General features: G+C 44.9%; 45 protein-coding genes and 1 pseudogene. 30 read left to right on the top strand and 16 right to left on the bottom strand.

Translation table 11 applies throughout. The annotated features are described in order from the left end of the window. Positions 1-159: 159 nt before the first annotated feature. Positions 160-3,513, bottom strand: coding sequence for a ribonuclease E (gene rne, locus L865_RS0109395; protein ID WP_028772999.1), 3,354 nt, complete (start codon positions 3,511-3,513; stop codon positions 160-162). Positions 3,514-4,102: 589 nt separating this feature from the next. Here rne and rluC point away from each other — a divergent pair. After that, positions 4,103-5,062, top strand: a complete 960-nt coding sequence (gene rluC, locus L865_RS0109390; RefSeq protein ID WP_028772998.1) for a 23S rRNA pseudouridine(955/2504/2580) synthase RluC — start codon at positions 4,103-4,105, stop codon at positions 5,060-5,062. Beyond that, positions 5,059-5,712, top strand: coding sequence for an HAD-IA family hydrolase (locus L865_RS0109385; RefSeq protein WP_028772997.1), 654 nt, complete (start codon positions 5,059-5,061; stop codon positions 5,710-5,712). Before rluC ends, L865_RS0109385 begins: the two co-directional genes overlap by 4 nt. A gap of 39 nt (positions 5,713-5,751) precedes the next feature. Here L865_RS0109385 and L865_RS23485 read toward each other — a convergent pair whose 3' ends face one another. Beyond that, positions 5,752-7,095, bottom strand: coding sequence for a sensor domain-containing diguanylate cyclase (locus L865_RS23485; RefSeq protein ID WP_037470897.1), 1,344 nt, complete (start codon positions 7,093-7,095; stop codon positions 5,752-5,754). Positions 7,096-7,232: 137 nt separating this feature from the next. Further along, positions 7,233-7,820: a Maf family protein gene (locus L865_RS0109375; protein ID WP_028772996.1), complete on the bottom strand. Its 588-nt coding sequence runs from the start codon at positions 7,818-7,820 to the stop codon at positions 7,233-7,235. Positions 7,821-8,178: 358 nt separating this feature from the next. Here L865_RS0109375 and yceD point away from each other — a divergent pair. The 11 genes and pseudogenes from yceD to L865_RS0109325 all read left to right on the top strand — a co-directional run. Then, positions 8,179-8,700, top strand: a pseudogene (yceD, locus tag L865_RS23480) (23S rRNA accumulation protein YceD); the annotation flags it as partial. A gap of 20 nt (positions 8,701-8,720) precedes the next feature. Continuing rightward, the gene (rpmF, locus tag L865_RS25010) at positions 8,721-8,891 is read left to right on the top strand and encodes a 50S ribosomal protein L32 (protein ID WP_012155726.1); all 171 of its coding nucleotides are present in this window, start codon (positions 8,721-8,723) and stop codon (positions 8,889-8,891) included. 15 nt (positions 8,892-8,906) lie between these two features. Beyond that, the gene (gene plsX, locus L865_RS25495) at positions 8,907-9,935 is read left to right on the top strand and encodes a phosphate acyltransferase PlsX (RefSeq protein WP_028772995.1); all 1,029 of its coding nucleotides are present in this window, start codon (positions 8,907-8,909) and stop codon (positions 9,933-9,935) included. Positions 9,936-9,944: 9 nt separating this feature from the next. Next, complete coding sequence (locus tag L865_RS25490) at positions 9,945-10,904, top strand: beta-ketoacyl-ACP synthase III (protein WP_028772994.1); 960 nt, start codon at positions 9,945-9,947, stop codon at positions 10,902-10,904. 44 nt (positions 10,905-10,948) lie between these two features. Continuing rightward, positions 10,949-11,875, top strand: a complete 927-nt coding sequence (gene fabD, locus L865_RS0109355) for an ACP S-malonyltransferase (protein WP_028772993.1) — start codon at positions 10,949-10,951, stop codon at positions 11,873-11,875. Between the two features lie 10 nt (positions 11,876-11,885). Continuing rightward, complete coding sequence (gene fabG / locus L865_RS0109350; protein WP_028772992.1) at positions 11,886-12,632, top strand: 3-oxoacyl-ACP reductase FabG; 747 nt, start codon at positions 11,886-11,888, stop codon at positions 12,630-12,632. A 160-nt stretch (positions 12,633-12,792) separates the two neighbouring features. After that, positions 12,793-13,026 carry an acyl carrier protein gene (acpP, locus tag L865_RS0109345; protein ID WP_028772991.1) on the top strand — a complete coding sequence of 78 codons (234 nt, stop codon included), beginning with the start codon at positions 12,793-12,795 and terminating at the stop codon, positions 13,024-13,026. A 322-nt stretch (positions 13,027-13,348) separates the two neighbouring features. Continuing rightward, positions 13,349-14,590: a beta-ketoacyl-ACP synthase II gene (gene fabF / locus L865_RS0109340; protein ID WP_028772990.1), complete on the top strand. Its 1,242-nt coding sequence runs from the start codon at positions 13,349-13,351 to the stop codon at positions 14,588-14,590. 192 nt (positions 14,591-14,782) lie between these two features. Next, a complete protein-coding gene (locus tag L865_RS0109335) occupies positions 14,783-15,142 on the top strand; it encodes a hypothetical protein (RefSeq protein ID WP_028772989.1) in 360 nt (119 codons plus the stop codon). An 87-nt stretch (positions 15,143-15,229) separates the two neighbouring features. After that, complete coding sequence (locus L865_RS0109330) at positions 15,230-15,709, top strand: acyl-CoA thioesterase (protein ID WP_028772988.1); 480 nt, start codon at positions 15,230-15,232, stop codon at positions 15,707-15,709. Between the two features lie 130 nt (positions 15,710-15,839). Next, complete coding sequence (locus tag L865_RS0109325) at positions 15,840-16,718, top strand: NAD(P)-dependent oxidoreductase (protein WP_028772987.1); 879 nt, start codon at positions 15,840-15,842, stop codon at positions 16,716-16,718. 83 nt (positions 16,719-16,801) lie between these two features. Here the strand turns inward: L865_RS0109325 and cdd are convergent, their stop codons facing one another. Both cdd and sbcB read right to left on the bottom strand, forming a co-directional pair. Then, entirely contained in the window at positions 16,802-17,695 is an 894-nt protein-coding gene (gene cdd / locus L865_RS0109320) for a cytidine deaminase (protein ID WP_028772986.1), read from the bottom strand. Positions 17,696-17,789: 94 nt separating this feature from the next. Next, positions 17,790-19,202 carry an exodeoxyribonuclease I gene (gene sbcB / locus L865_RS0109315; RefSeq protein WP_028772985.1) on the bottom strand — a complete coding sequence of 471 codons (1,413 nt, stop codon included), beginning with the start codon at positions 19,200-19,202 and terminating at the stop codon, positions 17,790-17,792. Between the two features lie 266 nt (positions 19,203-19,468). Here sbcB and L865_RS0109310 point away from each other — a divergent pair, with 266 nt between their 5' ends. The 4 genes from L865_RS0109310 to L865_RS25485 all read left to right on the top strand — a co-directional run bounded on the left by L865_RS0109310 (position 19,469) and on the right by L865_RS25485 (position 22,024). Next, the gene (locus L865_RS0109310; protein WP_157577509.1) at positions 19,469-20,206 is read left to right on the top strand and encodes a hypothetical protein; all 738 of its coding nucleotides are present in this window, start codon (positions 19,469-19,471) and stop codon (positions 20,204-20,206) included. A gap of 27 nt (positions 20,207-20,233) precedes the next feature. After that, positions 20,234-21,046 (top strand): 23S rRNA (guanine(745)-N(1))-methyltransferase, encoded by an 813-nt coding sequence (gene rlmA / locus L865_RS0109305; protein ID WP_028772983.1) that lies wholly within the window; start codon positions 20,234-20,236, stop codon positions 21,044-21,046. A 306-nt stretch (positions 21,047-21,352) separates the two neighbouring features. Continuing rightward, positions 21,353-21,559: a cold-shock protein gene (locus L865_RS0109300; RefSeq protein WP_028767115.1), complete on the top strand. Its 207-nt coding sequence runs from the start codon at positions 21,353-21,355 to the stop codon at positions 21,557-21,559. A gap of 267 nt (positions 21,560-21,826) precedes the next feature. After that, the gene (locus L865_RS25485; protein WP_157577507.1) at positions 21,827-22,024 is read left to right on the top strand and encodes a hypothetical protein; all 198 of its coding nucleotides are present in this window, start codon (positions 21,827-21,829) and stop codon (positions 22,022-22,024) included. Between the two features lie 98 nt (positions 22,025-22,122). Here L865_RS25485 and L865_RS0109295 read toward each other — a convergent pair whose 3' ends face one another. From L865_RS0109295 to L865_RS0109280, 4 genes are all read right to left on the bottom strand, one after another. Continuing rightward, positions 22,123-23,019 carry an ABC transporter ATP-binding protein gene (locus tag L865_RS0109295; RefSeq protein ID WP_028772982.1) on the bottom strand — a complete coding sequence of 299 codons (897 nt, stop codon included), beginning with the start codon at positions 23,017-23,019 and terminating at the stop codon, positions 22,123-22,125. Beyond that, complete coding sequence (locus L865_RS0109290; RefSeq protein ID WP_051484542.1) at positions 23,019-23,819, bottom strand: ABC transporter permease subunit; 801 nt, start codon at positions 23,817-23,819, stop codon at positions 23,019-23,021. Before L865_RS0109290 ends, L865_RS0109295 begins: the two co-directional genes overlap by 1 nt. A 160-nt stretch (positions 23,820-23,979) precedes the next feature. Beyond that, positions 23,980-24,624 carry a YceH family protein gene (locus tag L865_RS0109285; protein WP_028772980.1) on the bottom strand — a complete coding sequence of 215 codons (645 nt, stop codon included), beginning with the start codon at positions 24,622-24,624 and terminating at the stop codon, positions 23,980-23,982. 122 nt (positions 24,625-24,746) lie between these two features. Continuing rightward, positions 24,747-25,580 (bottom strand): CvfB family protein, encoded by an 834-nt coding sequence (locus L865_RS0109280; protein ID WP_028772979.1) that lies wholly within the window; start codon positions 25,578-25,580, stop codon positions 24,747-24,749. Positions 25,581-25,988: 408 nt separating this feature from the next. Here L865_RS0109280 and speA point away from each other — a divergent pair, with 408 nt between their 5' ends. The 8 genes from speA to L865_RS0109235 all read left to right on the top strand — a co-directional run bounded on the left by speA (position 25,989) and on the right by L865_RS0109235 (position 33,431). Continuing rightward, positions 25,989-27,902 carry a biosynthetic arginine decarboxylase gene (speA, locus tag L865_RS0109275; protein ID WP_028772978.1) on the top strand — a complete coding sequence of 638 codons (1,914 nt, stop codon included), beginning with the start codon at positions 25,989-25,991 and terminating at the stop codon, positions 27,900-27,902. 72 nt (positions 27,903-27,974) lie between these two features. Beyond that, positions 27,975-28,895 carry a hypothetical protein gene (locus L865_RS0109270; RefSeq protein ID WP_037470893.1) on the top strand — a complete coding sequence of 307 codons (921 nt, stop codon included), beginning with the start codon at positions 27,975-27,977 and terminating at the stop codon, positions 28,893-28,895. Between the two features lie 29 nt (positions 28,896-28,924). Continuing rightward, a complete protein-coding gene (gene speB, locus L865_RS0109265) occupies positions 28,925-29,854 on the top strand; it encodes an agmatinase (RefSeq protein WP_028772976.1) in 930 nt (309 codons plus the stop codon). Positions 29,855-29,898: 44 nt separating this feature from the next. Continuing rightward, positions 29,899-30,540: a pyridoxamine 5'-phosphate oxidase gene (gene pdxH, locus L865_RS0109260; protein ID WP_028772975.1), complete on the top strand. Its 642-nt coding sequence runs from the start codon at positions 29,899-29,901 to the stop codon at positions 30,538-30,540. 137 nt (positions 30,541-30,677) lie between these two features. After that, complete coding sequence (locus tag L865_RS0109255) at positions 30,678-31,253, top strand: YceI family protein (protein WP_028772974.1); 576 nt, start codon at positions 30,678-30,680, stop codon at positions 31,251-31,253. A gap of 118 nt (positions 31,254-31,371) precedes the next feature. After that, positions 31,372-31,722 carry a DUF3802 family protein gene (locus L865_RS0109250; protein WP_028772973.1) on the top strand — a complete coding sequence of 117 codons (351 nt, stop codon included), beginning with the start codon at positions 31,372-31,374 and terminating at the stop codon, positions 31,720-31,722. Between the two features lie 409 nt (positions 31,723-32,131). After that, positions 32,132-32,503 carry a SpoIIAA family protein gene (locus tag L865_RS0109240; protein ID WP_028772971.1) on the top strand — a complete coding sequence of 124 codons (372 nt, stop codon included), beginning with the start codon at positions 32,132-32,134 and terminating at the stop codon, positions 32,501-32,503. A gap of 55 nt (positions 32,504-32,558) precedes the next feature. After that, positions 32,559-33,431: a putative ATP-dependent zinc protease gene (locus tag L865_RS0109235; protein WP_028772970.1), complete on the top strand. Its 873-nt coding sequence runs from the start codon at positions 32,559-32,561 to the stop codon at positions 33,429-33,431. 158 nt (positions 33,432-33,589) lie between these two features. Here L865_RS0109235 and L865_RS0109230 read toward each other — a convergent pair whose 3' ends face one another. After that, positions 33,590-36,223, bottom strand: coding sequence for a PDC sensor domain-containing protein (locus L865_RS0109230; protein WP_051484540.1), 2,634 nt, complete (start codon positions 36,221-36,223; stop codon positions 33,590-33,592). A 143-nt stretch (positions 36,224-36,366) separates the two neighbouring features. Next, the gene (locus tag L865_RS0109225; protein WP_028772968.1) at positions 36,367-37,863 is read right to left on the bottom strand and encodes a methyl-accepting chemotaxis protein; all 1,497 of its coding nucleotides are present in this window, start codon (positions 37,861-37,863) and stop codon (positions 36,367-36,369) included. Between the two features lie 387 nt (positions 37,864-38,250). Here L865_RS0109225 and pheS point away from each other — a divergent pair, with 387 nt between their 5' ends. The 4 genes from pheS (at position 38,251) to lpxM (ending at position 42,994) form a co-directional block, all read left to right on the top strand. Next, positions 38,251-39,234 carry a phenylalanine--tRNA ligase subunit alpha gene (pheS, locus tag L865_RS0109220; RefSeq protein WP_028772967.1) on the top strand — a complete coding sequence of 328 codons (984 nt, stop codon included), beginning with the start codon at positions 38,251-38,253 and terminating at the stop codon, positions 39,232-39,234. Positions 39,235-39,249: 15 nt separating this feature from the next. Then, positions 39,250-41,637 carry a phenylalanine--tRNA ligase subunit beta gene (gene pheT, locus L865_RS0109215; RefSeq protein ID WP_028772966.1) on the top strand — a complete coding sequence of 796 codons (2,388 nt, stop codon included), beginning with the start codon at positions 39,250-39,252 and terminating at the stop codon, positions 41,635-41,637. A gap of 4 nt (positions 41,638-41,641) precedes the next feature. After that, positions 41,642-41,938 carry an integration host factor subunit alpha gene (gene ihfA, locus L865_RS0109210; RefSeq protein WP_028772965.1) on the top strand — a complete coding sequence of 99 codons (297 nt, stop codon included), beginning with the start codon at positions 41,642-41,644 and terminating at the stop codon, positions 41,936-41,938. A gap of 117 nt (positions 41,939-42,055) precedes the next feature. Continuing rightward, the gene (gene lpxM / locus L865_RS0109205) at positions 42,056-42,994 is read left to right on the top strand and encodes a lauroyl-Kdo(2)-lipid IV(A) myristoyltransferase (RefSeq protein WP_028772964.1); all 939 of its coding nucleotides are present in this window, start codon (positions 42,056-42,058) and stop codon (positions 42,992-42,994) included. Between the two features lie 72 nt (positions 42,995-43,066). On the opposite strand, the gene L865_RS0109200 is transcribed toward lpxM, so the two are convergent. The 3 genes from L865_RS0109200 to L865_RS0109190 all read right to left on the bottom strand — a co-directional run bounded on the left by L865_RS0109200 (position 43,067) and on the right by L865_RS0109190 (position 46,350). Then, the gene (locus tag L865_RS0109200) at positions 43,067-44,173 is read right to left on the bottom strand and encodes a phosphoribosylaminoimidazolesuccinocarboxamide synthase (protein ID WP_028772963.1); all 1,107 of its coding nucleotides are present in this window, start codon (positions 44,171-44,173) and stop codon (positions 43,067-43,069) included. 185 nt (positions 44,174-44,358) lie between these two features. Next, a complete protein-coding gene (locus L865_RS0109195) occupies positions 44,359-45,159 on the bottom strand; it encodes a substrate-binding periplasmic protein (protein WP_028772962.1) in 801 nt (266 codons plus the stop codon). Between the two features lie 351 nt (positions 45,160-45,510). Then, positions 45,511-46,350 (bottom strand): isopenicillin N synthase family dioxygenase, encoded by an 840-nt coding sequence (locus L865_RS0109190; protein WP_028772961.1) that lies wholly within the window; start codon positions 46,348-46,350, stop codon positions 45,511-45,513. Positions 46,351-46,676: 326 nt separating this feature from the next. Here L865_RS0109190 and L865_RS0109185 point away from each other — a divergent pair, with 326 nt between their 5' ends. Then, positions 46,677-47,582, top strand: a complete 906-nt coding sequence (locus tag L865_RS0109185; protein WP_028772960.1) for a bifunctional methionine sulfoxide reductase B/A protein — start codon at positions 46,677-46,679, stop codon at positions 47,580-47,582. Positions 47,583-47,632: 50 nt separating this feature from the next. On the opposite strand, the gene L865_RS0109180 is transcribed toward L865_RS0109185, so the two are convergent. Together L865_RS0109180 and L865_RS0109175 are read right to left on the bottom strand one after the other, a co-directional pair. Next, entirely contained in the window at positions 47,633-48,427 is a 795-nt protein-coding gene (locus L865_RS0109180; protein WP_372847475.1) for a DUF2797 domain-containing protein, read from the bottom strand. A gap of 211 nt (positions 48,428-48,638) precedes the next feature. Next, on the bottom strand, positions 48,639-49,139 hold the full coding sequence (locus L865_RS0109175; RefSeq protein ID WP_028772958.1) for a glycine cleavage system transcriptional repressor: 501 nt from the start codon (positions 49,137-49,139) through the stop codon (positions 48,639-48,641). Positions 49,140-49,264 lie beyond the last annotated feature (125 nt).

Below are 49,264 nucleotides of genomic sequence, written 5' to 3'. Positions count from 1 at the left end.
TTTAATCAAGGAATCGATAGAGATTTATAATCAATTACGGCCGCACCTTAGTTTAGGAATGAAAACCCCAAATGAGGTGCATGAAAAAGCCAGTTGGGAATACCAACTGGCTTAATAAAAACCGTCAACCTATTTTAGGACTAGACAGTTATTTAAACGTTATGCTTTGGTCGTTTCTGAATTAGCTGAATCAGCTGCAGAGACTAAACCGCTTTTAGTCGGTGCACTTGCAGCCGCTTGTGCTGAATATTGACGACCTGTTGGCGTATCAACATTTTCAGGAGTACCGACTGCTGGCTTGGTCGTTGTTGAACTGACCATAGTGCCGAATCGGCTAGTGGCTTTGGCACTTGATGTCGCAGCCTTTGGCGCAGCGCTAACAGCTGCTTTTGGCGCTTGTTCGGCCGCCGCTGGCATAGCAATTTGTGGCTTAGCCATAGGTGCAGATGCGTGCTTCTCTTGCTTAGGCGCTTGAGCAGTAGCAACCACTTCTTCAGCTGGTGCAGCTGGCTCCGGAGCAGCAGGCGTTTCAGCAGCAGGCGCTTCAGTCACTGCAGGTTCTGCTTTCGCTACGGGTGCTTCACTCACTGCTGGCTCTTCCTGTGCTGAAGGCTCTTTATGCGCTGAAGGCTCCTCTTTTGCTGAGGGCTCTTCTTGCACTGAAGGTTCTGCTTTCGCGGCAGGGGCTTGCTCTGCTGCAGGCTCTGCTTTTGCTGAAGGCTCAGTCACTGCCACCGCTTCGACGCTGTCAGTGGTGACTTCAACAGGCGCTTCTTCAACAGGAACCACAGCCACTTTTGCAGGTGAGGTTGCCGTTGCGCTAGACGCGGAAGATGAACTTGCTGACTTTGCAGTGCGACGTGAACGCTTAGGTTTCTCTTCAACACTAACAATCGGCTCAACACTAGTTGGCTCAGCTGCCGGCTCGCTTTCAACTTTCGGCTGCTCAGTAACAACTTCTTCAGCTGCAACTACAGCTGTTTCAGTCGCTTCTGGCGCAGTATCATTGCTTTGCTGCTCTAGCTCAACATCATTAGGGACGAAAGCGGCAGGTGCATCGCTAGTTTCAACGTCTTCATCTCTACGACGACGTTGACCTGCAGCACGCAGATGACGCGGACTACGACGGCTACGACGTTGACCTTCGCGTGGCTCTTTCTTATCGCCTTGCTCAGTGCTGTCAGAATTATCATCGCTCACTACAGCTTCTACTGCAGCTTGCTCTGCCTCTACCTTTGGTGCTTCAACTTTTGTAGGCTGCTGAGTTGCTACATTCGTATCTTCAGTGGCTGCAGTATCGACTTCAACATTGGTATCCGCTTGTTCAGCTTTTTCTTGCTTAGGCTTCTTACGTGGCTGACGCTTAGGACGTGGCGCCTTGTCAGTCTCAGCTTGTACTTTTGGCTTGTCAGCCGCAGGCTTAGCATCAACTTGCGCAGTATCTGCTGCAACTTCACCTTTTTGCTCGTTTTCTATGCGTACTTTTCTGCGCATATTACGACGCTGACGACGTTCTCTGGCCGCTTCTTGCTTTGGCGAGATCTCTTGTGCTTCGTCAGTAGGGGCTTCATTGCGATTTTTATTACGGTTGTCATTACGCTTAGGACGTTTGTTGTCCTTTTTATCTTTGGCTTGACGGCTGTCTTTGTCGTCAGGCTTAGCATTGCGACTACGTTTGTCTTCACCGTCTTTCTTGTCATTGTCACGACGTTCGTTACGGCGATTATTACGGTTGTTACGACGACCATTGCGGTTTTGGCTGTTACGACGAGGCTGAGGCTTTTTCTCTTCTTCCTCTTTCTTGTCTTCACCGCCACCAAATAGTGAGCCTATTGCAGCAAACAACTTAGCAATTAGACCTGGCTCTGCGTCTTGTTTAGCAGCAGGTGCCGCCGCTGGTTTTGGTGCAGGACTCGCTTGTTTTGGTGCTGAAAAACCTTTCAGTGCTGGCTCTGGTGGTGCCGCACGCTCAAGTTTACGTGGCTCATAAAGCTTAGCTTCTGGTTGATCTAATAGTTTGTAGCTTGATTCGCTAATCTCATCGTCTTTGCGATGGCGCACAACACGATAGTCAGGTGTTGTCATGTTCGGATCTGGAATCACATACACTTCAACGTCGTGGCGCTGCTCAGTAATGCGAATGGCTTTACGCTTTTCGTTAAGTAGGAATGCAGCAACATCAACAGGCACAATCGCTTCAATTTGCGATGTATTCTCTTTAATGGCTTCTTCTTCCATAAGTCGAAGAATAGACAGCGCCAGTGATTCGGTGCCGCGAATGGTACCTTGACCATGACAGCGAGGGCACAAATGCGCAGCAGACTCTTCTAATGATGGGCGTAGGCGTTGGCGTGACATCTCCATCAAACCAAATCGAGAGATACGACCTAGTTGTACGCGAGCACGGTCATGGTGGACAGCATCACGCATGCGGTTTTCAACTTCACGTTGATGGCGCACTGGGGTCATATCGATAAAGTCGATAACCACTAGGCCGCCCAAGTCGCGTAGGCGAAGTTGACGAGCAATTTCGTCTGCCGCTTCAAGGTTAGTATTTAGAGCCGTTTCTTCAATATCGCCGCCTTTTGTAGCACGGGCGGAGTTGATATCAATTGAAGTGAGTGCTTCAGTTGGGTCGATAACAATTGAACCACCTGATGGCAGGCGTACTTCGCGTTGGAACGCCGATTCAATTTGGGTTTCAATTTGGAAGTGAGTGAACAGTGGCACTTCAGCTTCGTAGCGTTTGATACGCTCAACGAAATCTGGACGAACAAGAGATACGTGTTGTTTAGCCTGCTCATAAATACGTGGGTGATCGATGAGAACTTCACCGACATCACGACGTAAGTAATCACGAATAGCACGTACAATAACGTTGCTTTCTTGATGGATTAAGAATGGAGCTGGGCGGCTGTCAGCGGCTTCTTTAATGGCGGCCCAGTGGTGCTGTAGCACTTTTAGGTCCCATTTTAGCTCTGCTGCATCTTTACCAACACCAGCGGTACGCACAATCAGTCCCATACCTTGAGGGACATCAAGCTCTGCAATCGCTGCTTTTAGTTCGGTACGCTCGTCGCCTTCAATGCGTCGAGAAATGCCACCCGCACGCGGGTTATTTGGCATTAGTACAAGGTAAGAACCCGCTAAACTGATAAAGGTGGTCAGTGCGGCACCTTTGTTGCCACGCTCTTCTTTATCGATTTGGATAATGACTTCTTGGCCTTCTTTTACCACCTCTTTAATACTTGGGCGGCCTTGGAAAGAATAACCTTTAGGGAAGTATTCGCGGGCAATTTCTTTTAGGGGTAAAAAGCCATGTCTCTCTGCACCGTAGTCGACAAATGCAGCTTCTAGAGAAGGTTCTACGCGGGTAATTTTACCTTTGTAAATGTTAGCTTTTTTCTGCTCATGACCAGGGCTTTCGATATCTAGGTCATACAGTTGTTGCCCATCAACTAGGGCAACGCGCAACTCTTCAGACTGAGTTGCATTGATTAACATCCGTTTCATGATGACGTCATTCTTCTTAAATGAGGGTCACCAGACAAATTTTCGGTGCATTACGGGCCCAAGAGCATATCTCCGCCTCGCGGCAGGGCTCTAGGCAAAGGTGCGCTGATAAAGTTAGACGCATTCGCTGCGTGTCGCATCCTATTTATGGCTTAATTTTTAAAGTTTATAAAAACAAGGAATTCGTTGTAAAACGTCAACCAACCCCATAAATTCTAATGTACGTTCCAGTAATGCCAAAAATCGAAAGTGTTTGTCTGACGACTAGTTAAAATTAATCTTCGAATTTTTGGGAGGCATTGACGGAGAAACCACACTCTATGTGGCTTTTTATTTTGTTTAGCCGTTAAAACTCGTTTTTTCGGTTTTATATTAAATAACGACCTGCAAATCAATCATTTGCGACATAATAAAAAGACTTTTAGTCTCCGTTTTTTCGCCTTTGAGTTGTGGGTTTGTGAACACTTTATTCACTCATTATCCCCAACTGCCGTGGAAATATAGCAATAATCTATAAAATCAGCAAATGGAAAGGCACAAAAGTTATTGTTGATGTACAATGCGCGTCTAGCAAAAGGCAAGGCGTAGCATGAATAACGAACAATCCAACCTTAAAGTGCAACTGGTTACTATTGATGAAGACCATGTTGAACAACGCATCGATAATTTTTTATTAACCAAACTCAAAGGTGTGCCCAAAAGCATGATCTACCGGATCATTCGTAAGGGTGAGGTCAGAGTTAATAAAAAGCGCATCAAACCAGAGTATAAATTGCAAGACGGTGACATCGTCCGTATTCCGCCTGTGCGAGTCTCTAAAGGTGATGATAAACCAGCGCCTAATGCCAAGTTGACAAAAGTGGCTCAGTTAGAAGAACGCATCATATTTGAAGATAAGGCGATTATTGTACTGAATAAGCCGTCTGGCATCGCCGTTCACGGCGGTAGTGGTGTTGATTTTGGTGTGATTGAAGCGATGCGCTCGCTACGTCCGCAGCAAAAGTTCCTTGAACTTGTGCATCGCTTAGACAAAGAAACCTCTGGCGTACTACTGATTGCCAAAAAGCGCAGCGCCCTAAAACATCTTCATGACCAGCTGCGTTATAAAAAGATGCAAAAAGATTACCTGGCACTCGTGCGTGGTGATTGGCAAAAACACGTCAAAATGATTAATGCGCCGCTACTGAAATTAACGTTGAAATCTGGTGAGCGCATCGTACGGGTCAACCAAGAAGGTAAACCTTCAGAAACGCGCTTTAAAATCCAACAACGATATCAAGGTGCTACCTTGGTTCAAGCTAGCCCTGTCACGGGAAGAACGCATCAGATTCGTGTTCACTGTCAATATGCTGGTCATCCTATCGCTTGCGATGAAAAGTACAGCGAGCAAAAGTTTGATGACAGTATGCGTGCACTAGGTTTAAATCGATTATTTTTACATGCTGCACAACTTCGTTTCACCCACCCGGTGACCGAAGAGGTGATGCAGGTTAAAGCGCCCATGGATAAACCGCTGCAGCAACTATTAACTAAGTTGCTCGCCCTATGAAGCAGTATGATTTAGTGATTTTTGACTGGGATGGCACCTTAATGGATTCGGTTGGTAAAATTGTTGCCTGTATGCAGCAAACTGCCCGCACGTTAGAGGTCATTGAGCCCAGTGAGCAGGCTGTGCGAGATATTATTGGCTTATCGATGCAAGAAGCGTTAAACGTGTTACATCCTCATGCTGACAATGAACTGCGCCAGCAGATGGTTGATGTTTATCGCCAGCAATATTTGTCACTAAATAAAATGCCTAGCCCACTTTTCTCCGGTGCTGAACAGGTGTTGCTGCAACTCAAGGCGGCAGATCATCAGTTGGCCGTTGCCACAGGAAAAGCGCGTGCGGGCCTAGATAGAGTGTTAAGTGCTACCGGACTTGGACAGCATTTTGTTGCTAGTCGCTGCGCTGATGAAGCAAAAAGTAAGCCCCATCCGCAAATGTTACAGCAATTATTACTTCAGCTTGACGTACCGGCAGCGCGCGCAGTAATGATTGGTGACTCTGTGCATGATATGAACATGGCACACAGTGCTGGCATAGATGCTATTGGGGTAAGTTACGGTGCCCATAGTCGCGATAAGTTAGCTACAGTTGCACCCAAGGCGATTGTGGATGCGCCTATGCAATTGTTGGATGTTATTCTCGCCGCTTAATCATACTGTTATTAATGCTGAGCTTGGCCGTTGTTGCTATTACAGAACTTTAGCTCGCTTGTTTTGATACATACGCGTATCGGCATTGCTTAGCAGTGTTGATACGTCGTTTTCATTTTCGTTCACCCAATGTATTCCCCAACTCGCATTTATCGGTAGAGATTGATCGCCCAGCTGCAATTGTTGCATCACACTGACTAATTGCGCCAATTGATGCTTTAACATCTCATCAGTATCCATGTGCGACTCAAAATGTTTAACAATCACGAACTCATCGCCACCAATTCGGGCGGCAAAATCATGCTGCTGCAGTTGCTCTGCGATAATACGGCCAACTTGGCTAAGGATCTGATCGCCACCATGGTGGCCATGTTGGTCGTTAACCAACTTAAACTCATCCAAATCTAAGTAGATCACAGCGACTCGCTGTGGGGATGAGATCGGGAGCAACTGGCTAAGGTGATTAAATAGCGACAGCCGGTTAGGTAACCCGGTTAAACTGTCATGATAGGCCAAGTACTCTGTTTGCTTTTGCAATTGATTGAGCTTGGTAATGTTGTGGGCGGAGATAATGACACCAGTGGCTTTACCTTGCTCATTTAAAAAGGGCGTATGCAATACGTTTAAGTAAATAGGGTGATTTAAGTTTGGCGGCTGAATGACGGTTTCGGTATTCACCGTCTCGCCATTTAGGCTACGCTCTAGCAGTGGCCTTAGCCGCGTTTCAAATATCTCCTTGCCATGAATGTCAGCGACGTGCTGTCCGATGATCTTCTCGCGAGGCAGCCCAAATAGTGTTTCATACCCCTGAGATATGATTTGATACTCAAAACTGTCGCTTACAAATGACATTAAGTGTTGAGTAGTGGCAATGATCTCTTGGTGCATGTTGAGTTGCTGTCTCATAAGGAGCCGCTTGTACTCAACACCAATTCGTTGGGCTAATAATCTAAAAAATTCATTCGACTTCACAGACGTTGTTTGTGGCAACGGGTCCATGACTAATATGTGGCCTAATGGTTTACCATCGTCGTCTAATATCAGCTCAGCCTGATAGCTCTGCGCGCCTAAATCTTTAATGAGCTGAAAATCAGGAAAGTGTTGTTGTAGGTTGCTGTGATACAAAATATGGGTATCGGGGTAGCGTAACTGGTAGATGGTTTCGCAGGGTGAGCCTTTAAGATCAAACTGAAAACCAGGTACCGCTTGCTTTAAATCGCAAAAGGCAATGACTTCTGCTTTTCCCGGCGTTTGTGCTGGACGTCCAAACGCAGCCCAGCGACATTGAGTCACCAGAGCCAGTGCTTTAAGCGCGCGTTGGAAAAATCGTTCGTCTGTACATGGCGCGGCTAACAATGCCAGCGCTTCTTCTGTATCGGTCATAACCCTGCTATTAAAAAAAGCTGCACATAAACAAAATATTGAAACCAGATGGTCAATCTAGTGGTAGTAATGCAGCGATTATTGTTAGCTTAATTTTAGACCATAGTCAGCACTTGCGTGGCTTAAATCTGCTTGGCTTAATGGGTGAGAATATCAACGCCTTCATTTGCCAATAGCGATATCAAACTGATCAAAGGCAGACCGATTAAGGTATTTGGGTCCTTGCCCTCTAAACGTTCAAACAATGCAATGCCTAGTCCTTCGCACTTAAAACTGCCAGCACAATACAGTGGCTGCTCTTTACGAACGTAAGCAGCAATCTGTTGGTCACTTAACGTTCTAAAGTGCACATCGAAAGGCTCTACCAGCGTTTGGCTCTGTTGGGTGGCAAGATTGTATAGGGACAGGCCGGTATAAAAGGTGACATGTTTGCCTGAGGCCGCTTGCAGTTGTTTGCATGCATTGGTCTCAGTATGCGGCTTGCCGATGATTTGACCATCAATTACCGCGACTTGGTCTGAGCCTATAACCAAACCGCTATTAAAGTGGCCATTTGCAGCTTGCGCTTTAGCACGGGCCAATCTGGCCACTAACTGCTCAGCGCTTTCTCCTGATAGCGGTGATTCATCAACCTCTGGCGCGAAAGTGTCAAAGCTTATCTGTAACTTTTCCAGCAACGCTTTTCTGAAAGGTGAGGTTGAAGCCAAAATGATTGATGCAGCCATGAAATGAGCCTGTTTATTATCAGTGTCAGAAAGTTTGAGGCTAATATTGCCACTAATTATTCGATATTGGCAGTCTCGATGATGACAAAAATAACAGCTTAGCTAAACTTGTTGATAGGCTGGAAATCTCCGTAGTTGATTAACTGCTGACTATCTGTGCTTTATATAGCGAAATTTTAACCGAATCGTACTTATTTAGCGGCTTTGGGGCTTGAGTATCTCGGTACGCTTGGGTAGAATTTTGCTCCGACTAATTTTTGATGTCAGGGTCAGTTTTAAAGGAATCGTTAACTCGATCATTGATAGGGATAAATTTTCCTTTGACTCTGAGTAATTCAAACTATAATATGCGCGCCTTATGCAAACAGTAAAGATACCGGTTTCAATTGATCCAACACGCGCGGCAGCGAGCAAGGCTTCTTATGAAGGCTTGATTCCTGGTACGCAGCTGAAACGATTAAATGAGTTATGTGCCGGCGACTGTTCCGAAGTGGCAGTGTCGCTTGAATGTGGTGTAGATATACAGGGGATAGTCTACCTGAAAGGGAAGGCTGTGACGGAGCTCACTCTGAATTGTCAACGCTGCATGACGCTATTTACCACGGAGGTTACGGTCGACTTTTGTTTTAGCCCTTGCGGGACTGAGGCAGAAATCGATGAGCTCCCGGATGCGTATGACCCTATTGAGTGCAATGAGATAGGTGAAGTTCGTCTGCATCAATTGATTGAAGATGAATTGATAGTCGCTATGCCTTTGATCCCAATGCATGCTGATGAAAATTGCAGCAAAGGTGATCAAGATATAGTCGTAGGCGAGATTGAACCCGCTCAAGAGGAGCGTCCAAATCCGTTTGCAGTGTTAGAAAAACTGAAGAGCAAGCAATCTAGGAGACAGGTCAAATGGCTGTACAACAGAATAAAAAATCTCGTTCAAAGCGCGGTATGCGCCGTTCACACGATGCATTGAGCACTGCTCAACTATCTGTGGATGCAACGAGTGGTGAACTACACCGTCGTCACAACGTGACTGCGGACGGTTTCTACCGTGGTCAAAAGGTTATCAACAAGTAATTTGTTGATTTCTTAATGACTGATCTGACGCTTGCGTTAGATGCGATGGGGGGCGATCATGGCCCTCACATCACAGTGCCTGCAACCTTGCAGGCACTTCGCTTATATCCTTTCCTAAAAGTTATTCTTGTAGGTCATCAAGACCAAATCAGTCCACTGCTAAGTGGTGCTGAAGACGACATCCGTCAACGAATCGAATTGATCCACACCACCGAAGTGGTCTCCATGTCAGATCGCCCAGTACATGCATTGCGTAATCGCAAACAAAGCTCTATGCGTATCGCAATTGAGTTGGTGCGTGATGGACGGGCACAGGCTTGTGTTAGCGCGGGCAATACCGGTGCCTTGATGGCGATATCAAAAGTGTTGCTTAAGACCCTGTCAGGTATCGATAGACCTGCTTTGGTGAGTTGCTTACCGTCAGTTAACGGTAAACCGGTTTATTTGTTAGATTTGGGCGCAAATGTGTCCTGTTGCAGCGAGACGTTATTCCAGTTTGCGGTTATGGGCTCAGTGTTGAGCGAAGCCGTTGACAATAATAGCCAACCTCAAGTGGCGTTGCTGAACGTTGGCATTGAAGAGATCAAAGGCAATGACCAAGTGCAGCAAGCTGGGCAATTGCTACAAAGTACCCCGCAAATTAATTACCAAGGTTTTATCGAAGGCGATGACATTTACTCAGGTAAAGTCGATGTCATAGTGTGTGACGGTTTTGTCGGTAATATTACCCTTAAGACTTCTGAAGGCATTGCTAAGCTTTTGGTCCATCAATTAAAACACGGACTCACCCAAGGCTTTTTTGTACGCCTGATGGCCAAACTCATTGCGCCACGTATAAATAGTGTTTTAAATCAGATGAACCCCGACCACTATAATGGTGCAAGTCTGATAGGATTGCGCGGAATTGCAGTAAAAAGTCATGGAAGCGCCGATGAAGCTGCTTTTATACAAGCAATTAGTTTAGCAGTGACCGAAGCGCAACGTCGGCTTCCGCAGATGATTGAACAACGTCTCGAGTCGATTCTTTTAGACATTAATAGCTGATATCTCCTTATGCATACAAAAATTCTCGGTACTGGCAGTTATTTGCCAGCGCAAGTGCGTAGCAATCAAGATTTAGAACAAATGGTCGAAACCAGTGACCAATGGATTGTTGAACGAACTGGTATTTCAGAGCGCCGTATTGCAGCAGACAATGAAACTGTTGCCACCATGGGCTATCAAGCAGCACTTAACGCGTTAGAAATGGCAGGCTTAACGCCACAAGATATCGACATGATTGTTTGTGGCACCACTAGTGCGAGCAATGCATTTCCAGCCGCAGCCTGTGAAATCCAGGCAATGTTGGGTGTGAAAACCATTCCCGCCTTTGATATTGCCGCTGCTTGCTCAGGGTTTGTCTATGCGCTAAGCGTTGCAGACCAGTTTGTTAAAACCGGCGCTGCTAAAAACGTATTGGTAATTGGCGCTGATGTATTGTCTCGTCTTTGTGAACCAGAAGACCGCTCGACCATTATCTTATTTGGAGATGGTGCCGGTGCTGCGGTTGTAGGGGCCACCACAGAGCCAGGTATTATTTCAACTCACATCTATGCTGATGGCAGTCAAGGCGATCTACTGAAGTGTTCTTTCCCACCACGCGCGGGGGAATCATCAGAAGCTGTTGGCTACATGACAATGAAAGGCAATGATGTTTTCAAAGTTGCGGTAACGCAATTATCCCATGTTGTCACTGAAACTTTGCGCATTAACCAAATTGATAAGTCAGAGATTGATTGGTTAGTGCCTCATCAGGCAAATTTCCGTATTATCAAAGCGACAGCAAAAAAATTGGACATGAGCTTAGATAAAGTTGTACTGACATTGGCAAAACATGGTAATACTTCAGCAGCTTCAGTACCCATTGCCTTAGATGAAGCGGTCAGAGATGGGCGTATTCAACGTGGTCAGCTGTTGTTATTAGAAGCATTTGGTGCTGGTTTTGCGTGGGGCAGTGCCTTAGTACGTTTTTAAGCTTGTTTAAAACAAAATAGAACACAGTATATAAAGGTATCGTAATGGAAAAAGTGGCATATGTATTTCCTGGCCAAGGCTCTCAAGCTTTGGGTATGCTTGCTGATTTGGCGGCGGAGCATGAAGTTGTCGCACAAACGTTCGCACAGGCGAGTGAAGCACTTGGTTATGATCTTTGGGCACTTGTCCAAGAAGGGCCTGTAGAGCGTTTAAATGAAACCGATAAAACACAGCCAGCATTATTAACAGCCAGCGTTGCTATATGGCGCGCGTTGGAAGCGGCTGGTGTGGCTAAACCAGATGTATTAGCCGGGCACAGTTTAGGTGAGTACTCTGCACTTGTTTGTGGCGGTGTGATTGATTTTGTTGATGCGGTTAAGTTGGTGGAGTTACGCGGCCAGTTAATGCAGCAAGCAGTACCTGCTGGAACCGGTGCGATGTACGCCATTATAGGTTTAGATAATGAAGCCATCCAGAAAGCCTGTGATGATGCGGCTAATGGTGCTGTGGTTAGCCCTGTTAATTTCAATAGTCCAGGCCAAGTGGTTATTGCGGGTGAGAAAGCCGCAGTGGAACGCGCAGCTGATGCTTGTAAAGCCGCCGGTGCAAAAATGGCTGTCGCGCTGCCTGTTAGCGTTCCGTCGCATTGTGAGCTAATGAAACCCGCTGCAGAGAAGTTGGCACTGGCGCTAGGTGAGATTGAGTTTAAAACACCTGCAGTGCAAATTATTAATAATGTTGACGTGGCGACCAATCAAGATGTTGCAGCGATTAAAGATGCGCTTGTGCGTCAACTATATTGCCCGGTTAGGTGGTCTGAAACTATTAGCCAAATCGCCGAGCAGGGCGTAGTGAACGTCTATGAAATTGGTCCTGGTAAGGTACTTACTGGGCTAAGCAAACGAATTAATCGATCGCTTAAAGGCAAAGCGATTAATGATGTAGCTAGTGTAGCTGCATTGGTTGAATAAAGGAGCCGTCATGAGTTTCACGTTAGATCTCACAGGAAAAGTTGCATTGGTTACCGGTGCAAGCCGTGGTATTGGTCGTGCTGTTGCCGAAACACTCGTTTCAGCTGGTGCCGTTGTTGTGGGAACCGCCACCAGTGAGCGCGGCGCTGAGTCTATCCAAGCCTATTTGGGTGATAAAGGTCACGGAATGGTATTAAATGTCACTGATAGCGAATCAGTGGCACAATTATTTGCCTCGATCAAAGAAAAAGCTGGCGATGTTGATATTCTAGTCAACAATGCTGGTATTACGCGCGATAACCTGCTGATGCGTATGAAAGAAGATGAATGGACAGATATCATTGATACTAACCTCACTTCTTTGTATCGTACGTCTAAGCAAGTCATGCGTCCGATGATGAAAAAGCGTAATGGTCGGATCATTAATATCGGCTCAGTGGTAGGCTCCATGGGTAATCCAGGGCAGTCTAACTATTGTGCGGCCAAGGCTGGTTTGATTGGATTTACAAAATCTCTTGCAAAGGAGGTTGCATCTCGTCAAATAACAGTGAATGCTATTGCTCCTGGATTTATTCAGACAGACATGACAGATGAGCTGACTGAAGAGCAGCAACAAGGTATTATGTCGCAAGTTCCGATGGAAAGATTAGGTCAGGCGCAAGAGATTGCTAACGCTGTACTATTTTTAGCCTCGGATTCAGCTGCTTACATCACAGGGGAAACTCTGCATGTAAATGGCGGGATGTACATGGTTTAGGGTATCTGGTAGGTAACTACTTGAATTGAGTCGTTTTTGTGGCAATGTAAACCTAAGCTTCGTGGTTAGACCACAAAACTTAAGCTTGCATTGTGAGTCAAATTGAATAAACTACTCGCAATCTTACGCAAGTGCGTAATTTGAATAGGAAAGAAAACTAATGAGCAACATCGAAGAACGTGTAAAGAAAATCATTGTAGAGCAACTAGGTGTTAACGAAGAAGACGTTAAGCCAGCGGCATCTTTCGTAGACGATTTGGGTGCAGATTCTCTGGACACCGTCGAGTTGGTAATGGCTCTAGAAGAAGAGTTTGATACCGAGATTCCTGATGAAGAAGCAGAAAAGATCACTACTGTTCAAGCAGCGATCGATTACGTTTCAAAGAATCAGTAATTCTGAATTCTAGAAAACAGGCGGCTATATGCCGCCTGTTTTTGTTTGAAATTTGAAAAAGTGTCGACTAATGTGAATAGATGCTCATTAGGCTGATATAGGTTATTTCAGCAGACCTTTTTAATTGTTGTGATAATCATACCAATTAGCATAAAGATTTGATTGCTCAGCGAGAGTTTAGCGGTTTTGAGGTAAGGCAAGGAATGAACAACATCGTTGTTCTTTGAGCAAGTTCTTTAACGCAGTATCAGAGCCGTAAAAAATGCTCTGAGTAGATAAACTTCTTTTACTGATTGGTATTAGATATAGATAAGGTGGAAGCGTGTCAAAACGTCGTGTCGTCGTAACAGGTCTTGGGTTAGTCACTCCTGTAGGCAATACCGTTGAAAGTTCATGGAAAGCACTTCTTGCTGGCCAGAGTGGTATTGCCCCAATTACTAAATTTGATGCCAGTGAATTTACTACGCGTTTTAGCGGCTCAGTCAAAGATTTTGACGTAGAGCAGTATTTGTCGAAAAAAGACGCACGTAAAATGGATCTCTTTATTCAGTATGGTATGGCAGCAGGTATTCAAGCAATTGAAGATGCTGGTCTTGATATGACTAAAGAAAATCCAGCTCGAGTCGGTACCGCAGTGGGTGCAGGCATGGGTGGCATGTGGCTGATTGAGCAAAATCATACCGCGTTGATGAAGGGCGGACCGCGTAAAGTGTCACCTTTCTTTGTTCCCAGTACCATTATCAACATGATTGCTGGTCATCTGTCGATTAAGTATGGCATGACCGGGCCTAATTTCGCTGTGACTACAGCATGTACAACTGGCGTACACAATATCGGTTTTGCTGCCCGTACAATTGCCTATGGCGATGCTGACGTGATGGTTGCCGGCGGCGCTGAAGATGTGACTTGCCCATTAGGCGTAGGTGGCTTCGGCTCAGCTAAAGCATTATCAACACGTAATGAAGACCCGACCAAAGCGAGTCGCCCTTGGGATAAAGACCGTGACGGCTTTGTGATAGGCGATGGCGCTGGTGTGATGGTGATGGAAGAATATGAACATGCTAAAGCGCGTGGAGCGACCATTTATGGTGAGCTTGTGGGCTTTGGTATGAGTGGCGATGCTTTCCATATGACTTCGCCGCCAGCTGACGGCAGTGGCGCTGCTGCTGCAATGGAAAATGCAATCAACGACGCAGGTATTGAAAAAACAGCGATTGGTTACATTAATGCCCATGGCACATCGACACCAGCAGGTGATAAAGCTGAGGCTGCGGCAGTTAAATCTGTGTTTGAGCAGCATGCTTATGATCTATTGGTCAGTTCAACCAAATCAATGACCGGTCATTTATTAGGTGCAGCCGGTTCTGTTGAAGCGATTATCACCTTATTGGCACTTAAAGATCAGATGGTACCTCCGACATTGAATTTGGATAACCCAGATGAAGGCTGCGACTTAGATTTCGTGCCACACACGGCACGGGCGCATCAGTTTGACTATGCGTTGTGTAATTCCTTTGGTTTTGGCGGTACAAACGGTTCATTGCTGTTTAAAAAAGCTGAATAAGCCAGATCTTAAGTTACGTTAAAATAAAGCGCCTTTAGGCGCTTTTTTTATGCCAAAAGCTAATCAAATGTTAGCTGAATGAATCTCTGATGACGCTTGGATGATCTTTTGTTAATAGAGGTATTAATCAGTAGCTGATTTAGTGGAATGAGGAGATACTTTCGCCGTTACCTATTGATCTTGGAGTCGATCATGCTAAATCCACTAGTTATACCCATCATGCCTTTCATTGGCGCTATCGCCGCTAATTTAAATGAACTTGTTAGAGGGGAAAGTACACTTAAACGCACTATAGGAATGAAGACTTTTGCCTCAGCAAGTGCCGCTTTTGCGTCGGTGTGGTTTATGTTGCTTATTACCGCTATTTATACCGGTGGCGACAGCAACACCATTGCGGGTGTTGAAGTGCTCATGTTGTTTCTGGCTGGACTTGGAACGTATTCAGCATTTAAGTTAGGGCGGTTTTTAACTGACAGTATGCAAGTCTGGTTGTATCGCTTAGCGTTGCCGGTGATGGCGCTAGGTTGCGGTGTAGTGGCTTATTTAGGCTAATCGATTAAATCAATACAGATTGGGTAGGGGTATCTATCATTATGCAGTACACTAAAGTCACAATTAATAGTTAAACAAGTGAAGACAATGGCTGGTAAAGAAAGAGAGATAACCCTACGTTTTTTAGCAGAACCTGCCGATGTCAACTTTGGTGGTAAAGTCCATGGTGGCGCGGTCATGAAATGGATCGATTTAGCTGCCTATGCATGTTCTGCAGCATGGAGCGGCAAATATTGCATTACCGCTTATGCAGGCGGTATTCGTTTTGTAAAACCCATTCATGTAGGCAACATTGTAGAAGTCAGCGCTAAAGTGATTTATACCGGCCGCTCTTCAATGCATTTGGGTATTGATGTTAAAGCGGGCGATCCGAAAAATCCTGAACGCCATCTAACTACTCACTGTATTGTTATCATGGTCGCGGTTGATGATTCAGGTCAACCCACCGAGGTACCTGAATGGGTGCCTGTTACTGACGCCGATAAAGAGTTACGTGAGTCAGCTATCCGGTTAATGGATATGCGTAAACGGATCGGCTCCGAAATGGAAGCGCATTTAACGCTATAACTCATCAATGGGCTTCGGCCCATTTTTTATGGCTAATATCGCCATAGACTCTCGCGGGTGCATTGTTGCAGACCTACCGAATATGATAGATTCACTTAATCTCATCAAATTGAAATTTAAAGGATAATTTATGGCTAAGGTAGCATTTTTAGGGTTAGGGGTAATGGGTTATCCAATGGCCGGCCACCTAGTGAAACAGGGACATGATGTGTCAGTCTATAACCGGACGTTTTCTAAGGCGCAAGGTTGGGCAGAACAATACGGTGGTCAAGCGTTTAGCACGCCAAAACAAGCGGCTCAAGGGCAAGACTTTGTCTGTATTTGTGTGGGCAATGACGATGACTTGCGATCTGTCGTATTGGGTGAAGAGGGCGCGCTTGCCGGTATGCACGCCGGAAGTTTGATGATAGATCATACTACCGCATCGGCAGATGTTGCTAGGGAACTTGCTGCCATTGCTAAAGAGCAAGCCGTTGAGTTTATCGACGCCCCTGTTTCTGGTGGTCAAGCCGGCGCTGAAAATGGCGTATTGACAGTGATGATTGGTGGCAGCGAGTCGGCATTTGCTCAAGCGCAACAAATTATGCCAGCCTACGCAAAATGTGCTGAGCGTTTAGGTGATGTGGGAGCAGGGCAGCTAACTAAAATGGTTAACCAAATTTGCATCGCTGGTGTTGTTCAAGGACTGTCAGAAGGTCTACACTTTGCCCGCAGCGCCGGGTTAGACGGGGAAAAAGTGGTTGAGGTGATCAGTAAAGGCGCAGCACAATCTTGGCAGATGGAAAACCGTTACCAAACGATGTGGCAAGGCGAGTATAACTTAGGTTTTGCAGTTGACTGGATGCGTAAAGATTTGGGAATCGCCCTTGAAGAGGCCCGCCGTAATGGCTCTCACTTGCCGTTAACGGCACTGGTTGATCAATTTTATTCAGAAGTGCAAGGCATTGGTGGCAATCGCTATGACACATCTAGTTTACTTGCTAGGTTGGAAAAGTATCGCCGTAGCTAATTGACTCCCTTACCAAATGTAGAAAGGTGGAGATAGAAAAAAGAGGTTGCTTAGCAACCTCTTTTTTATTGCTGGCTCACAGACTACTCGCTAGCTTCTATGACAATGTGTTCCAACTCTACGGCAGCGCTCGCGTGCAGGGCATCCATACTCGCCCCCACTAAAGATATTTTCCCTAGGCTTGACTCTATCAGTACCGCACGCTTTATTTCACTAAAATCGCGGTTGTGACGGACTAAGGTCGATAGCGCCATCTGCATCGGCATCATTGACGGATTAAATGCGGCATTTTCTGCGTAGCGTCCACAGTAAGTGTGACCGTCTTGGGTTTCCAACACCACTGCAGCATAACTGTGGGTGTAGGGGGCGTAGCTTAGGCTGGCATGATCTAGCGCCTCGATAATCATCGGATCAGCACTATCAAAATCAAGCGGATGCTGCTGCTTACTTAGCAAGGCTTCGGTAATATCTAAGTCACTGGGGCCAAAGGCATAGGGCAGGTAGTGACTCAATGGCTGACTTGGCTGCTCTGGCAGGTGAATATTAACTGATTGCCCTTGTACCAGTTCATTAATGAACTGCCGACAGTGGCCACAGGGTGACGCGTTAACAATAATATCGACGATTTGTTGCTCGCCACTTAGCCATGCATGACTAATGGCGCTTTGCTCGGCGTGGACAGAGTGAAACAGGGCTTCACCGTTTAGCTCGAGGTTGGCGCCCATATAAATATCACCACTTTTACCTTTGGCGATGGCGCCAACATGAAACTGGCTGGTAGGCGGCTTGGCCAATGCTGCTGCAACGGGCAGCAGTGCCAACAATAGCGCTTTTTCTGTTATGTTGCAGGCGCCGCATAACTCAGCAATTTGTTGTGCGTCGATATGACCTGCAAAGTCCTGGTTCAATATGGGAAGAATATGGGTTTGCAACGAGGCTGGCAGCTTAGCGATGCAGTGAATAAATCTGTCTTGCATGCGTCAGTTCCTTTAGTAAAAAGCTTAAGATTGTTTCATTGTAGGTAACATTGGTTATGGGCAAGTTGAACTTGATCCCATAACCGTTAAAAAATTACAGGTTACCTAAGTATTGGCAAAGTGCGGTAAGCAGCTTTTGTTTTGCCTCATCGTTAGCGGTTTCATTGACAAGGTTTTCAAGCCGTACCATGTAATCCGGATCGTTCAGGCGCTCTTTACAGTATTCGCGCCAGCGCATCTGCTCACTGTGATCAAGTGTCTCGGGATAGTTGCGAGCACGATATCTAAATAGCATTTCTGCTAAACGAGGATCATCAAAATCTAATGCGAGTGCGGCAAGGTTCTTGGGTGCAGTGTGACGAATGATCTCCATCTTACTTTTGTCTGCATGACTAAAAAAGCCACCGCTATACAGTTGCTGGTCGGGATCTTGGCTGCTTTGCTCATGTTCGACATCAAACACCGCGACAAGCTTTTCGCGGATCTCCGGATGCTGCCTTAAGCGCTTATATTGCGCTCTAGCAAACTCTTTATCGATATCCAGTCGTTGGGCGTTATCATCGGTCAACGATTTGGCTGGTGCAATAAACGGACATTTATTGATATGCAGTTGTTTTAGGCCAATAGGTAACTCATCTTCGGCCAACTCGCTGCGCTTGGTGTACATGCGTTGCCTAATCTCGTCGGCGGTTAACTCGAGTAGCGGGCTGACATCCATGGCTAAATTAACGCAAATTACGGCGTTCTTATTTTGGCTATGGTGGGCGAGAGGCGCGATAAGTGTGGTACAGCCGTGCATGGCATTAATTTTTGAGCTCACATGTGCCAGTGGTTGCATATTGAGTACATCAATTTGCTTGCTTACCGCGGCTTTACGGCGCAATGAAAAATAATACTCGTAAAGCTTTGGCTGCTTTTGCTTAATCAAGCGCGCCATATCAATAGTGGCATAGACATCTGACATTGCATCATGGGCATTGTCGTGACTTAGGCCATTGGCTTTGGTGAGATCCTCTAGTTTAAAGCTAGGACTGCCATCTGCTTTTTCAGGCCATACAATACCTTCAGGTCGAAAGGCGTAACATGCACGCACTAAATCGATGATATCCCAGCGGCTGTTACCATTTTGCCACTCCCTTGCATAAGGGTCATAAAAGTTACGATAGAAGCCATATCGAGTGACTTCATCATCAAATCGTAGTGAGTTGTAGCCGGCAACACAGGTATTGGGTCGGCTAAACTGGCTATGAACCTTGTCCATAAACTCCGGCTCAACTGTGCCTTTTAAGTTAGCTAATTGCGGCGTAATACCGGTGACTAAAATTGCCTCTGGTTGTGGCAGATAGTCATTGGCCACCTTGCAGTAGAATGTTACGCTTTCTTCAATGATATTTAGATCTAAATCAGTTCTAACGCCGGCAAACTGTGAGGGCCTATCTTTGGCCGGATTGGCACCAAAAGTTTCATAATCGTGCCAGAATATGGTTTCTTGTTGTGTTGAAGCCATGAGTGTCTATGTCTTTGTTATTCATTGCGCTTATCATAGCACTGCAATCGGGTACTGTCCTTTGGCTTTATGGCTCCTTGGTGCGATCGCCGAGCATTGAATCATTTTGACACTGGTTTGTTTCACAGTTTATGGTTACAATTGTTTGATAATACTAATAAATATCGCCTATGTTTGAACCTATTTTAACAACGCCAAAAATCATCAGATTTACGCAAACGTCGAGTTTTATCCTGCAGTTGCCTGAAACTGTAGGGGATTTAAGTATGCTTGAGGCGCTTAATGGTCATCTAGGTGAATTTGTGATTGTCGAGCATAGTGAATTAAGCACCGCGATACTGGCTCGGTTACACCCCTATATTCAGTTAATAGATAGTGCTGCAGACCCACGATTAACCCTCACATCTAACGTTGATAAACCCCCAAGCCTTCGTCGTTCAGTGGGGCAAGGTTGGCGGTTATTTAGCGAGCTAGGTCGGTCGCCAATATTATGTTTGCAGTTGCTGCGTCAAGGTATTCGCATCGATATTGACAACTGTGATGGTCAATTATGTGTTACCCCGCATATTCACCATGGCTGGCAGCTTGTTGCCCTAGAAAATGACATGCGCTTATTTACCGGCCAAAAAGAGTTACGGCGAGCCAAAGCGTTATTGAATCGTGCTAATGATTACAATGCGAATACTGAACAGCTATTGCTTGAGCTCAGTGAAATCGATATGGTGTGCGCCGATTTAGGGCTGATGTTACAAGATCATACCAACAACCGTCCTAATGAGCAGCTCAAACAAATTGCCAGTATTGATGCGCAGCTGCAACGTAAAAAGCAGTGGCTGTCTCAGCAGTATCAACAAGCGATGGAGCGCAATAATTGGCAGTACAGTGCCAATCAACCCGGCTGTGATGAAAGTTTATATCGAAAACTAGAGTACTATCAGTTATTGTCTACGCCAGAAATGAATGCCATGGTGGAAAACTTACTCTTAGACGAGAAAAACAGTTAATCCACCCCGTTGCCGCTTGGAAATATCATGAACTACGCTTGCCCAATATGCCGTCAAATGTTGACGTTAGATGCCCGCACTTGGTCCTGTGCCAATAATCATCGTTTTGATTGTTCAAAAGAGGGCTACGTTAACCTTCTTCCCGTGCAAAAAAAACGCTCAAAAGACCCGGGTGATAACAAAGAGATGATGTTGGCAAGGCGTGAATTTCTAAATCAGGGTTACTATCAACATTTAAGCGACAGAGTAAATGAATTGGCGGTTGAATTTGCCGCTAACGCGAGTGCTGGGCTCGATATTGGCTGTGGAGAGGGGTATTACAGCCATCGGCTTCATGACGCACTCAATCAACATAATCAGTTCAGCTTGCAGGGCGTGGATATCTCTAAGTCAGCGCTGCGTTATGCTGCTAAACGCTATAAAGCTATCGACTTTTGCGTGGCCAGCAGTTTTGAGATGCCCTTTAGTGATGACAGTTTTGATTTTATGCTGCGAATCTATGCACCTTCGCTTGATGAAGAGCTGCATCGTGTAGCGGAAAAAGGTGCCATTTTGATCACCGTGTCGGCGGGGCCAATGCATCATTTCGCATTAAAAGAGCTGATCTATGATAATCCTCAGCAGCATATTGAAACACCCAGTGTCATTAGTGGCTTCGAGAGACTACACGGTGAAAACCTAGTGAGTGATTTAGTTTTGTTGCCAAGTAACGACATAAAGCACTTTTTAGATATGACACCCTATAGTTGGAAGCTTAACGATGAGCAGAAGCAAACGCTAATAGCGCAGGGCCTTACGTGCCAATTAGACTTTAAGATTGAAGTTTTTCGAGCCAATTAATCGGTAATCAGTTGTTTAGGCAGTCTATTTTTCACATTTGAGTAAAACCTCAGTTTTTAGTAATTTTTTTTCGCTATTAAAGCTGCACCAACTGACAGAAATTTAAGTAAAAAAACTCTGTTTCATCATATGAAATGATTGTTGACATACTGCCAGAATGATTTATAGTAAGTGCAGCTTGAAGGTTGGGCTTATTTTTATGTGTTCAATACGATCCGTTCGTCCTGTTAACATAAGTAATACCGGCATTTTCCAGCTCTACTGCCGTTTATGGCTTTATTTTATTTAAGTTACAGGATTTATATCATGTCTCAAGTTACTGGCGTTGTTAAGTGGTTCAACTCTGACAAAGGTTTTGGTTTTATCGAGCAAGAGTCTGGCCCAGACGTTTTCGTACACTTCCGTGCGATCAACTCAGACGGTTTCAAAACTCTTGACGAAGGTCAGAAAGTTTCTTTCACCGTGACTCAAGGTCAAAAAGGTCCACAAGCTGAGAACGTAACTGTTATCTAAGCTTGCCTTTATATAGCTTCAAGCTATATATGAAAAGATTCCTAAGAGCTGCGATTTATCGCAGCTCTTTTTTATGTCTGTTTATTGACTTTGCTAGGCTAAACAGCGCCATTTAGCGACTGTCGTACCGCAGCGCTGCCACTTAGGGCAGTTAGTCACAACGCTTTGGTTCGCGCCTTATACCAATCAGTATAAGAATTTGATCTACTCAGCGCGCTTTTGGCAAACTAATTCAAGGCGAATAACTGAGACAATGGTTACTCCCTTGTGAGGTTATTCAACGCAGAAGTAGGTAGCCAAAAACGCGCCAGAATGGCGAGTTTTAGAAGTCCTGATGCTGTGTTAACGAGCTTAACCGTAGAACAACTATGCTCTTCACTCGTTGCAAACCACATGGATGTGGTGAATGTCATTAATGCAGGAGCATTTAAGGACCTTACCTCAGAACCGCTAAACTCTCGCTGAGTGACTAAATGTTTATACTGATTGGTATTATACTCACTCTTACAACAAACAGGCATAAAAAAAGCAGGCTCTGCCTGCTTTCTTCAATCGCTATCTATTTAAGAAAATAGCTTGTCTTCCAATGTACGGCCTTTAATCAGCGCTTTATATTGCCAGTTGTGTTGTTCGAATAAACTAAACAGGGTGACTTCTAGCTGCTTAGCAACCGTTTGATCATAGTGAATGACATATTCATTACTCTGCTTGTTTTCTACCGATTTTATGCCGCCTATGGCGGATACAACTTGGTCAAATAACACCGCATCACAGTGTTGCATTGACAGTGTTAAATAATCATCGTTGAGCTCGTCCTGAATTGAAACTGACTGGCCTAACTCACCTTGATCTAAATACAGCACCTGATCACAGAGTTTTTCTAGTTCATCTAGATTATGTGAACTGATAATAAAGGTCGTGTGCCCAGATTGCTGTTGGACCAACTCACGGATTGCTTTGGCGTTAGCAGGGTCTAAACCGGCGGTAGGTTCATCAAGCAAGACTATTTTGGGGGAGCCGATAAGTGCCTGTGCAATGGAAACGCGTTTGCTCATGCCATGGCTTAGTGATTGCGGTTTTTGGTCAGCCACATGCACAAGATCGACTAAACCCAGTACACGCAAACTCTCTTGTTTAGCTTGCTTAGCGTTATAACCTTGTAGCTGAGCAAATAAGCTTAATTGGCTGATAATCGACAGTGAGGGGTCAAGCTGTGCATCTTGAGGTAGGGCGGCAACTTGACCAAATAGTGCTTTGCTTCCTGGTGCGTGGCCTAATATCGATAATGTACCGCTAGAAGGAAGAATATAACCACAAAGCAGCGAGAACAGCGTTGTTTTGCCCGCTCCATTTGGCCCGACTAGCGCAATAGGCGCTCCGGCTTGTAGCGATAAAGACACCTGATTCAATGCCAGTTTATTGCCGTATTTTTTGCTTAAATTCTGACAGCTTATTAGCATTACAACGCACTCCTCATCATATAGCTTCGGCCAATAAATAGCAGTACAACTGCCTGTATGATTGGGATAGGGGCATAAGCGAGTGTGCCTATACCTTGGGTGTTAATCATTAACGATATTTGCGCACCGGGGAGAATCCACTGTAAGGCTTCACTGAGCATGGGTAAATAGTGACTAACAATGCCTATAACAATTGAGGTGATCGCCCAAAATAAAATGGCGTAGATAGTCGCTTGTCTGGCCGAATTGGCATAAAGCGATAGCAATGCCATCATTGCGGTGTAAGGCAGTAAGATGATGGTGATGTTGATGAATACCAGCACACCGGACATCAAAGCTGACATCAATAAACTCGCTTCGCGGCTACTGGCAAGCAATACACTGGCTAACACAGTAATGGCCAGCAGTATCATTTGAATGAGCATATAGCCGCTAAACCGACCAAAGAATAGGGCGTTACGACCCGTTCTTAAGCTAATAAACCGAAAAGTGCCACGGGTTTTATCTGAGGAGAACTGATCTGCGCAGACAAAGATACTAAATAAGGGAAACAAGTATAGCGCTGCCACCCAGAACACCGCCATTTCAGCAACCGGCCACAGGAACAGATTGCCGACAGCCGCTTCGCCAAAAACGCTGGCGAGCAGTTGTCTAAAGTTAGGGTCAATGAGAAAGCTCGAAGCTTCGCGGATTGGGTACCACAATAGCAGCCCCCAAACTAACGCAAATGCCGCTAAGGCAATGACACCCCGGCGATTGAAAAGAAGTTTAACCAGCTCATGTTTAGCAAGCAGCAACATATTGGTTAACTGTGAATTGCCGCTTATGCCGTTAGGCGCGGTCGCTATAGGGGCATTACTTTGCAATGGTGATTCCTTACTGGGTCTTTTGTTACTGTGCCTAGACTAGCACTTCTTTATTGCTAAGAAACATTTGCTAGGCAAAAAGATGTAACGAGTTCTATTCAAGCAATTGTTGTAATTGCGTTTTCAATGCCGCCACTTCGGCTTCTAATTGACTAACCCGTTGCTGCAAGTCGCTATCAGTTGCTGTGGCTGCTGACGTGATGGGCGCTGGCGCAGTGTCCGTCTGTTGATTTTGCCCAAGCTCAGAAACCAGTTCGGTAAAACGGCTCTCGCGTTTACCAGGCTCTCTTGGTAGTTGTTTAACTAACGCAGGCTCTAGTGCCGCGAGCTGGTTTAAGGCTTCATCGACTTCAGCGACATCAGTAAAACTATGTAGGCGATTACTGCGGGTACGTAACTCCCCGGCAGTTTGCGGGCCGCGCAATAACAGTAGGCACATTATTGCCACTTGCCCTTGGCTTAATTGCAGGGCACTAAATTCGGTGTTACAGAATCTATGGGTATATTTGACAACCCGAGAGCCAAAACCTGTTTGTTCTGCAACTAAGCGCTTTTTGCTTAAACTGTCTAAGGTCTGTTGGACGTCAGATTCCGTTAATGCCATCACCGGTTCTCGGCTTGATTTTTGATTGCAGGCTAATGTTAGCCCGTTAAGAGATAACGGATACTGTTCTGGGGTGGTTTTTTCTTTTTCAAGTAAACAGCCAATGACTCTGGCTTCGGTGGTGGTTAAGGTGATCATATGGCGGTCCCAATAAAAAAGCTTAGCTTTGTTATATCAAAGCTAAGCTTTTAATCAACATCAAACCGCTATGTTATGGCTTTAGATGGACAAGAGTTAATCAAGCCGGTGGATATGCGTTAATCCAGTAGACGAATACCATCGGGTGCGATAGAGATCTGCTTTGCCTTATATAAACCACCAATACTCTTTTTGAAGGCTTTCTTACTCATTCCCATCTGTGCATAGATAGTATCGGCATCTGTCTTATCGTTAAGTGGCAAGAATCCACCTGCTTGCTTCAGCTTGATGATAATACTGGTCGCATGTTTATCGAGCTCTTGCTTAACACCGCGCTGCAAGATCAAATCAATTTTGTCGTCGGTACGTACGCGCTTGATAAAGCCCTTTAGACGTTGGCCGAACTTTAAGCTACAAAAAACTTCGTTGCTATACATTACGCCCCAATGGCTATGGTCAATAATCGCTTTAAAACCTAAATCAGTACGACCGCCAATAATCAGATTAACTTCTTGGCCGTTTTTATAAGGCGGTGGGGTGAGGTCCAAAAACTTATCCACTTTTGCCGATGCCACAATACGCTCGTCGGCGCTGTTGCGGTAAATATGGACTAAATATGAACGGCCCACTTCGACTTCTCTTAATTGTTCGCCAAAGGGCAGCAGTAGGTCTTTTTCAAGGCCCCAATCAAGAAAGGCACCATATGGACCGGTTGCTACCGCTTTGAGGTAGGCAAATTCGCCAACCTGAGCAAGTGGCATTTTAGTGGTAGCAATCACCATATCTTCAGAATCGAGATAAAGAAACACGTCAACTTGGTCGCCAACTTGGCAATCTTTAGGGACGACTTTATTGGGTAATAATACCTGACCTAGGTCATGGGCATTTAAGTACACCCCAAAATCGACTTGCTTAACAACGTCAAGCGTACATTTCTTACCAATCTGTGCCATGATGCTCTCTTTACTGCGGTTATTTTCGCGGCTGATTATAGTGGAAAAACGCACAATATGCTGTAGATGTTTTGTGTTTTATCGACAAACTTTGGGCGATTTTGGTTTTTGATATGTTAGCTTAGTTTAACATTCGCACACTGGGGCGTTATGGTCGACAACAAACCAAGATCTAATACTTGCTTTTAGGCCATTTAGGATGTTTAATTGCGCGCCTTTTCATGCGGATGCTATGGATTTTGGGGGCATATTTTCGGTTGAATTTACCAGAATTATTTGGCGAATAGCCGTGGGTGTAATATGGTTCTTTTATGGTTAACACAGCGCAGTGGATTGCGATAGGCTCTACCGTGCTGAAGTGCAGGCTGTTATAGCCTGGTTGATTTTCAATAGACAGGTTGAGAAAAGATGAGTAATTGGTCTATTAAAGATGCTTATGCTGGATACAATGTAAATTACTGGAGCCAAGGGCTTTACGGTATTAGTGAGTCTGGAGAGGTGACTGTATCACCAGATCCTAGTCACCCTGATCATAGTATCGGATTAAACGAGCTATCTAAGGACATGGTTAAGTCAGGTGTGAATTTACCTGTACTAGTCCGTTTCCCGCAGATCTTACACCATAGGGTGAATAGTTTATGTCATGCATTTAACCAAGCTATTCAGCGTTATGAATATCAATCAGATTATTTGCTTGTCTACCCGATTAAGGTTAACCAGCAGCAAACGGTCGTAGAAGAGATCCTCGCCAGCCAAGTGGCCAAAGAAGTGCCGCAATTGGGGCTTGAGGCCGGCTCAAAACCTGAGCTGATGGCAGTGCTCGCTATGGCGCAAAAAGCCAGCTCAGTAATCATTTGTAATGGCTATAAAGACATTGAATACATACGTTTAGCTTTGATTGGCGAAAAGCTAGGTCACAAAGTCTATATCGTGCTAGAAAAACTGTCCGAGCTTAAAGTCATTCTTGCTGAAGCCAAAAAGCTTGGCGTTACGCCTCGTTTAGGCTTGCGTGTGCGTTTGGCGTTCCAGGGCAAAGGTAAGTGGCAAGCCAGTGGCGGTGAAAAATCTAAGTTTGGGTTATCTGCAGTGCAAGTGTTGACGGTGATCGATTCACTTAAAGATAACGACATGCTCGATTGCTTGCAGTTATTGCACTTCCACCTGGGGTCCCAGATCGCCAATATTCGCGATATTCGCCGTGGTGTTAGCGAAGCAGGGCGCTTTTACTGTGAACTACAAAAGCTAGGCGCCAATGTAAAATGTTTCGATGTCGGTGGCGGTTTGGCGGTTGATTACGATGGTACCCGCAGTCAAAGTAGCAACTCGATGAATTACGGCTTAACGGAATATGCCAACAATATTGTCAGCGTACTGACCGATATTTGTAATGAATATGAGCAGCCTATGCCGCGATTGATATCAGAATCTGGTCGATACTTAACTGCCCATCATGCAGTGTTGATTGCCGATGTGATTGGTACTGAAGCCTATCATCCTGAAAATGTGCAGCCACCGGCTGAAGATGCGCCGCAACTGCTACAAAATATGTGGCAATCATGGAATGAAGTCAGTGCTAGAGCGGATCAACGGGCATTGATTGAGGTCTATCATGATTGTCAAAGTGATTTAGCGGAAGTGCACTCAATGTTTGCGCTTGGGCAAATGAGCCTAACTGAACGCGCTTGGGCAGAGCAAATCAACCTGCGGGTTTGTTATGAGCTCAAAGGGGTGATGAGTGGTAAGTACCGCTTCCACCGCCCGGTGATTGATGAGTTGAACGAAAAACTCGCCGATAAGTTTTTTGTTAACTTCTCATTGTTCCAGTCTTTGCCAGATGCATGGGGTATTGATCAAGTCTTTCCGGTTATGCCGTTATCGGGACTCGACAAAGAGCCACAGCGCCGGGCAGTGATGTTAGATATTACCTGTGACTCTGACGGGGCGATTGATCAGTATGTTGACGGACAAGGTATTGAAACCACCTTGCCTGTGCCAGCTTGGAGTGCAGAAAGCCCTTATTTGATAGGCTTTTTCTTGGTGGGGGCTTATCAAGAGATCCTTGGTGATATGCACAACCTATTTGGCGACACTAACTCAGCGGTGGTGCGTCTTGATGATGAAGGCTTAGTCAATATTGAGTCGGTACTGGCAGGTGATACGGTCGCGGATGTCCTGCGTTACGTTAACCTCGATGCTGTATCATTTATGCGCACCTATGAAGAGCTAGTAAACCAGCACATAGATGAGTCAGAGCGGGCAAATATTTTGGAAGAGTTACAAGTAGGCCTAAAAGGGTACACTTACTTGGAAGACTTCTCTTAAATCACCTGCAGCTGATTTGGCGGCAAGGTTTCACGCTTTGTCGCCACTATTGAGGTAACTGTAACAGCGAAGATGTTTGAAGGTTCAGAGAAAATCATTGATGTTGCGCTGCGGCCAAATTGTGATAGCTTGCGTGAGCTTCCACCTCAGTTTTGGCAAGAGCTAGTCGCTGCGTGCGGCGCTGATATCCTATCTGTAGTGCACCATCAATCATGTGATGCCTACTTGCTTAGCGAGTCGAGTTTATTCGTCTGGCACGATAGAGTACGCATGCTAACTTGTGGTGATACGTTACTCAGTCCTGCATTAGCCACCTTAATTGAAAAACTAGGTGCTGCGCAGATTGGTGTCGCGAGTTATCAGCGCAAAAATGAATATCGCCATCAGGTGAGTTTAGCGAGCTTTGATCAAGAGTTGATTCAATTGCGTCAAGTTATCAACGGTAAAGGCTATCGTGTCGGTCATCTAGACAGTCATCATCACTATCTTTTTCTCGCCTATGGTGAGTCAAGTTCTCGCCCCGCGCCGGTCACTTACGAGCTCTTGATGCATCATATTGATGCCGATGTGGCCAATCAATTACGTGGGTCATCATTATCAGTAATGCATATAAGAGCCTTATTGCAGTTAACTGAATTATTGCCTGAGTTTACGATTGATGATCACCTGTTTTCTCCCTTTGGTTATTCAGTCAATGGGGTCAATCAAGCTGAGTACTTCACCATACATGTTACGCCAGAAAAAGCGCACTCCTATGTGAGCTTTGAAACCAATATTACCGCGCCTCAATTACTCAAGCGGGTATCAGATGCACTACTTGCACTGTTTGCCCCAGAGAGTTGGGACGTGATAGCTGTTAATCAGCACCCCGTTGAACATGAACTATCGGGCGCAACCCAGTCAACTTGTTCTATTGTTAGTGAACAAAGTGATAATGTTCAGTTTAACCATTATCAACGTAATGACATTCGCCTTTGTTGCGAAACGCTTTAGCGCCACGCGTTAAAGTTGATGGAGAACATATGACTACCTTAAACGATAAGCCAGATTACTCTTTGTACTCTAACGCTTTTGGTTATTTAAGATTACCACTTAACTTCAGCCCGCTTAACAGCGACGCCGATGTTGTAGTACTAGGTTTACCTTTTGATATGGCGACCACAGGGCGCTCAGGTGGACGGATGGGACCGGGTGCAATCAGACAAGCATCAGTCAATCTCGCTTGGGAAGAAACGCGTTGGCCATGGGATTTCACCCTTAGCAAGCATATTAACGTTGTGGATGCCGGTGATTTGGTGTACGACTGTGGCGATGCTGCTGATTTTACCCAAAGGGTAGAAGACTTTGCCACAGCAATTGTTGAGTCCGGTAAAGCGATGTTGAGCTTTGGCGGTGACCACTTTGTCACCTTGCCGCTATTACGCGCACACTACAAAAAACATGGCAAAATGGCATTGCTGCATTTTGATGCCCATACCGATACCTACAGCCAAGGCAGTAAGTACGACCATGGCACCATGTTTTATCATGCCCCTAACGAGGGGATTATCAGCCCTGAGCATTCAATCCAGATAGGCATTCGCACAGAATATGAAAGTGACAATCACTTATTCAAGGTGATTGATGCCGCCGCAGCTAATGATATGTCGGCAGATGAAATCGTTGCGCAGATTAAACTACGGGTGGGTGATATGCCTTTGTATGTCACCTTTGATATTGATTGCCTAGACCCTGCTTTTGCTCCAGGTACCGGTACGCCGGTATGTGGCGGTCTCACTAGCGACAAAGCGATGAAAATCATCCGTGGCCTACGTGGAATGAACATTGTTGGCATGGATGTGGTTGAAGTTGCTCCCGCGTATGATAATGCTGAAATTACTGCGCTAGCTGGCGCGACACTTGGGCTAGAAATGCTCCATGTGTGGGCTGTAGGCAAGGGCTTAGTAGAATAATTCAGCGTTGTTACAGCGCCTGCAAGACAAAGAAAGGATGATAGATGTCTAAACTCAGTGATATTCGCCGTGAGTACACTTTAGGTGGTTTAAACCGTGACGAGTTACCAGCAAAGCCGATGGATCTGTTTGCCACCTGGCTAGAGCAGGTGAGAGATTCTGAGGTTCTGCCCGATCCAACTGCGATGTCGGTTGCGACGGTCGATGCACAAGGACAAGCGTTTCAACGAATCGTGCTGCTTAAGCGTTTTGACGACAATGGCTTTGTATTTTTTACCAATTTGGAAAGCCGCAAAGCACAGCATATTGAATTAAACAGTCAAGTGAGCTTGCTGTTTCCGTGGCATAGCTTGGAGCGTCAAGTGGCTGTCACAGGCGTAGCAGAACCTTTGTCGAAAACTGAAGTATTAAAGTACTTTATGACGCGGCCAAAGGAGAGCCAAATAGCGGCGTGGGTGTCAAAGCAGTCGAGTAAAATATCGGCTCGGCAGGCGCTAGAGACTAAATTTGCAGAAATGAAAACCAAATTTAGTCAAGGTGAAGTGCCACTACCGAAGTTTTGGGGCGGTTATCTTGTACGGCCAGACAGTATAGAGTTCTGGCAGGGGGGGGAATACCGTCTTCATGACCGCTTTTTATATCAAAAGCAGGATGAAACTTGGTCAATTAGCAGATTAGCACCATAATTTAATGGTCGATACTTAAAAAGAGTCCTAATAAGGACTCTTTTTTGTTTGTTGACAGTTACTAATGCATCCCCTAACTTGCAAAGATTAGCAACGACTTAACTGAGTCGCTCGGCATTGATAAAAGGAAAGCTGAAATGAAAAGATTGATACTCGGTACTGCACTTACTATGTTGTCTACAACCTGTTTTGCTGCGCCATGGAATGTAGACAACCAAGATTCTTCAGTGAACTTTATTTCTACCAAAAAGGGCAATGTGGCCGAAGTTAACCGCTTTAATCAAGTCTCAGGTCAATTGGATGACAGCGGCAAGTTTAGCCTTAATATTCCCCTAAGTAGTGTATCGACCAATATTGAAATCCGTGATACTCGGGTTAAAGATATCTTGTTTGAGGTCGCTAAATACCCTGAGCTCGCTTTAAGTGCTCAAGTTGATAAAGCGAAAGTGGATGCCATGGCTGCGGGTGATACCTTGGTGATGAAGGTTGATGCCAAAATCAGCTTGCACGGTCAAAGTAAACCCATGCCAATGTCTGTGGTGGTTGCTAAACTCAAAGCCAATGAGCTAATGGTAGTGAGTCATGGACCATTGATTGTTAATGCTGGTGATTTTGATTTAACCAAAGGGATAGATAAACTGCGCGACATTGCTGGGCTGCCGGTGATTAGCTATGCGGTTCCTGTCAGTTTTATATTGAAATTGTCGCAATAGTACAAAAATTTGATTTGGGCATGAGACAGTTTGACGAAACTGTTTCATAATGCCCGTAAGATGTTCGTTAGATGCGGTTTAACTGCTGCATCTAATTCTAAGTAAAGATAGGTTAATAATGGTTACAGATAAAGACGGCTACATGCACCTGATTCAGTATCTTACTGAGCACTTGGGTATATTTGAGACACCCGGAGCAAATAGTGCCTCAGATGAAACTGTGATGGAGCTGTTTGAAGAGCAGTTATCTGCACAAATCATTATGGTGTGTGGACAAAATCCCTCATTAAATTTTGAGCAGCGTAATCATGTGATCCGTGAAATTGATGCCATTGTTTATGACCTAGAAGAAATTTTGGCTAATGTGGCCAAGCGTAAAGCGACTTCAGAGCAGACCTTATTTATCACTGAGTTTTCCGGCTTGATTAAAAACCTATTTGATCAGGAAATTGCCAAGCTCATTGCTTAACAATTATAAATAGTTACAGTCTTTTACAAGTCAGCGCTTGTTCTATCGAGGTGGCAGTCCTAATGTTAAGTTAATCAGGCATTGGGACTCAACATGCACTCTCACCGTTCAGCACGTTATTTAGTCCACTTTGGCATCTATTTGTTGTTGATGCTATTTTGCAGCGCACTCTATGTTTTTAGCCACAACGCAGTGGATTTAGGCTGGGGTTTCTTCCCAATGATTGTCTGTTTACCTTTTGTGCCGTTTATTTTAGTCTGGCTGGCCATCCAGTTTAGCCACCATTTACACTGCATACGTAGCTATCATCAGTATCAACCCCACTTGTTACACTGTATATTTACTGCCACACTTTTGTTGTTATTTGTCTTGCTGTTCATTTATTAGAATAAGATGGAGATATACGCTTATGCTGATCTTGTTAAATGAGTTTTCAGATAATATTGTGGCTGTAAGGCTAACTAATACTGTCGACAGTGAAGATATCACTTCACTGTTAGCAGAAGTCCAACAACGTTTACAACGTTATGCAAGCGTAAGAATTTGGTATGAGTTTGATAAAGACTTTACTAGCATGACGTTAGGATCTTTATGGGAAGAAGCGACATTATCATTATTTCATTTGACGGATATTTCTAGAGTTGTCATCATTTCCGCCAGTGAACATTCAACAGGTGTCGCGAACGCTTTGGCAATAATGATGCCTTGCCAAGTAGAGGTGTTCAATGCGGAGCAAAAAACACAAGCTCGGCAATGGCTAGTCAGTGATGATAAAGATTAAGCTCATTCACTGAAGTCAGTTATCTTTTATTTAAACATACACAATTGGGTCATCTATGCTGAAAAAGCTCGGTTTATTAGTAGTACTTTTCTCATCGCCTTTGTGGGCACAAGATAAAGCGATTATTGGCCAAAGTGCTAATATGCTTGTGGCACAAACACAACTGCACTATGAAGCTAGAATTGATACCGGTGCCGTTAACACCTCTCTGCATGCGTTTGATATTGAGGTTGAAGGCGGCAGCGCCAAAAAGATGAAAGACAATATTGGTAAAACGGTATGGTTTACCACGGAAAATGGCGAAGGTGAACGTAAGCGCCTCAGTGCAAAAATTGTCAAAACCTCTACTGTGAGTAATTCACAGGGCCGCGAAACCCGTTATATGGTCGATTTAGATATCGGATTTGATGGCGATGAGCGTACGGTACGTGTCAATCTTCGTGACCGTAGCCATATGGATTATAAATTACTGATAGGACGTAACTGGCTAAAGGGCAAATACATTGTCGATGTTGCTGAGAAAAAGCTGATTGGTCCAGTCGCACCGATAAGTATTGAAGAGACGGGGTTAGTTTATAGCACCCGTATTGATACCGGCGCCGTTGAGAACTCTCTACATGCTGTTGATCTCGATATTGCTGGTGGTGTTGAGGATATGGAAGCCAATGTCGGTAAAATCATTAGTTTTACCACCGAAAATGAGAAGGGCGAGTCAAAGCGAGTAGATGCGATGATTGTTGAAACCTCGCTCATACGCAACGCCCAAGGCAGTGAAATACGCTACATGGTAGAACTTAAGATTGGCGAGCCTGGTGAAGAGTACAAGGTGAAAGTGAATCTGCGTGATCGTAGCAAGATGAGTCACAAACTACTTATCGGCCGCAACTGGCTACAAGGTCACTATTTAGTTGATGTCGATCTAAAATAAGCCAATCGTCAAATGCCTAGTATTAGCCAGTTAAGTGTTGAACTTAACTGGCTAATTTGTTTACAGGCCTTCTCTCATTTCAAACCCTTGTGTAGGCCTTTGAGCACCCACCAAGCAGCCAGATTGCTAATTTGTTTGACCTTTAATCTGTTTGAGCCCTAGCTAAAGTGGGTCAATTTGAGCTGACAAGATATTGCCGTATATTGATGGGCTTCACTATCAATGTGCAGTTGGCCATCAAACTCTGTGTTGAGCCAGAATGCCAGCTCATACAAGGTACCTGAGCCTGCTCGTTGGGCGAGCATCTGATTGAGCTTTTCTAATTGTTGTTTGTCTAAGCCAACCCCATTGTCACGAATGTCGATGGCGATGCATTGATCATTAACCACTACCGACAACTCAATTTCAGCATTGTCTGGGATATTGGTTGGATCGAATGCCCTTGACGCTGAGTTTTGCAGTAAACCAAAAAATATTTGCAGCAACGTCAATGGCGGCAACTGTACGTGCTTGGCATTTTTAGCACTCACATTAAGGCGAATGCGCTTTTCTGCCAGTATCGGCGTCATAATCGCATCAAAGTGTAATAAGAACTGCGATAACCTGATCGCGCGGCCATCTGTGGCATGGCCGAGCAACTGACGTAAGTGACGTAAATTATCGGTTTGCCTCGCGAGCAACATGGCGAACTGTTGCTCGTTGTGTTCAGTCGATTGTGGTTGATTCAGGTGGGTGAATAACTGCTCTTGAATGTTTGATAGCGCCAATAGCGCATTGTCCATAAGCTGCGGATATAGCCCTTGGTTTTGATGGTTGATGGTGGCTAACTGCTGTGAATGTGCCAACTGCTTTGCTAGCTCATCTTGCAGTTTAGTCCCGTTTTCAATTGTTTGTTGCAGGGCCAATTGATTCGTCTGTAAGGTGTTGAGCTGTTGTTTTAGCTCACTAATGGTTTCGGTGTGCTCATCACGCTGATTGGTGATTTGACTAATATCGATTGCCATCGCGCCAATAGAGGTGACCATGCCTTCTGCATTGCTAATAGGGTACTTAGATACCAAGAAGGTTTGTTCGCCATGGGCGGTCGGTATGGGCTGCTCAAAGCAGTGGGGCTTATCGGTCCCATAGACAATACTATCGTGGTGAGCAACGATTTCGGCGATATGAGGCGGGTAGATGTCGATATCCCGTAAGCCGATGAGCTTGTCTCTTTCAATACCAATCACTTCACAGAACTTGTCATTAACCAAGTTGTAGCTACCATCGACATCTTTAATGCAGATAAGGTTCTGAGAGGCATTTAATAATGAACTCAGTTCCGTTTCTTTAACCTTGAGTTCACTCTGTGCTTGTTTTTGCACGACTAACTGCTGCTCTAACGCTAAGTTGCTAGCATCAAGGCTCGCATAGGCCACTTCAAGCTGATGGCTTCTGGCAATAAAGGCCCTTGCTAACTTACCAATTTCATCTTTGCGGGTATTGGCATCGAGCTCAAGTTGCGCGGTGTTACCTTCATCTAAACTGGTGGCCATTACCGCCACAGGTTTAACAAATAATCGGTGTTGGCTCAGAAACAAAATAAACAACGCTGCTAGCTGAGATAGCAGTAAAAACGCGCCAATCTTAATGGCCACCGTATTCGCTTGTGCTGCCAAGGAGGAGACCGGTGTAACCAGAACAACTTTCCAATGGGTCTTAGGCATTATAAAGACCGTTACTAAGGCTGACTCACCTTGCATCGGGTCTCGTTCAATAGAGAAGGTAGAGATCATTTTGGTGGTGGTTTCGCTGCGATTGGTATTGGCATTAATAATGGCTGCCAGTTTAATGCGCTGCGAGCGACTCACCCCCTCAAATAACTCGTCTAACTGTTCTGCCTGATATAGCGGCGACTGCTCTGAGCGCTTAATAAAGTCACTATCTGCCACGGCTATGGCTTCATTAATAGGTTCCATTTGTGGGAAAGCTGCAGCATAACTGGTAAAAGGTTGCGCCAGAAACGCATCAGCAGCAGGTGTGGTACTTGATTCGCCGCTGGGTTGGGTATCAAGTGGGTATGACAATAGCTGATTAAGACTATCAAGCACAAACACATAGCCACCGGCATTAGCGGTAAAATCTGCACTATTAAAAAACTTATTGATAGCTTCTAGGCGAATGTCGACCGTAGACACCCCAATGAATTCATGGTCGCGCCACATAGGAGCCGATGCGGTAACCATTATTTCCTTAGTGTGCGGGTCGGTATAGGCGGGAGACCAATAAGCACTGCCATGGGGAATAAAACGGGTGGGTTTGTACCAAGGCTCATCTTGGTAGCGCTCGCCGTCGTCGTTGTAACTGTATACCCGCACAAATTGCTGATCATCGCTGCGGGTCCAAAAATAACTGTCTTGCTGTTTATTCTCGTTAAATGCGCCAGGCTCCGGCCATACGCCGCCGCCCACAATTAAATTATGATAATGATTAATATCCAACATGGGAGGGACCAAGTTGGCAATCTCAATACTGCGCTTTTGATAGGTTTCACCAATGCTACCAACAGCAAGTGCAAGACTCTCAATTTTAGCGACATCTTCTTGAGCTAACGCGACAATGGCTTGGCCTTTACTTTGGCTCAAAGTTTGCTCGGTTTCCATATGATGCTTGGTTTCTATAGAAAATATTAACCACATGCTGGTGGCAATAATGACGATTGCGACGGCAAACTGAATAACAGAGAGTTTAAACGGTAAGCTGTTAAGCCAGTGATTATTAGCAGACAAAACACTACTGTCTTTCGGTTTTTCCATAGGTACTGCGGTGTCCAAGCGGTTTTACTAGTCTGTCTATTACCATAGAACAAATTTAACAATCATTAAACTGTTGTTTATTTTCACGTAATAAAAAAGGAGCCGCAGCTCCTGATTTATTGTAAACATAGGTTTCACAGTGTTTAGATTTTTAACCCAACTAACAGTTGGTCAAGCTCTTCAGCTGTAGCATGCAATTCATCACAACCTGAGACAGATTGATTTGCCGATTGCTCAACGTTGTGAGATTGATTGCGTATTTCCATCAGGTTAGTGGCAATTTCATTGGCCACGGCTGATTGCTCCTCGGCCGATGTAGCAATTAACACACTCATTTCATAAACCTTGTTACTATGGTGAGAGATGGCGTTAAGATCATCACCGGTATTGAGTACATGTTTTTTGCCTTCCTCAGCTTTATCAACAGTACGTTTCATTACATGTGTCAGGTTTTCTGAGCCTGTTTGTAATGACTCAATCATCGCTTTGATCTCTACCGTTGCCTCTTGAGTACGGCCTGCTAAGGTTCTAACTTCATCGGCGACAACTGCGAACCCTCGTCCTTGTTCACCGGCGCGTGCGGCTTCAATGGCGGCATTCAATGCCAATAGGTTGGTTTGCTCACTAATGGCGTTAATCGTGGTGACGACTTCATCAATTTTAGCCGCGTTATCATTTAACGTGGTGACGGCATTTGAAGCATCTTCAATTTCATTAGATAGCACACCAATAGCGTCAACCGTGGTTGCAATATCTTTGGAGCCTTTTTCCACTTGATGGTTGGCTTCTTGGGTTTCAAGCGATGATTGCTCCGCATTGCGAGCGACTTCTTTTACTGCGGCTGTCATCTCTTCCATGGCTGTTGCCAGAGAATCAAGGTGCGAGCGTTGATTTGCCGCGAGAGACTGGCCATCTTCTGCGGTATGGCGGAAATCTTGCACCACTTGCCGGATCTGATCGTTTGCTTGGGTTAATCGTTTAACTAGTGTGTGTTGGCGCTCAACTAACGTGTCGATACTGATTGCTAAGATACTGAACTCATCTTTTACTTCAAAAAAGTTCAGACGGCCAGTTAAGTCACCGTCGGCGGCCCGTTTTAATGCCATTACACTGGTATAAAGTGCGCCACCAACAAAAGTGGAAATGTAATAGCTACTGATTAATACCACCAAAATGAGCAATACTAATGCACCAATTACTATATTTCGTGATTCAGCCAGCGCCTCGCGGTGGGAGGCCACCGGCAGTGTCGCGGTGAGATCGCCACTGGTATTGCTTAACGCGATTTGCTTCGAACCTTGGCTAACGGCTTGTTGTTGTCTTTTCGCTTGCAATAGCGATGAGGACAACTGCTGCGTAGGCTGGACTAGGCCTGCATTACGTAAGTCATCGATAAAACGTTGCTGCTGTTCGGGATTGATGTATTGCTGACTGATCTCTGCAACCCGCACTAATTGATTAGCGTGTTCGATGGCGGCTTGTTGGTGGCTACTTGAGAGTTTATTGCTGAACTGACTATACAGCAGTACTGATAGTGCAATAAGAGTCACAATGGGGATGATGGCTAAAATAGTAAATTTGGCTTTTAGTGTCAGATGGATAAGGTATTGGTCTATCCAACGAAATTTGACTTCTTTCATAGTTCATTCTCTATCCGGCTAGCGGTTTCATTGCTTGTCTTTGTTATTATCGGTTCATCATCGAACAACTTAATCGATAAATGACGATATTTTAATTAACTGTTGTTTATTTGCGCGCTTAAGGTTACGCATTTGTAATTATTATCTTCAAGAGTGTATATCGCATTGACGCAGACTGCGAGAAATAGTCAAGGTAAGGATTTAGGTTGTTCAATAAAGCCGCATCGACCAATATAAGCGGTTTTTGTGGTAAAAAAGAACCAATTACCCCTAGTCAAAGTCGCCAAGCTCACGTAAAATTTGTCTCTTTTTCTATTTTCGTAAGATAAATAGCTAGCAATGAACGCCATGGCCTAAAAAGCTAGGCCAACCGCACTGGAAGAGATGATGTCAAACTTAACAGAGATCGTAGAACAGGCCTTGGAGGCTATCGAAAGGGAAAATGATCTAAAATCCCTCGATGAGCTTCGTGTCGATTACCTAGGTAAGAAAGGTAAGATTACCGACATGATGAAGATGATGGGTAAATTAAGTGCTGAAGAAAAGCCAGCATTTGGTCAAGCTGTCAACCAAGCAAAACAAGCTGTTCAAAAGCAACTAACACAGCGTATTGAGAAGCTAAAAGCCGCTGAGCTAGAAGCTAAGTTAGCAGCTGAGAGTATCGATGTTACTCTGCCTGGCCGTCGCATTGATAATGGTGGCTTACACCCAGTCACTCGTACAATCGAACGTATTGAAACTTTCTTTGGTGAGTTGGGCTTCAGTGTCAAGCAAGGGCCAGAAATCGAAGATGATTTCCATAATTTCGATGCGCTTAATATCTCTGAGCATCACCCTGCACGTGCCGATCACGATACGTTCTATTTCAATCCGAAAACCATGTTACGTACGCAAACTTCAGGCGTACAAATCCGTACCATGGAAAATGAACAACCTCCTTTGCGTATTATTTCTCCAGGTCGTGTTTACCGTAATGACTACGATCAGACGCATACCCCAATGTTCCATCAGGTTGAAGGGTTATTAGTGGATGAGAACGTTAACTTTGCGGAACTAAAAGGTATCTTGCACGATTTCTTACGTAACTTTTTTGAAGAAGATTTACAGGTACGCTTCCGTCCATCTTACTTCCCATTCACAGAACCGTCTGCCGAAGTTGACGTAATGGGTAAGAACGGTAAATGGCTAGAAGTGCTTGGCTGCGGCATGGTACATCCCAATGTATTGCGCAGTGTAGGTATTGACCCTGAAAAGTATCAAGGTTTTGCCTTTGGTATGGGGGTTGAGCGTCTATCGATGTTGCGTTATGGCGTTAACGATTTACGTTCATTCTTCGAGAATGACCTACGTTTCCTTAAGCAATTCAAATAACGGAGCAGTAACAGCATGAAATTTAGTGAATCTTGGCTCCGTGAGTGGGTCAACCCAGCGGTGACTCGCGATGAGTTATCACATCAAATTACGATGGCTGGTCTAGAAGTTGATGGTGTTGACGCCGTTGCTGGTGAGTTTAGCGGTGTTGTGGTTGGTGAAGTGGTTGAATGTGGCCAACACCCAGACGCCGACAAATTGCGCGTAACCAAAATTAATGTCGGCGAAGCCGAATTGATTGACATCGTCTGTGGTGCGCCTAACTGCCGCCAGGGGCTTAAAGTCGCTGTGGCAATGGTAGGGGCTAAACTACCTGGTGATTTTAAAATTAAGAAGGCTAAGCTGCGTGGTCAGCCATCTTTCGGCATGCTTTGTTCATACGGTGAGCTTGGCATTGATATCGAAAGCGATGGCATCATCGAACTACCTAGCGATGCCCCTATTGGCACCGATATTCGCCAGTACCTTGATCTAGAAGATGCCGTTATTGATGTAGATTTGACTGCGAACCGTGCCGACTGTTTAGGTATGGTAGGTTTAGCTCGTGAAGTCGGCGTTCTAAACCGTGCGGAAGTGACCACGCCGAGTTGGGATGCCGTGACGCCATCAATTGATGATGTCATTGCTATCGACAACCAAGCGCCAGCGTCATGCCCACGATATTTAGGTCGTATTGTTAAAGGTGTTAACCTGCAAGCGCCTACACCATTATGGATGCAAGAGAAGTTACGCCGTAGTGGTATACGTTCAATCGACCCGATTGTTGATGTGACCAACTATGTATTGATTGAGCTTGGTCAGCCAATGCATGCGTTTGATCTGGCTACTCTCAATGGCGATATCACGATTCGCCTTGCTGATGGTAAAGAGAAGCTTACCTTACTAGATGGCAATGAAATCACCGTACCGGATGACACCTTAGTTATCGCCGATCAGCAACAAGCATTGGCATTAGCAGGTGTGTTTGGCGGTGAAGCGTCAGGCGTAACGGATAAAACTCAAGATATTATGCTTGAGTGTGCTTTCTTCGCACCACTTGCGATTATGGGTAAGTCTCGTCGACTTGGCCTGCATACTGATTCTTCACACCGCTTTGAGCGTGGTGTTGACCCTGAGCTGCAGCATAAAGTTATCGACAGAGCGACTCGTTTAGTGCTGGATATTTGTGGCGGTGAAGCTGGCCCAGTTGTTGAGTCTAAATCTGATGAACACCTACCTAAGCCGGCTAACATCGTGTTACGTCGTAGTAAGCTTGACCGTGTACTAGGTCATCATATTAGCGACGCCGACGTCAGTGAAATCTTGACTCGCCTTGGCTTTAGCGTTGAAGTCAATGAAGGCAGCTGGAGTGTGACTACTGCGACCTATCGCTTTGATATGGCTATCGAAGAAGACTTGATAGAAGAAGTGGCACGTATCTACGGTTACAACAACATTCCAAACATTGCGCCTGTGGCTTCATTGAGCATGCCTGACCATAAAGAGTCAGACATTAACTTACGCCGTGTACGCAGCATGCTAGTCGCTCGTGGCTTCCAAGAGGCGGTGACCTATAGCTTTGTTGACCCTAAATTGCAGGCCTTAGTACACCCTGAGCAAGAAGCCATGGTGCTACCGAATCCTATTTCTGTTGAAATGTCGGCAATGCGTTTGTCAATGTTTACCGGTTTATTAGGCGCAGTGGGCTATAACCAAAGCCGTCAGCAAAACCGAGTGCGTTTATTTGAAACGGGTCTTCGATTCGTGCCTGACGAAACAGCTGATTCTAACGTTCGTCAACAAGCGATGTTAGGCGCGGTAATTTCTGGGACGCAAAATGATGAACATTGGTCAATGGAAGCCAAAACAGTCGATTTCTTTGATCTTAAAGGTGACCTTGAAGCAATTATCGGCTTGACAGTTTCAGAACAAGAATTTACTTTTAGATCAGCAACACACCCAGCGCTTCATCCTGGGCAATGTGCTGAAATATTAAGAAATGATCGAGTAATTGGTGTCATTGGTGCGGTTCATCCATCGCTAGAAAAGCCATTTGGTCTTAATGGAAAGACCATTGTTTTTGAGCTTGAATTAGACGCTTTATTACACGCAAGTTTGCCGCAAGCCCAGACTGTATCTAAGTTTCCAGCAAACCGTCGAGACATTGCCATCGTAGTTGATGAAAGTGTGTCAGCAGGAAATGTTGTAAAATTGATAAGAAAAGTTGGCGAAAATCAGTTGGTTGGCTTAAACTTGTTCGATGTATACCAAGGTAAAGGTGTTGAAACAGGCAAAAAGAGTCTGGCGATAGCACTTACACTACAAGACAACACTCGTACACTTGAAGAAAAAGAAATTGCTGAGATGGTAGATAAGGTAGTTTCTGAACTCAAGTCAGAGTTCAACGCATTGTTGAGGGATTAAAAGTATGGCACTTACCAAAGCCGAAATGGCAGAGCATCTTTTTGAAACGCTTGGAATTAACAAACGAGTAGCTAAAGAGATGGTTGAGTCGTTTTTCGAAGAAATTCGTCAAGCGTTAGAAAGTGGTGAGCAGGTCAAGTTATCTGGCTTTGGCAACTTTGACCTAAGGGACAAGAATCAAAGACCGGGAAGAAACCCAAAAACTGGTGAAGATATCCCGATCTCAGCTCGTCGAGTGGTGACTTTCCGCCCGGGGCAGAAGCTTAAAAGCAGAGTAGAAGAAGCTAACGCAGACAAGTAATACTGCATCAGTCTCTTTAAAGGCCACTCTTATGAGTGGCTTTTTCTGTTAGGCAACTTGTTAACAAATATTGCAAACAATCCGTTTGCCAAAACATGTGTGTTTGAGGTTTATTTTTTGTCTAGAAAACCAAAATATTTTGACCGCCGTTTTAGGTTGTCGTTATTACACCCCAAATTATGGTCAACTTGGCTGGCTATCGGAGTGTTGGTTGGATTTGGATTGTTACCCGCTTGGCTACGTGATCCCATCGCAAAACAATTGGCCAAGCTGGTAAAAAAGATCGCTAAGAAACCTTTGCGCGTGGCGAGGGCAAATCTTACAGCGTGTTTCCCTGATAAATCAGCTACAGAAATCGAGCAGTTAATTCATGAGAATGTCGAAAACTTTGTCATGATACTACTGGCGCAGTCTGAATTAATGGTGCGCTCTACGGCTAATTTAAAGCGCCGTGTTGAGCTACATGGTTTCGAGCACGTAGAGCAGGCAAAAAAAGCTGGGCAGCCAGTGGTATTTATCATGCCCCATGTTTGGGGAATTGAGTATGCTGGTTTGCGGCTTAACACTCAGTTACCTATGGTCACAATGGCTAAAGCGCATCGCAATGAACTATTTGATTGGTTTAATAACCGCATGCGTAGCTCTCAAGGTGGCAATGTTTATATGCGTGAAGCGGGCATTAGAGCGCTATTGTCTGAACTTAAATTGGGTAATAGCTTTTTTTACTTGCCCGATGAAGACTTGGGGCCTGATAAAAGTATTTTCGCGCCATTTTTAGGGACCGTAAAAGCCACTTTGCCGGTAGTAGGGCGGCTAGCACAGGCGGGTAACGCTCAAGTGATGCCGGTTAAAATTGGTTATGATCAGGATAAGCGTAAATACCAACTCACAGTTATGCCGCCTATAGATCCGCAATCAATGCAGGGTAAAGACAATGAAGCGCTTGCGCTTAACCAAGCGGTAGAGCAGGTGATTAAAGCCTATCCTGAGCAATATATGTGGTTCTTAAAGGTGCTGCAAACTCGCCCCGCTGGCGAGCCTTCAATTTATCAGTAAAGATAGCCTGGAGCTGTTGTTACAAAAAAGCCGTTATAGAGATGACGGCTCTTTGTTATTTGCGACCAACGATCACTCAACGATCAATTGATAGTCATTGCGCAGTACATCGATAATTTCTTGACGAGGATTATCACTGAGGGTGAGCTTTTTCCCTATAACGGTCTCGGCAATTCCGACATAGGTGTTGGAAATATCCATCATTACGCTAGTGGGTAACTTATTGTCAGTTGCCAGGGCGAGTCGCTCTTGCATGCGGTTTTTGTTCAGCAAAATATCGGGATCAGGGAAGTGGTTTAGCAACCATTGTCTGAAGCCTTCTTTTGATTTCTCTACAATTTGACCTTCGCGGCGAGCGGGTCCATCCCAAATACGTGATGAATCTGGCGTACCGACTTCATCCATGTAGATTAGCTTTTGGTTACCGCTTGCATCATTGACGTAGCCAAACTCAAATTTTGTATCAACAAAAATCTGATCTTGCTCAGCCAGTGCGGCACTAATGACATCAAAGCCCTGTTTAAGCAACTTTTCATACTGACTAATATCATCAGTATTGCGGAAATTAAAGCCTGCGTAGTGACGCTCAATGTCACTGCGCGATACATTGACATCATCAGCTTCAGGCACACCTTCAAGGCCGGTTAAAATACCTTTGGTAGACGGGGTGATCAGTAATTCTGGTAGTTTTTGATCTTTTTCTAGCCCTTCAGGCAAAGTAATTCCGCAAAACTCTCGTTCACCATTGCTGTACGCACGCCACATTGAACCTGTGATGTATTGGCGAGCAATGGCCTCAATCATGATAGGTTGGGCTTTTTGTACAATCCAAACAAATGGGTGCGGCACGTCCAAAATATGGCTATCTGCAAGGCCTTGCTCTTTAAATAATTTAAACCAGTGATTGGAAATAGCATTAAGCGCTGCGCCTTTACCTGGTACACCATTCAAGCCATTTTCGCCTTGCCAAATGCAATCAAACGCCGAAATACGATCGCTTATCACCATAATAGCCAATGGTGTATCAGCGGGTACATCGTAACCCTTTTGTTCAATAAGACGCGCACTATCTGCGGCGGTTAACCAATAGACACTGCGTACTTTTCCAGAGTGAACCGCTTTATCAGTGCGGATCGGCAGGTCGTCGTTGACGGCTAAAACTTTGTTTGACGGATTCATAGGGTCTATTGTTATTTATCATGTTGGTGAAGGAAGTTTTCGGCGGGAATTGTAGCAGAACTTGACTCGCTCAACAGCTATTTCAGTCGCAATTTCAACTGCTAAACAGTGTGTTCTCATATTAAGAAAATTAACTGTGCATAGGCTGACCTCGAAGCATGTTCTTGCTGTGAATATGGGCAAGTTTACAACCTTGGTGCTGGACTGGTCGCCACCGTGTAACGCGAGATAATCTCGGCAATCTTATGCTCTTGATGCATATTGATGATGCCGTGATTAAGCTGATTGATTAATCTCTGCGGCATTTTTTCGTTGTGAGAAATATGGATGTTATTTGGTTTAATGGTGTCGGAGAAATCATTAAAGGCAAATAAGCGTTTGTTAAACCCATAGCGTTCAATGGTGTAATGACTGCGAATCCCCATAGAGACAAAGCCCTTACCGCGGTTATTCAATAGCGCATTGAGTGCACTCTGGTGGCTATTGACCGCAAAAGCTTTGATCTGGCCTGAGTCTATGTATTGTTGCAGGCCTGGGTAACTGTACCCTTTAAGCAATATGACCGTTTCACCAAATAGATCGTCGATACGCTGATAGTGGAACGGGTCGGCAGAGCGGGTAAGCAATTGATGGTGCACGGTGAATAATGGGGTCGCCACTAGGTGAGTGTTTTGAATTGCGACCGCTTGATGCTGGGCCCATACTGGAGAGCCGTAGCTAATCCAAGGTTGCATCTGTTTTTCATTCATTGAGCGAATATAACGCAAAAAAGGTGCGTGTTCAGTACGCAGTTGTTGTTTTAGGTAGTGCTTTGCAAGATGGTTGACGATATCGGTAATGATGCCGCTGTATTCAATGGCGTCTGTTTGGCTATGCACAATTTGAAACGGCTCGGCTTGCTGAGCGATAACCAAATAAGTTAGTGGTTTGGCTGCAATTGACAACGGTGCGAATAGCAGCAAGAAGACGACAAGCCTTTTGTACATCCAGCGCAACCTTTTTTGTTATTATGTTAATACCATCAAGGCTAAAACATAATATTATGTAAACGTGATAGCAAGCAAAATTTGCTATTAAGTTGATGTTTTTAAAGTTTTTGTGATGCTGTAGTGGCAGGTAGATTCTAGCGTAAAACGATTGCCGTTATCTGTTATGTGTTTAGTAAAGTGCTTTACGCGAACACAGACCACTTTATAGGCATTATCCGCGTCATAAGCCAAGCTAAACCGCATGTTTAGCTATTTTAACCAATCGTACTCTTAAGTTGATTGGAGCGGGGTCAGCTCAAGTCTTGGCGACTTAAACTGACTTGCCGTGGCACTAAAGGGGTTGTTTTGTTAGATCACACCCAGTTCACGTAACCTTTCCATTAGATAGCTGTCTGCGGTATAGCGACTTGAAAGCACGACTTCTGGTTTCGGGTGGAGAAACAGCGGCAGCGAAATACGAGAGCGACTCATATCTGCCCCTTCGGGGTTAATCACTCTGTGGGTGGTTGATGGGAAATACCCACCAGAGGCTTCTTGCAACATGTCTCCAATATTGATGATCAGATTGCCAAAATCACAGGGTACGTCTAACCACTGACCGTCTTTGGCTTTAACCTGCAGTCCGGGCTCATTGGCTGCGGGCAAGATGGTAAGCAAGTTAATGTCTTCATGTGCGGCGGCACGAATGGCACCGGGTTCTTCATCACCAGACATTGGTGGGTAATGTAAAATTCGCAACAGTGTCTTGTGGCTTTGCTCGATCATTTTAGGCAGAGCAATAGAGTAATTGACGGCAATTTCTGCTGGTGTATGAGCTTCTACCCAGCTTAGCAACTCTGCTGCTAAGTCATTAGCTTGCTGATAATAGGCAATAATGTTGTCTTTTAAAGCAGGTGGGATGCGTCCCCAAGGGTATACATGGTAGTACTCTTTAATGTCTTTAACTGTTGCGCCTTTGGCGGTTTCAGAGACTTCAGCTGGGAAAAAGCCATCTTGAGTTTCCGGCTTAAACAAATATTGCTGTTTTTCATCACTATTAAAGAAGTCTTGCCATTGCTGATAAATGGTTTCAACGAGTTGCTTGTCAATGGGATGTTGAGTGAGCACCCCAAAGCCAGTCTCTCTTAATGACTCGACAAATTGCTGCGCACTATCTGCTGCTTGATAATTTATGGTTGGTAGTTGCATCTGCTTTTCGCTTTTATTGTATGTTTGACCCAAGATAGATAGTAGCCTGCATTATTTTAGCCTGCAAACAAGTGTGACATAAGTCACTGTTTTATTGTTTTTAATTTAGGTTTAGGTGATCGAAAAAGTCCATTAATAACGTAATATCAGTCAGATGAGTGTAAACAAGCATCAGCAAAATAATTTTGCTAATATCTTAGTAAATTAGTCGGATACTTAATCTGTTGACTCAGTTGAGTTATCGCTGCAAATGATGACAGAAATTGACCTTAAGTCCGGTCTAGGTAGTTATAAGCAATCGCGAGTTAGAGAGTTGGAGAGTATTAATGCGTGAGTTAACTGAATTCGAACGATATGTCATTGAAGAAAAAGGCACTGAGCGACCTTTTAGCGGTGAGTACCACCTACATGATGCTAAGGGGGTGTATGTTTGCAAGCGTTGTGATCAGCCGCTTTACTTGAGCGAACATAAGTTTAATGCCCATTGTGGTTGGCCTGCGTTTGATGATGAGATTGCCGGGGCAGTTAACAGGATTCCAGATGCCGATGGCCAACGAACAGAGATCGTATGCAGTGGTTGCGATGGCCATTTAGGCCATGTTTTTGCCGGTGAGCGCTTAACAGACAAAAACTTGCGCCATTGCGTCAACTCAGTCTCCATGAGTTTTAAAGCATTAGATGATCTGGCACAAAACCAAAGTACGACTGAATTTGCAACCTTTGGCGGTGGCTGCTTCTGGTGTATCGAAGCCGTATTTAGTCAATTAGCCGGTGTGTTAACCGTTCAGTCTGGCTATAGCGGTGGTGATGAGTCAGATGCGAATTACAAAGCGGTTTGTAGCGGATCGACCGCCCATGCTGAAGTGGTTCATATTGAGTTTGACCCCAAAGTGATCTCTTTTGATGAGTTATTGGCTGTATTTTGGCAAAGCCATGATCCGACAACGTTAAACCGTCAAGGTAACGATATTGGCCCGCAATACCGTTCAGTGGTGTTCATTCATAATAGTGCGCAAAGCGATAGCGTTAATCAGCATATTGAACAGATGACCCGAGCTAGGCTATGGCCCGATCCTATCGTCACTCAAGTGAGTGCTTTCGACCGCTTTTTCCCTGCTGAGTCATACCATGATGACTATTTTGCTCAACATGGTGAGCAGCCATACTGCCAAATAGTGGTTAAGCCGAAAGTGGATAAAGTTAAACAGTTATTTGCTGACAAGCTAAAGTAGGGCACGTAGAACAAGGCCGCGTTGGCTAAGTGCCAACGCAGCTAGGTTGATTAACTCAATTCAATTTCATAAGAGGTGAATTTTCGAAGGTTAATCACGCCGGTATCAAAAATTAAATACTGACCCTTTATGCCCTGAAGAACACCGGATACTTCGGGGTTTTTATCAAAATTGTGCGAACTAATCTTAGTTGGATATTGGCTCACCGGAAATGAGATCGACTGGGGTGCATTGTCTAATCTCTCAATGGCGTATTCACCATGTTCCATTGCCAGTTCGTGCAAGCGTGTTTCAATTTCTGGTAGCAATTCAGCCGCTTTGGCTTGCAAGTCCATTGGTGACTCATCGCCTTTAAGCATTGCACGCCAATTGGTTTTGTCTGCGATCATTTTTGCCAGCTCAACTTCAACAAGCCCTGACAATTGGCGGCTTGATACTTTCAGTATTGCGAGTGCTTGAGTCGCGCCTTGGTCAATCCAGCGTGTAGGCAGTTGAGTATGACGAGTAATGCCGACTTTTAAACCTGAGGTATTCGACAAGTAAACATAGTGGGGTACGAAACAGTTGGCTTGCCCCCATTCAGGCTCTCGGCAGGTACCTTGATCATAATGGCAGGTTTCCGGTTTCATAATACACATGTCGCAGCTAGCAAGTTTCTTCATACAAACAAAACAGTGCCCTTGCGAGTAGCTTTTCTTTGTTTTCTTGCCGCAGTTACAGCAGTGAATATTACCGGTATGCACTAATGTCAGTGTTTTGCCTATATACGGGTTCATGTCGACTAACTGATCGCCAAGTGGCAATTGATAGCTAACTTCACCTTGCGCATTGAGTGCGCTCTTCATTTTTCTGATATGACCAATAGTGGTGTTTGACATTGCGTTTCCAAAGCTATTTTTATGATTTGGTAGCTAGTCTAACAGATTATCATAGACAACTTAGAACGATTTAATCGATTAGCATTGGCTCGAAATAGGCAGAAAATGCAGGATATATTTGTTAATAAAAAAGGCCAGCTGTAAAGGCTGGCCCATGAGTCTCTGTTATGTGCAGGTATTAGCGTTCGAGCTTGTCCAAAACCACGTCATCGCCAATAGTATAAAGCGCCTCTGTTAAGCGCTCATCGCTATCTTGTGCCGCCTGGCCGACAATAAATGTCGCCTTGAATAGCGCTACGCCTGTGTGGCTTGCGCTTTCGTACTGGGTACTAAAATGTTCAATGTTCATACCCGTAGCATTGATCTTATTGGAGATTTCATGCACTAAACCGGGGCGGTCATAGGCAACGACACTATAGCTAAGTTGTTGTGAAGGTTGACTTTCTTGCCCAGTCTTTGCATACGTTAAACTTAGGCCTTCTATACACTCTAGGCTATCGACTAAGTTGTCCCAATTATTTGCCGGTACTTCAAGTAACAAAATGGCAGCAAAAATACCATTAATGTGACGCAGTTCAGAATCTAACCAATTACCGCCGTGACGACTGACTGCATGGGCGATTTGCTCGACTAAACCCGTTTTGTCGGCTACCTGCAAGGTTACTAAATATCGTAACATTTTGATAAAACTCCACTAATTAATAAAAAAGCTGACATTGCCCCACTGTAACACTAGTGTCATCTTTACGTCATATAATCCCACTCGTCTGAAATGGGTTGCGAACACTATTGTTAGCATAGCGT

Origin of the sequence: Shewanella waksmanii ATCC BAA-643, assembly GCF_000518805.1 — a bacterium.
Lineage (GTDB): Bacteria > Pseudomonadota > Gammaproteobacteria > Enterobacterales > Shewanellaceae > Shewanella > Shewanella waksmanii.
Note: the sequence above shows the minus strand (reverse complement) of the source record. Positions and strands in the feature narration are given on the sequence as shown.

Excerpts from the sequence above, each read along its gene's own strand:
- L865_RS0109225 (WP_028772968.1), bottom strand. The coding sequence starts at position 37,863 with ATGAAAGAAGTCAAATTTCGTTGGATAGACCAATACCTTATCCATCTG.
- L865_RS0109240 (WP_028772971.1), top strand. The coding sequence starts at position 32,132 with ATGCTGATCTTGTTAAATGAGTTTTCAGATAATATTGTGGCTGTAAGG.
- L865_RS0109280 (WP_028772979.1), bottom strand. The coding sequence starts at position 25,580 with ATGGCACAGATTGGTAAGAAATGTACGCTTGACGTTGTTAAGCAAGTC.
- pheS (WP_028772967.1), top strand. The coding sequence starts at position 38,251 with ATGTCAAACTTAACAGAGATCGTAGAACAGGCCTTGGAGGCTATCGAA.
- L865_RS0109200 (WP_028772963.1), bottom strand. The coding sequence starts at position 44,173 with ATGAATCCGTCAAACAAAGTTTTAGCCGTCAACGACGACCTGCCGATC.
- L865_RS0109310 (WP_157577509.1), top strand. The coding sequence starts at position 19,469 with ATGCTTGAGGCGCTTAATGGTCATCTAGGTGAATTTGTGATTGTCGAG.
- acpP (WP_028772991.1), top strand. The coding sequence starts at position 12,793 with ATGAGCAACATCGAAGAACGTGTAAAGAAAATCATTGTAGAGCAACTA.
- L865_RS0109175 (WP_028772958.1), bottom strand. The coding sequence starts at position 49,139 with ATGTTACGATATTTAGTAACCTTGCAGGTAGCCGACAAAACGGGTTTA.
- speB (WP_028772976.1), top strand. The coding sequence starts at position 28,925 with ATGACTACCTTAAACGATAAGCCAGATTACTCTTTGTACTCTAACGCT.
- plsX (WP_028772995.1), top strand. The coding sequence starts at position 8,907 with ATGACTGATCTGACGCTTGCGTTAGATGCGATGGGGGGCGATCATGGC.
- L865_RS0109190 (WP_028772961.1), bottom strand. The coding sequence starts at position 46,350 with ATGCAACTACCAACCATAAATTATCAAGCAGCAGATAGTGCGCAGCAA.
- L865_RS0109290 (WP_051484542.1), bottom strand. The coding sequence starts at position 23,819 with ATGTTGCTGCTTGCTAAACATGAGCTGGTTAAACTTCTTTTCAATCGC.
- pheT (WP_028772966.1), top strand. The coding sequence starts at position 39,250 with ATGAAATTTAGTGAATCTTGGCTCCGTGAGTGGGTCAACCCAGCGGTG.
- sbcB (WP_028772985.1), bottom strand. The coding sequence starts at position 19,202 with ATGGCTTCAACACAACAAGAAACCATATTCTGGCACGATTATGAAACT.
- L865_RS0109300 (WP_028767115.1), top strand. The coding sequence starts at position 21,353 with ATGTCTCAAGTTACTGGCGTTGTTAAGTGGTTCAACTCTGACAAAGGT.
- L865_RS0109330 (WP_028772988.1), top strand. The coding sequence starts at position 15,230 with ATGGCTGGTAAAGAAAGAGAGATAACCCTACGTTTTTTAGCAGAACCT.
- L865_RS0109235 (WP_028772970.1), top strand. The coding sequence starts at position 32,559 with ATGCTGAAAAAGCTCGGTTTATTAGTAGTACTTTTCTCATCGCCTTTG.
- L865_RS0109270 (WP_037470893.1), top strand. The coding sequence starts at position 27,975 with ATGTTTGAAGGTTCAGAGAAAATCATTGATGTTGCGCTGCGGCCAAAT.
- rpmF (WP_012155726.1), top strand. The coding sequence starts at position 8,721 with ATGGCTGTACAACAGAATAAAAAATCTCGTTCAAAGCGCGGTATGCGC.
- rluC (WP_028772998.1), top strand. The coding sequence starts at position 4,103 with ATGAATAACGAACAATCCAACCTTAAAGTGCAACTGGTTACTATTGAT.
- fabG (WP_028772992.1), top strand. The coding sequence starts at position 11,886 with ATGAGTTTCACGTTAGATCTCACAGGAAAAGTTGCATTGGTTACCGGT.
- L865_RS25490 (WP_028772994.1), top strand. The coding sequence starts at position 9,945 with ATGCATACAAAAATTCTCGGTACTGGCAGTTATTTGCCAGCGCAAGTG.
- L865_RS0109195 (WP_028772962.1), bottom strand. The coding sequence starts at position 45,159 with ATGTACAAAAGGCTTGTCGTCTTCTTGCTGCTATTCGCACCGTTGTCA.
- fabD (WP_028772993.1), top strand. The coding sequence starts at position 10,949 with ATGGAAAAAGTGGCATATGTATTTCCTGGCCAAGGCTCTCAAGCTTTG.
- L865_RS23485 (WP_037470897.1), bottom strand. The coding sequence starts at position 7,095 with ATGACCGATACAGAAGAAGCGCTGGCATTGTTAGCCGCGCCATGTACA.
- L865_RS0109325 (WP_028772987.1), top strand. The coding sequence starts at position 15,840 with ATGGCTAAGGTAGCATTTTTAGGGTTAGGGGTAATGGGTTATCCAATG.
- L865_RS0109185 (WP_028772960.1), top strand. The coding sequence starts at position 46,677 with ATGCGTGAGTTAACTGAATTCGAACGATATGTCATTGAAGAAAAAGGC.
- L865_RS0109375 (WP_028772996.1), bottom strand. The coding sequence starts at position 7,820 with ATGGCTGCATCAATCATTTTGGCTTCAACCTCACCTTTCAGAAAAGCG.
- L865_RS0109385 (WP_028772997.1), top strand. The coding sequence starts at position 5,059 with ATGAAGCAGTATGATTTAGTGATTTTTGACTGGGATGGCACCTTAATG.
- cdd (WP_028772986.1), bottom strand. The coding sequence starts at position 17,695 with ATGCAAGACAGATTTATTCACTGCATCGCTAAGCTGCCAGCCTCGTTG.
- L865_RS0109295 (WP_028772982.1), bottom strand. The coding sequence starts at position 23,019 with ATGCTAATAAGCTGTCAGAATTTAAGCAAAAAATACGGCAATAAACTG.
- L865_RS0109230 (WP_051484540.1), bottom strand. The coding sequence starts at position 36,223 with ATGGAAAAACCGAAAGACAGTAGTGTTTTGTCTGCTAATAATCACTGG.
- L865_RS0109180 (WP_372847475.1), bottom strand. The coding sequence starts at position 48,427 with ATGAAGAGCGCACTCAATGCGCAAGGTGAAGTTAGCTATCAATTGCCA.
- pdxH (WP_028772975.1), top strand. The coding sequence starts at position 29,899 with ATGTCTAAACTCAGTGATATTCGCCGTGAGTACACTTTAGGTGGTTTA.
- rne (WP_028772999.1), bottom strand. The coding sequence starts at position 3,513 with ATGAAACGGATGTTAATCAATGCAACTCAGTCTGAAGAGTTGCGCGTT.
- speA (WP_028772978.1), top strand. The coding sequence starts at position 25,989 with ATGAGTAATTGGTCTATTAAAGATGCTTATGCTGGATACAATGTAAAT.
- L865_RS0109250 (WP_028772973.1), top strand. The coding sequence starts at position 31,372 with ATGGTTACAGATAAAGACGGCTACATGCACCTGATTCAGTATCTTACT.
- rlmA (WP_028772983.1), top strand. The coding sequence starts at position 20,234 with ATGAACTACGCTTGCCCAATATGCCGTCAAATGTTGACGTTAGATGCC.
- L865_RS0109335 (WP_028772989.1), top strand. The coding sequence starts at position 14,783 with ATGCTAAATCCACTAGTTATACCCATCATGCCTTTCATTGGCGCTATC.
- ihfA (WP_028772965.1), top strand. The coding sequence starts at position 41,642 with ATGGCACTTACCAAAGCCGAAATGGCAGAGCATCTTTTTGAAACGCTT.
- L865_RS0109255 (WP_028772974.1), top strand. The coding sequence starts at position 30,678 with ATGAAAAGATTGATACTCGGTACTGCACTTACTATGTTGTCTACAACC.